At 40.7% G+C, this 43028-nt stretch carries 36 protein-coding genes; 26 read left to right on the top strand and 10 right to left on the bottom strand.

Going from position 1 to position 43028, the window contains the following annotated elements; genetic code table 11:
- Positions 1 to 172: 172 nt before the first annotated feature.
- From B4Z47_RS08710 to B4Z47_RS08685, 6 genes are all read left to right on the top strand, one after another.
- Positions 173 to 433 carry a hypothetical protein gene (locus B4Z47_RS08710; protein ID WP_147281990.1) on the top strand — a complete coding sequence of 87 codons (261 nt, stop codon included), beginning with the start codon at positions 173 to 175 and terminating at the stop codon, positions 431 to 433.
- A 909-nt stretch (positions 434 to 1342) separates the two neighbouring features.
- Complete coding sequence (locus B4Z47_RS08705) at positions 1343 to 2176, top strand: AraC family transcriptional regulator (protein ID WP_115046872.1); 834 nt, start codon at positions 1343 to 1345, stop codon at positions 2174 to 2176.
- A gap of 137 nt (positions 2177 to 2313) precedes the next feature.
- Positions 2314 to 3171: a 4,5-DOPA dioxygenase extradiol gene (gene ygiD, locus B4Z47_RS08700; RefSeq protein ID WP_201649532.1), complete on the top strand. Its 858-nt coding sequence runs from the start codon at positions 2314 to 2316 to the stop codon at positions 3169 to 3171.
- 224 nt (positions 3172 to 3395) lie between these two features.
- A complete protein-coding gene (locus tag B4Z47_RS08695; protein ID WP_115046868.1) occupies positions 3396 to 3695 on the top strand; it encodes a SelT/SelW/SelH family protein in 300 nt (99 codons plus the stop codon).
- Positions 3696 to 3762: 67 nt separating this feature from the next.
- On the top strand, positions 3763 to 4599 hold the full coding sequence (locus B4Z47_RS08690) for a bifunctional transcriptional activator/DNA repair enzyme AdaA (RefSeq protein WP_115046866.1): 837 nt from the start codon (positions 3763 to 3765) through the stop codon (positions 4597 to 4599).
- A 22-nt stretch (positions 4600 to 4621) separates the two neighbouring features.
- Complete coding sequence (locus B4Z47_RS08685; protein ID WP_070565957.1) at positions 4622 to 5233, top strand: alpha-ketoglutarate-dependent dioxygenase AlkB family protein; 612 nt, start codon at positions 4622 to 4624, stop codon at positions 5231 to 5233.
- 123 nt (positions 5234 to 5356) lie between these two features.
- Here the strand turns inward: B4Z47_RS08685 and B4Z47_RS08680 are convergent, their stop codons facing one another.
- Positions 5357 to 7237 (bottom strand): M1 family metallopeptidase, encoded by a 1881-nt coding sequence (locus B4Z47_RS08680; RefSeq protein WP_236590875.1) that lies wholly within the window; start codon positions 7235 to 7237, stop codon positions 5357 to 5359.
- A 196-nt stretch (positions 7238 to 7433) separates the two neighbouring features.
- On the opposite strand from B4Z47_RS08680, the gene B4Z47_RS08675 reads away from it, so the two are divergent.
- The 4 genes from B4Z47_RS08675 (at position 7434) to B4Z47_RS08660 (ending at position 15064) form a co-directional block, all read left to right on the top strand.
- On the top strand, positions 7434 to 8744 hold the full coding sequence (locus B4Z47_RS08675) for a BamA/TamA family outer membrane protein (protein WP_115046865.1): 1311 nt from the start codon (positions 7434 to 7436) through the stop codon (positions 8742 to 8744).
- A 107-nt stretch (positions 8745 to 8851) separates the two neighbouring features.
- A complete protein-coding gene (locus tag B4Z47_RS08670; RefSeq protein ID WP_115046863.1) occupies positions 8852 to 9649 on the top strand; it encodes a hypothetical protein in 798 nt (265 codons plus the stop codon).
- An 18-nt stretch (positions 9650 to 9667) separates the two neighbouring features.
- On the top strand, positions 9668 to 11737 hold the full coding sequence (locus tag B4Z47_RS08665) for a TonB-dependent receptor (RefSeq protein WP_115046861.1): 2070 nt from the start codon (positions 9668 to 9670) through the stop codon (positions 11735 to 11737).
- Positions 11738 to 11746: 9 nt separating this feature from the next.
- Complete coding sequence (locus B4Z47_RS08660) at positions 11747 to 15064, top strand: DEAD/DEAH box helicase (protein ID WP_286727174.1); 3318 nt, start codon at positions 11747 to 11749, stop codon at positions 15062 to 15064.
- A gap of 60 nt (positions 15065 to 15124) precedes the next feature.
- Here the strand turns inward: B4Z47_RS08660 and B4Z47_RS08655 are convergent, their stop codons facing one another.
- Positions 15125 to 15601, bottom strand: a complete 477-nt coding sequence (locus tag B4Z47_RS08655) for a hypothetical protein (protein WP_115046859.1) — start codon at positions 15599 to 15601, stop codon at positions 15125 to 15127.
- A 110-nt stretch (positions 15602 to 15711) separates the two neighbouring features.
- On the bottom strand, positions 15712 to 16194 hold the full coding sequence (locus B4Z47_RS08650; protein WP_139144989.1) for a hypothetical protein: 483 nt from the start codon (positions 16192 to 16194) through the stop codon (positions 15712 to 15714).
- A gap of 130 nt (positions 16195 to 16324) precedes the next feature.
- Here B4Z47_RS08650 and B4Z47_RS08645 point away from each other — a divergent pair, with 130 nt between their 5' ends.
- From B4Z47_RS08645 to B4Z47_RS08635, 3 genes are read left to right on the top strand one after another with little or no spacing between them, the layout of a single operon-like run.
- The gene (locus B4Z47_RS08645) at positions 16325 to 16771 is read left to right on the top strand and encodes a MarR family winged helix-turn-helix transcriptional regulator (RefSeq protein ID WP_083295940.1); all 447 of its coding nucleotides are present in this window, start codon (positions 16325 to 16327) and stop codon (positions 16769 to 16771) included.
- Between the two features lie 48 nt (positions 16772 to 16819).
- Complete coding sequence (locus B4Z47_RS08640) at positions 16820 to 17881, top strand: HlyD family secretion protein (RefSeq protein WP_083295941.1); 1062 nt, start codon at positions 16820 to 16822, stop codon at positions 17879 to 17881.
- 2 nt (positions 17882 to 17883) lie between these two features.
- Positions 17884 to 19428, top strand: coding sequence for an MFS transporter (locus B4Z47_RS08635; RefSeq protein ID WP_115046857.1), 1545 nt, complete (start codon positions 17884 to 17886; stop codon positions 19426 to 19428).
- Here B4Z47_RS08635 and B4Z47_RS08630 read toward each other — a convergent pair whose 3' ends face one another.
- The gene (locus B4Z47_RS08630; RefSeq protein WP_115046855.1) at positions 19429 to 20178 is read right to left on the bottom strand and encodes a class I SAM-dependent methyltransferase; all 750 of its coding nucleotides are present in this window, start codon (positions 20176 to 20178) and stop codon (positions 19429 to 19431) included. It lies immediately after the preceding gene.
- A gap of 17 nt (positions 20179 to 20195) precedes the next feature.
- The gene (gene radC, locus B4Z47_RS08625; protein WP_070565979.1) at positions 20196 to 20894 is read right to left on the bottom strand and encodes a RadC family protein; all 699 of its coding nucleotides are present in this window, start codon (positions 20892 to 20894) and stop codon (positions 20196 to 20198) included.
- Positions 20895 to 21057: 163 nt separating this feature from the next.
- Here radC and B4Z47_RS08620 point away from each other — a divergent pair, with 163 nt between their 5' ends.
- Together B4Z47_RS08620 and B4Z47_RS08615 are read left to right on the top strand one after the other, a co-directional pair.
- Positions 21058 to 21516, top strand: coding sequence for a peptidylprolyl isomerase (locus B4Z47_RS08620; RefSeq protein ID WP_046671802.1), 459 nt, complete (start codon positions 21058 to 21060; stop codon positions 21514 to 21516).
- A gap of 26 nt (positions 21517 to 21542) precedes the next feature.
- Entirely contained in the window at positions 21543 to 21947 is a 405-nt protein-coding gene (locus tag B4Z47_RS08615; protein WP_070565981.1) for a DUF5606 domain-containing protein, read from the top strand.
- Positions 21948 to 22047: 100 nt separating this feature from the next.
- Here B4Z47_RS08615 and B4Z47_RS08610 read toward each other — a convergent pair whose 3' ends face one another.
- From B4Z47_RS08610 to guaB, 5 genes are all read right to left on the bottom strand, one after another.
- Positions 22048 to 22980: a hypothetical protein gene (locus B4Z47_RS08610; protein WP_115046853.1), complete on the bottom strand. Its 933-nt coding sequence runs from the start codon at positions 22978 to 22980 to the stop codon at positions 22048 to 22050.
- A gap of 128 nt (positions 22981 to 23108) precedes the next feature.
- On the bottom strand, positions 23109 to 24434 hold the full coding sequence (murA, locus tag B4Z47_RS08605; protein WP_115046851.1) for a UDP-N-acetylglucosamine 1-carboxyvinyltransferase: 1326 nt from the start codon (positions 24432 to 24434) through the stop codon (positions 23109 to 23111).
- 210 nt (positions 24435 to 24644) lie between these two features.
- Positions 24645 to 25475: a DUF4290 domain-containing protein gene (locus B4Z47_RS08600; RefSeq protein ID WP_115046849.1), complete on the bottom strand. Its 831-nt coding sequence runs from the start codon at positions 25473 to 25475 to the stop codon at positions 24645 to 24647.
- A gap of 53 nt (positions 25476 to 25528) precedes the next feature.
- Positions 25529 to 27808, bottom strand: a complete 2280-nt coding sequence (locus B4Z47_RS08595; RefSeq protein WP_115046847.1) for an ATP-dependent helicase — start codon at positions 27806 to 27808, stop codon at positions 25529 to 25531.
- 142 nt (positions 27809 to 27950) lie between these two features.
- On the bottom strand, positions 27951 to 29426 hold the full coding sequence (gene guaB / locus B4Z47_RS08590) for an IMP dehydrogenase (RefSeq protein WP_115046845.1): 1476 nt from the start codon (positions 29424 to 29426) through the stop codon (positions 27951 to 27953).
- Positions 29427 to 29651: 225 nt separating this feature from the next.
- On the opposite strand from guaB, the gene B4Z47_RS08585 reads away from it, so the two are divergent.
- The 11 genes from B4Z47_RS08585 to rodA form a co-directional block, all read left to right on the top strand.
- Positions 29652 to 30125 carry a hypothetical protein gene (locus B4Z47_RS08585; RefSeq protein WP_070565992.1) on the top strand — a complete coding sequence of 158 codons (474 nt, stop codon included), beginning with the start codon at positions 29652 to 29654 and terminating at the stop codon, positions 30123 to 30125.
- A gap of 258 nt (positions 30126 to 30383) precedes the next feature.
- Entirely contained in the window at positions 30384 to 33365 is a 2982-nt protein-coding gene (gene secDF, locus B4Z47_RS08580; protein WP_115046843.1) for a protein translocase subunit SecDF, read from the top strand.
- A 114-nt stretch (positions 33366 to 33479) separates the two neighbouring features.
- A complete protein-coding gene (locus B4Z47_RS08575; protein WP_070565996.1) occupies positions 33480 to 33917 on the top strand; it encodes a MarR family winged helix-turn-helix transcriptional regulator in 438 nt (145 codons plus the stop codon).
- Between the two features lie 2 nt (positions 33918 to 33919).
- On the top strand, positions 33920 to 34924 hold the full coding sequence (locus B4Z47_RS08570; protein WP_115046841.1) for an NAD(P)/FAD-dependent oxidoreductase: 1005 nt from the start codon (positions 33920 to 33922) through the stop codon (positions 34922 to 34924).
- Positions 34925 to 34926: 2 nt separating this feature from the next.
- Entirely contained in the window at positions 34927 to 35259 is a 333-nt protein-coding gene (locus tag B4Z47_RS08565) for a 2Fe-2S iron-sulfur cluster-binding protein (RefSeq protein WP_115046839.1), read from the top strand.
- Positions 35260 to 35512: 253 nt separating this feature from the next.
- Positions 35513 to 36823 carry an NAD(P)/FAD-dependent oxidoreductase gene (locus tag B4Z47_RS08560; protein WP_070566001.1) on the top strand — a complete coding sequence of 437 codons (1311 nt, stop codon included), beginning with the start codon at positions 35513 to 35515 and terminating at the stop codon, positions 36821 to 36823.
- Between the two features lie 473 nt (positions 36824 to 37296).
- Positions 37297 to 38322: a rod shape-determining protein gene (locus B4Z47_RS08555; RefSeq protein ID WP_046671815.1), complete on the top strand. Its 1026-nt coding sequence runs from the start codon at positions 37297 to 37299 to the stop codon at positions 38320 to 38322.
- Positions 38323 to 38413: 91 nt separating this feature from the next.
- Positions 38414 to 39256, top strand: a complete 843-nt coding sequence (gene mreC / locus B4Z47_RS08550; protein WP_115046837.1) for a rod shape-determining protein MreC — start codon at positions 38414 to 38416, stop codon at positions 39254 to 39256.
- A complete protein-coding gene (locus tag B4Z47_RS08545) occupies positions 39249 to 39767 on the top strand; it encodes a hypothetical protein (protein ID WP_046671817.1) in 519 nt (172 codons plus the stop codon). Before mreC ends, B4Z47_RS08545 begins: the two co-directional genes overlap by 8 nt.
- A gap of 27 nt (positions 39768 to 39794) precedes the next feature.
- The gene (gene mrdA / locus B4Z47_RS08540) at positions 39795 to 41777 is read left to right on the top strand and encodes a penicillin-binding protein 2 (protein ID WP_046671818.1); all 1983 of its coding nucleotides are present in this window, start codon (positions 39795 to 39797) and stop codon (positions 41775 to 41777) included.
- Positions 41770 to 43028, top strand: a 1259-nt coding sequence (gene rodA / locus B4Z47_RS08535; protein ID WP_286727166.1) for a rod shape-determining protein RodA, incomplete at its 3' end; no start/stop codon positions are given. The genes mrdA and rodA, both read left to right, overlap by 8 nt.

Below are 43028 nucleotides of genomic sequence, written 5' to 3'. Positions count from 1 at the left end.
GCGGGATTTTAAATCCTGCCCGACCCACTTAAACCCTTCTTTTTTTCAGGATTCCTTCTTTCGAAGCAACCGTCCCTCCCTTGCGGAGTGGTGCAAAGATAGGGAGTTTACAGACAAACTTCCAAGCCTTTTGTTCTTATTTATTTCATTTTCCCCTTAACTGCCTATAACGGTGCGAGATTCTTTTTGTAAAACAGGTGATCGGAAGGCTGGAATGGCTGATTCCGGGGCAGAAGGGGGCCGAAAAGTGGTTTTGGCGTGGACTTCGTGGGAACCGGGACTTGATACAGGCTCTGCAGGGGAAACATGGGGGGCCTGGAAATTGGATCGTACCGCGGACATCCGCGGAACCGGAACTTGGTGCAGCTCCGCTGCGGAAACATGGATGGACATTGTATTGTTCGATCTTCCTAAGCCCGGGATCACTTTGTAGCCCGCTCGGCTCAATGCCCAATTGAAGATGGTGCGCACCGGCGCAGCAGATGGACGGGAACGGGAAGATCGCAGAACTCAGCACTCCGGATACCTTCTTTTGCAGCTATACTTTCCTACCTGTTTACTTAGGTTTAGTTTAGGTTTTATTTAGGTTTTGTTTAGGTATAGTATAGGTTATATCTAAATAAAACCTAACTTAATACTAAGCTAAATATAGACAAAAGCTAACCTAAGTAATAAGGCATCCTTAACTCTTCGTTATTTAGGGAAAGGTGGTTCCGCTCGGGGACAACGCTCCGGCTGCTGACAAAGGTCTGCAGGAACCTCCGACTACCCTCCCAGCCCTGCTTCGTACCATGGTCGGGGCAGATTTGCCCTGCAACCGTGTTCTGTCCGTGTTGAGTCCGTGTTGAGTCCGAGTCTAAGCCCGCATATACCCCGCTGCCAACACGGGCAAATGACGCTCCGAACGCGACCATATTCCCTGGATGCCCCTAAAAAAGGCCAACGCCAATCCGAACCGCAGCCGAAAAATTCCGCAGCGACGCTGCAACACGAAAATAACTCGGAAAAACACGCTATAAAGACAGACAAAATAACGATTCAAGGGTTCACATCAGATGGGGAATACCTCAATTTAACGATGAAGCGGAGCAGCCCTTGCTTCGGAATACCAACTCAAATGAAAAACTAGCATAGAAACGGATAAACATATAAGGATCTATATTATAAACTAGCCAACATAAAAAATGTACCGCCAACCATCAAAGCCTCATTTGGGCACAGTATTGGAAAATAACATAGATTCAAAAGTCAATAACTGTAAACTGCCGGTAGAACACTGCGAATAGCCAATATGCAAACGAAACCGTATATTCGTAAATAGCAAATTAAAATTTCCCTTATTTTGAACGGACTTTTCAAAATTTACAAAGTTGACGCCGATGAGGCACTGCGCATACAACAATCCAAAAACGAAATACACCAACATGATTTCGAGGAACTGATTATTGGTGTGGCAGGGAAACTCGAACATTTTATCGATTTTAAAACAAAAACCTACACCGCTCCATTTATAAGTTTTGTCACTCAGGGCAAAACGCACCGTGTCAAACCTCTTTTGCACAACAATAGCATTGAATTTTGGGTCATTCGATTTAAAAGTGAATTTATCCCCGAAACAACTTTCCAACTTTATACCCACTTTCATGAAAATGCGACATTGACCTTCGCCAGCCCCAACTGCTTTGGAAGATTGATAGTCTTGTGTGAGCTAATGCAGGAGGAATGCTTACAAACTACCGTAGATTATGCGGTTATCAAGCAGCTATTGAGCACCATCTTTACCATGATTGAATCTGAACGAAAAAAGCAATTTCCAGACAGCCAACAGCAATTAAAAAATCAGAGTACAACCTTCACAAGCTTTCTTTCCATACTGGAAGAGAATTATCGCCGCCCTGAAGGCGTTAATTTTTACGCAGAGAAGCTTTTTATGTCCGCAAGAAACCTAAATTTGATTTGTCAGAGCATATTACAACAAAGCGTTTCTGAGATTATCGAAACACGGAAACTTATTGAAGCAAAAAACCTCTTGTTGACAACGACTAAAACGATCTCGGAAATTGGTTTTGAACTCGGTTACCAAGATAAAGCCTACTTTACCAATGTCTTCAAAAAGAAAGCAGGCATGACGCCTTCGGAATTTAGAAATGAGATCCAAAAACTTATTTCCGAATAGCGTACAACAGATTTCCGAATAGTACAACAGATTGACAGGATAATGATACCGCCTAGCCAAACCCATCCCTTACCTTTGTAATAAAAATTGACGCAGTCACATCATATCAAATGCGTAGAAAGGATTTTATTAAAATTATGGCAACATTACCATTAGCTGGAGTAGCTCATAAAGCAAACTCTTTATATAAATTTTCCGAGGAACTGGAGGCAACGGACAAATTTCCGGTCTTATTTTTAGGACATGGAAGTCCCATGAACGCCATAGAGGACAACGAATTTGTCCGGGGATTCAAAAAAATTGGCCAAACTTTTGAAAAACCGAAGGCGATTCTTGTTGTCTCGGCACACTGGGAAACACGTGGAACATTTGTCACAGCGATGGAGCATCCCGCCACCATTCATGACTTTGGCGGTTTTCCCCAGGCATTATTTGATGTCCAATACCCAGCTCCAGGCAGCCCGGCGCTCGCTTTAGAAACACAGCGTATTGTCAGCAAAACAGACGTTCATCTCGACGACAAATGGGGGCTGGACCATGGATCATGGTCTGTAGTCAAACATCTATACCCTGATGCAGACGTTCCAATTATTCAAATGAGCATTGATTACACACAGCCTGCAGCATACCATTACGAGATTGCACAGCAATTAAACGCGCTAAGAAAAAAAGGGGTGCTCATTATCGGTAGCGGCAATATGGTGCACAACTTACGAATGGTCGCCTGGGACAAGCTCGATAAGGCAGGCTATGCGTATGAGTGGGCTACGATAGCCAATGAAAAAATGAAGAAATTTATTCAGAACGGCAACCATCAAGCGCTCATAGATTTCAGAAAACAGGGCAAAGAGTTCGACTTGGCAATTCCAACTCCTGAACATTACCTCCCTTTAATCTATACCTTAGGTTTACAGGAGAAAAATGACGAGCTGTTTCTCTTCAACGACAATTCAGTGGCGGGATCGCTGACCATGACTTCTTTGAAAATCGGATAAGCCTCCAGCATACCTCTTAGGGATATCCAAAACGAGCCGCCCATTCCATTGACCGAGTAAAAGACCAATGGAATGGGCTGTCTTAATATGGAATGGGCGGGTTTTACACTTCACTCCAACGAGCTGGAAATAATCTCGAAACTTCCATGACAAAATGCGCTTTGATTACAGCGCAAGGATCGATAAATTTGTTCAAAACAAAACAACGCACTTTAACTTAGCTCATGGCAACAAAACCTGTTATTGAAATTGAATATTGTCCAAAATGCAATTGGATGCTGCGTGCCGCTTATATGGCGCAGGAGGTGCTGAGTTCGTTCACGGATGAGATTCATGGCGTTACACTCATACCCAGCAAAATTGCAGGCCGTTATACCGTACGGGTAGCGGATCAGGAGATATTCGATCGAAAAAGAGCTGGTCGATTCCCCGAAATAACAGAACTCAAACAGCTCATCCGAGATCTAATTGCACCAGATAAATCCTTGGGTCATTCGGACAAATCTCCTTCATCCAACATTTAATTTAGCATAAATCGGATTTTAAAGACTTCTTTTTATTAGCAATTTTGTATAAATTAAATGAACAATCATGACTACTCAACAAGAAGTAGATTTTCAACGTATCGCCAAGGCCATACATTTCTTACAGGAAAACTTTAAGACGCAACCTACATTGGGTCAGATCGCTTCTCATGTTTACATGAGTGAAGCTCATTTTCAACGCATGTTTACCGCATGGGCTGGTACAAGCCCCAAGAAATTCTTACAGTACGTAAGTATAAATCATGCAAAATCATTGCTCAAGGAAAGTAATATCGCCGAAATTACCTATCAACTTGGTCTTTCCAGCAGCAGTAGACTTCATGAGCTATTTATCAATATTGAGGGAATGACTCCCGCTGAATATAAAAATGAAGGCTCCAATCTATTGATTTCCTACGCCTATTATCAGAGCTTATTCGGCACAATGCTAATTGCATCCACTTCAAAAGGTATTTGTCATATTGCCTATGCCGATGACAACTTAACAGCTTTTGACACCCTTCAACAACGCTTTCCGAACGCAACATATCGACAACAGGGAGATAGCATGCACGAGAATGCACTCAGCGCATTAAATCCCCAAGACAAAGATATCCGCCAGGTAAAATTACATTTAAAAGGCACTGATTTTCAATTGAAAGTCTGGGAAGCTTTATTAAAAATCCCTATGGGTAACTTAAGTACCTACGGTGCTATCGCTTCTCAAATCGGAAACCCCAAAGCTTCCCGTGCTGTCGGCACAGCTGTCGGTAGCAATCCGATAGCTTACCTTATCCCCTGTCATCGTGTTATACAAAACAGCGGTATATTTGGTGGTTACCGATGGGATCCAATGCGGAAAACAGCGATGATCGGATGGGAGACTTTGCATACGGCTATTTAATAAACACACACAATACGATAACATGGAACTTTTCGACAATCTCTTCGATGGCAATAGAAATCTACTCCCTTACGATGGGACTGTCAATTATTATGGTAAAATACTGCCTCCACAGAAAGCAAACCACTATTTTGATAGACTCATGGACTCGATCGAATGGGTAAATGACCGTGCTATTATTTTTGGAAACGAAATCGTCACCAAACGAAAAGTGGCTTGGTATGGCGACCAGGCTTTCGAATATAGCTATTCCAACACCACTAAAAGGGCGCTTCCCTGGACAAAAGAGCTTCTTGAGCTGAAAAAGATTGCCGAAGAACAAACACAGGAGACGTATAATTCCTGCCTGTTGAATCTTTATCACAATGGCGACGAAGGAATGGCCTGGCACAGTGACGGTGAAAAAGACCTTAAAAAAAATGGAGCAATTGCTTCTTTAAGCTTTGGTGCTGAACGAAAGTTTGCCTTTAAACACAAAACGAGCAAAGAAAAAATAGACCTCATCTTGGGCCATGGAAGTTTATTGGTGATGAAAGGTCTTACACAAACGTATTGGTTGCATCGGCTTCCACCGACAAAAAAAGCGTTCAGTGCACGAATTAATCTGACATTTCGAAGCATTGATCAGCTGTAGTCTTACAGGCCCAAGGTACGGCTTACAGGAATGGACACCTATTTGTAGGTAAACTTCACAACAGCATTCAGTCATTAATCGTGTCAACCTTTTCAAACATAAAGGCTGACACGATCGATCGGGTTATTTAATAACGTCCCAGCTGTTGTCCTTGGCTGTGTAATCCATAAAAATCCCTCCGTCCAAGGTAATATTTTTCACTTTTTTAGTCGAAGTCCACGTCAGGATTACCTGTTTTTCATTGTGTTGCCAAATTGACGGAGTTTGATGTTTTGTCTCCACCGATCCATCCGTATAGGTAATCAACACATCAAACGGAATTGCAAATCCCCCAACATTAGTGATCGTAAGTGTATTTTTACCGGCAAGCTGTTTAAAACCATTCACTTTAAGGTCGATGTAATTATTGGTAAAATACCAATTTTTCCAATACCAATTTAAATTTTGCCCAGCTCCGGCGTTGATGCTGTAAAAGAAGTCCCAAGGCGTCGGATGCTTTCCATGCCATAGCTCCATATAATGATGTAGTGCTTTTTTAAACAGTTGATCGCCCAGATAATCCCGCAATGCAATATAAGACAACGCGGCCTTGATGTAAGCATTGTTACCATAACCTAAACCACTTAACTGAGAGGTCATCGTAATCAGGGGTTGGTCTTCTTCTGTAGAGGGGTCAAAGATATAACGCTTTACACGGGCATCTTTGAAAAGTTCTTTATTTTTTTCGGCACCAATCTCCGCATTTCCGATCCAGAATTCCAATGCAGTAGCCCAACCTTCATCCATATAACCGTATCGCGTCTCATTGATACCCATGTAAAAAGGAAAATAAGTATGTGCAATTTCATGGTCTGCTGTTTGCCGTGCATCCACAAGATTATTTGGAACACTCGAATCGTTGATCATCATCGGATATTCCATATCTGCAAATCCCTGAACGGCTGTCATTGTTGGGTATGGATAGGTGACACCAGGCCAATTTTTAGAAAACCAGTCAATGCAGTATTGTTGCCAGACAATGTATTGTTCAAAATCTGGCGTTCCGGCGACATAACTAGATTGCACACTCACGCGCTTGCTTCCCAAATCTACACTCCCCCCGTCCCAGATATAATTGTCACTCACGCTGAAACAAAAATCAGGTACGTAGCTTGCTTTGAATTTCCACGTATTCCAGGCTTCTTGTGCTGTCACTTTGCCCGATTTCATTTCGGCATCTGTCGCGATATGTATTGGGGTATCGCTGACTTTTGATTTTTCGAAACGGTCCAGAATAGGTTTCTGCAGTACATCAGCCGCATTGTTCAATTCGCCTGTCGCCCAAACAACAAAGTTCTTCGGAACGGATATCTCAAATTGATAATCGTTGAAACCATTGTAGAATTCTTGTCGGCCATTATGTTCCAGAAGATCCCAGCCATTGTAATCGTCGTATACAGACACACGCGGATAAGAGTAAGCACAATAAAAGGTCGAAGCATTCAATAGCCCTTCACGGTCGCTTTCGACAGATAACGGATATTCCCAGCTAATGTCCAATGTTGCAGTGCTTCCCGGAAGGATTTTCTGCCCAAAATCACCTAACTTCACCGTTCCCCAGTCCTTGCTGTTTACGTCGTAAACTTGACCATTCAATTTAAACGATTTAATCTTTAGGCCCGAAGTCAGGTAATCGTCCGAAGCGTATGCCGCACGTACCGCATTAGGTTTGTGCACATTGTTCACAAATCGGATAGCCAAGCGTTTCAATGTATCAGGACTATGGTTTGTGTACAGAATAGTCTCTGTTCCACTCACCATCTTTGTAGCCGGATCCAATTGCACCCGCACATCATACTTTCCAAAATTCTGCCAATAGTTTTTTCCCGGTATGCCCGTTGTAGTACGGGTCCCCTTTGCGATCGCTTGCTGAATATTCCTTGGGGTATACAGTTCTTGTGCATGAGCAGCCCCTGTCAATAAAAGCAACGTCAATCCGTAATTCAATATAGTGCGTCCTATCATATCCTAGTTTAAATAATCAAACTAAGATAAATTTGCTGTGATTTGCAAGTTTAATTCTCCAGCTTCGCAAGAAAAATAAACTTCTCCAACACAATACCCTATTCGCATTTGTTCAACCATCAAAAAGACAGGCTCCAAGTGCCGGAGAAAACATTTTATTTTTTTTTACGTTTAGTTTTAAGATAAGCCCGAATGTATGCATCAACTTTTACGTTATAACGATTTCTTCCGATACGCTTTTTTAGGAATACTTTTAATTTCAATCCCTACACTCCTTGCAGCTCAAAATGATGTGAAAGCAGACTCTGTTGCACAGTACAAACAGCAGCGTGACTCTGCCTTGGCTAGTCAATACGATATATCGGATCTCATCGGAAGAATAATACATCCCAAACGAAAAAAGGAACATGCAAGTAAACGTTCTCCCATCACCTTAATGCCCAACATTGCCTACAACCCAACCATTGGTGGCCAGATTGGAATCAAGGCTGTCGCCGGGAAAGTACTAGGTGATCCCAAAACAACCACCATGTCGATCGCAGCGACATCCGCCTCGATCACCACGAAAAATATTATGGTCTTCTATATCAGCCACAATGTATTTACTCCGAACAATAAACTAAATTTTCAGGGTGCTTTTGCACTTGTCAAAATGGTGGCTTTAGACGCAGGGCTGGGCATGACTCCCCATGGAAAATGGAACAATGCCGATGAAGAGATTCTTGCCAACCCCGACCATAAGAAATACGGCGCAAAATATAATGCATTTACATTTAATGAAAAAGTCTATAAACGCATCGCCGACGGGCTATTTGTTGGGGCCGGACTGGCGTTTGACTTACGACGGAAAATAACCAGCAGCGGCCCGAATGGCAACGTTACGCCCAACACCATCTACACCGAAAAACATGGCTTCGAGCCCGACAGTTACAATTCCAACGGCCTATTGCTCAATATGCAATATATGACCAGAGACAATCCCAACAGGCCTTACAAGGGTATATATTCAGATATCGGTGTGCGATGGAACACAACGCTGCTGGGTAGCAGCAAAAGTGCAGTACAGCTTACCACCGACTTTCGCAAATACTTTAGTCTATCCCAGTCCGACCCAGCTCATGTACTCGCCTTCTGGTATTGGGGTTCCTATAAACTTGGTGGTACTCTGCCCTATTTTGATCTTCCAGGAACAGGAAGGGACGTAGCCGTCAGAAGCGGCCGCGGTTATACCATCGGTTATTTCAAAGGAATTTCTTTCGGTTATGCCGAAACAGAATACCGCTTCCCAATTTTAAAGAATCGCTTTTTGAGCGGAGCTGCTTTTTTTAACCTACAGACTGCCAACGACGAACTGGGCACCAAACTTTTTGAAAGGTGGCAACCTGGGGGTGGTGCCGGGTTGCGAGTTCTCTTTAACAAAGCAACACGCACAAATCTATGTCTGGACTATGCCTTTGGAAAATATGGTTCCCGTGGTTTCTTTTTGGGGCTGAATGAAGCTTTCTAATTCCAGGCTGCGGCAGCTTTCTTTGCCATAAAATAACTAAATTAGCCGATGTTATTGCTCTTTCGCTGCATGAAGAGTGACTGCATAAGCATTGACGATACTTCATCATGAATTTAAAAACCTTTTTTCTATACATTCCATTATGTTTAGGTCTCGTTTCCTGTCATCAGGCAAAGACGCCAACACCAACATCAACGAAAAGTGAAGACCAAAAGAAAGAACAAGTAGCCCTTCCTGCCTCCGCGTCGCTCCCATCGGATACGTCGAGCTACGATAGCCCGCGTTTTGAAGGCAGGGTAAAAGAACAAGCGCAGCAGTTAATGGAAATGAATGATGCCGGCCTCTTCGATAAACTTCATCAGAAGTTAACGACAACACTACCGGCGGACCAGAAGGATTATTTTCTTAGGCATCCTACCTTAGATGTTTTAGCGATCACCAAAGGGAATATCTTTGAAAATGGTGCCGATGACCTTGGGTATATTGTGTACAATAAAGATAATCATCGCATCGAAATCATCCTATTGGATCGTAAGAACAATACATTCAACACACTGTATAAAGAATTAAAAGTTGTCAATACCCTTCAAAATTTGGATTGTTCATCCAGCTTTGGATCGCTCGATTATCTTGTTGCTTCCGAACTGATTTACCAAGAGGATTATATTCGCCTAAACAATTCAAATTACCTGATTGACGACAACTCCTTTGAGGTGACCGATATTTCTACGAACAAAAACTTCGATTTGCAGCAGGGCTGTCTGAACAAAAACATCGCAAAAGATGCCATGGCCAACAGTCTTTGTGTACCGACCAGCTCCGTATACGCGAATTTTCAATGCTTAAAATACAATAAGAAAAAGCAGATTTTTGAAATTTATTTCAGTCAGGAATTTGCAGACTAAGCCGAACTAACCCGAACAATGAAAAGATATTACCTACTTGCTACCCTTGGTTTATGTAGCAAATTATATGCGCAAGAAGTGGATACTACAACTAATCGGCTAGAGCAAGTCGAAGTTAAAGCCTACTTCAATAAACAACCGCTCTTGCGATTGACTTCTTCTGCAGCTGTGTTAAGCAACCAAGCGATCCAATCCCAACAGTCGCCCTCTTTTGTTTCGGCAATGAACAGGGTACCGGGTTTACGGATGGAAGAACGTTCTCCTGGAAGTTACCGGCTTGCACTCCGCGGGAGTATGATCCGTTCACCTTTTGGTGTTCGCAATGTTAAAATCTATTTGGACGACTTTCCGCTTACTGACGCCGGCGGGAACACCTATCTTAACTTGCTCGATCCCTATGCAATCGAGCAAATCAATATCTTGAAAGGTCCGGACGGATCGATCTACGGGGCCAATTCAGGCGGTATACTCTCCTTATATAGTAAAGGATTTGATCAATCTGCAAAACCTGAAGTCAATCTCCAATTAACGGGGGGCTCCTACGGTCTTTTCCAGGAACAGCTCAATGCAATATTACCCCTCAGCCAAACTCAGCAACTTGCTATCAATCAGAGTTGGACGAGAAGTGACGGTTATCGCCAAAATTCAGCCTTAAACAAAAAGAATATCCAGCTCAATTACAATTGGCAATATGCAAAAACATCCGAATTAAAATTCACGGGGCTCTATTCGGATCTCGGTTACCAAACTCCGGGAGGGCTCACCGCAGCACAAATGGAAAGCGACCGCAGGCAAGCCCGGCCAAAGGGCGGACCAAATCCTGGTGCTGCTGAACAAAAAGCAGCAATCTACGATAAAACATTCTTTGGTGGACTGAGCAACCACACGCATCTCAGTTCTAAGATGACCTTATTCGCCAGTGTATTTGGTTCATCCAATCAGATCAAAAATCCCTTCATCACCAATTACGAGAAAAGAGATGAAAAGAATTTGGGAACGCGCCTGTATTTATCTTATGTCGATCTGTTGAGCCAAGATTTAAAATACGAAGTACAACTGGGCTTGGAAGCGCAAAAGGGATGGTATGCTATTGACAATTATGACAACGCCCAAGGTGTCGCTACCGATCCTCAGGCCAAGGACAAATTGGAAAACAGTCAGCAATCATTTTTTGCACGCACCCAACTGGAATGGCTAGAGCGTCTCCAGGTAGAGCTGTCGCTCGGATTAAATGAGAATAAAATTGGCTACCAGCAACGTTATCCTGTCGCACAAGAAAACAAAGAAAATATTGATTTCGGGAGTACATGGATGCCACGAGCAGCACTATCCTATTTGATCACTCCAATGCTTGCACTTAGAGCATCGATTTCTAAAGGTTTCTCTGCACCAACTGTTGCTGAAGTCCGCTCGTCAGACAATACAATTAATACGATGCTGAAACCAGAAACAGGTACAAACCATGAATTTGGGCTTCGTTGGCATTTGTGGAATCGCCGGATTATTTTAGATGCAGCGGCCTACACGTATCAAATGAACAATGCCATCATCCGACAGGTACGGGATAATGGTGCTGAATATTTTCAAAATGCGGGTAAAATAAACCAAAAGGGATTGGAAGCCTCGCTATTCATGTATTTGATTAGGCCTCAAACAACCGGTATGGTCCGTAGCCTACAGCTGACCAGCAATTTTTCCTTCAATGACTACAGTTTCAAAACCTATCAGGTAGGCGACAAAAACTATAAGAACAATAAACTCCCTGCAGTTCCTAAAACAGTATGGGTAAATTCGTTGAATATACTTTTCCCGAATGAATTCCAACTGGATCTTCTTTCCAATTTAACAGCAGCCATACCACTGGATGATGCAAACACTGTTTATGCCAAACGGTATCATCTTTTGCAAGCCAAATTATCTTGGAGCAAATCTGTCTGTTCACGGCATAAAATCAGGCTTTTTGTTGGGGCCGACAATCTGCTCAATGAAAAATATAGTCTTGGAAACGATATCAATGCTTTTGGAGGACGGTATTTTAATCCTGCCCCTTTACGTAATTATTATGGCGGAATGAGTTTTAATTTTTAACCAAGCATCATGGAATTCCATCAGTATACATTGACCGATATCGATTTCACCAAGGTGAGCCGTTATTCTTATTTTCCTTGGATGGACCTGACACTGGCCCATTTTCAGGTCAATGCGATGGAAATGGAGGTCAATCAGGCAACTTTTCGGGTACTGGAGAATTATACCGATTTTGAAGTGATGATCATCCATACGTTGCCCACAACAGCCGTCTTTTGCAATTGTCCACAAACAGGATTCTGCCGTCATCAAAAGGCGGCTTTAGGTAAACTATTTACACAGGAGAATTGGCTGGCATTTTTTGATCACAACCGCTATCAGCATCTCCTCAAGAAGGTTGCGGCACAATATGGACTGGAAAAGGAATCGTCTTTAGAAAACTATTTTTCAGCCCAGATCAAAGCAGGGAAGCTTGAGTTTCTATTAAAAGACAAACAGCTAACCTCCATTGATGACTTTGATCTAGTGGAGGAATCTCTTATCCCAAAAAAGGTCAAGACGACGGCCGAACAGCAGCATTATTTTGTGGTGTTAACGCGCAACCGGTACTACAAAAATCTACAAATACTCCTGTGTCAAGCTCCAATGACGAAATCCGGCCTACCTAAAAATCCGATTTCCGCCAGTGAGAGCCAGTCCCGTATCTGGCAAAGCAGCTCGATTGAGGAAATGCAATTTTACACCGCTGTTTACCAATTTTCTCAAGCTGTACAACAGGATATCGAAATCAGCTCCAGTCTGAAGGCGGTTGCAAAAAATCCGTTACACCTCGATTTTTATCTGCATGACTATGAAAAATCCGACAATATAACAGCCTCCACCTTATCGCCGGTTCAATTTAACCTAAACAAAGGTGAAATTAAGCTCTTCATTACAAAAAAAGGTGCGTTTTATACCATTCAAGGAGAAATTCATATTCATACGATAGCCTACAATTTACAGGATTTAGTCGTTCTTTTGGACCATTTCATTCTCATCAAAAATCAGCTTTTTCTGATTGAAAATAGATTTCACCTCAAGTTGATCCGTTTGTTTGGCAACAAAGGTGAGCAATTGTTGATCCATCAGCGTAAGTTCGAAGAATTCAACAGGTTGTTTTTGGAACAGATAGCACATTCCGTGGAGTTAAATTTTAAAGATATTCCCAAAGCAAGCAAGCCACAGTTGAAGGAAAATCTGTATTATCAGGACATGCAGCCATTTTTGTTTCTGGAAGAATCGGAAGATTTTGTCAACCTTATTCCTGTCATGCGTTATGGTGAGGTCGAAATTCCTATTTTAAGTAAGCGGAATATATTTGGTACAGACAGCAAGGGTACACAATTTTTGGTCGATCGGAAACGTGAAGCTGAAACAAAAGTTATTTCCCTGTTACTGAAGCAGCATCCCTATTTTCAGGAGCAAATGGATGAAGGAAGCTTTCAGCATTTTTATTTGCATCGCAAATACTTTCTGGACAGTAACTGGTTTCTGGATGCTTTTGAGGAGTGGCAACATCAGGGTATACAGATCATCGGATTTAATACGTTACGTGGAAATAAATTAAGCCGTTTTAAGGGAAAAATACATGTGGAGGTCCTCAGTGGACAAAATTGGTTCAACGCCAATATACAGGTCAAATTTGGCCCCAAAAGTGTCTCCCTAAAAAAACTTGAAAAGGCAGTACGGAACCGCTCGCAATTCATCACCTTGGATGACGGCACCCAGGGCATTTTACCGCAACAGTGGCTCGATAAATTTGAAGCCTATTTTAATGCAGCAGAATCGATAGCTGATGATTTCATTGAAATTCCAAAATACAAATTCAATGAAATCGATCAACTATTTGATCAGGCGGAGCTAGACCCCATCGTGTTGGCGGAGCTCAGCACGTTGAGAAAGCAGCTCGCTAATTTTTCTTCGCTATCCGAGGTCCAGCTACCTCCAACTTTTGTCGGAAACTTACGCCCTTATCAGCAACAAGGACTACAATGGCTGCATTTCTTGGATGGGCGTAACTTTGGCGGCTGTCTTGCCGATGACATGGGACTTGGCAAAACGATCCAAATATTAGCCTTTCTGGCTACTCAAAAAGCAAAGGGACAATCTGCACCAACATTACTTGTACTTCCCACGACCTTAATTTTTAATTGGCGGCATGAAATCCAGCAATTCCTTCCATCTTTCCAGACGTTGGTTTTAGATGGTCCAAATAGAATGGAAAAAGGGATGCAGTTTGAACAATATGACCTTGTTTTAATTTCTTATCACAACCTGCTGACGGATATCAATATGCTGAAAAAAATAACCTTCAATTATGTCATATTGGACGAATCGCAGCAAATCAAAAACCCGGATTCCCAGCGATACAAAACGGTAAATTTATTAAAATCAAGAAATCGCATTATTTTAACAGGAACTCCTATCGAGAATAATACGATGGATCTTTATGCCCAGCTTTCCTTTATTGTGCCGGGGCTACTAGGAAGCAAAAAATATTTCAAAGATGTCTATACGACTCCTATTGATGCTTTCCATGACCGCAAGAGAAAAAAAATGCTGAAAGAGAAAATAAAGCCTTTCATTCTCCGTAGAACAAAACAGGATGTATTACGTGATCTTCCTGCAAAAAATGAACTGATCCTTTACTGTGAGATGAAAACCGCCCAACGGCGAATTTATGATCTTTATGAAAAAGAGTTTCGGGATTTTATCTCAGCCAAAGATGGCGATGAAATCAAGAAAAGCCCCATGCATGTCCTAAAAGGTCTAACAAAATTGCGTCAGATATGTAATTCAAGCAAACTTCTCCAAAACGAAGATCTGACTACCGCTGCGGACTCTGCCAAAATCGAAATGCTTATCGAGCAGATTCAGCATAAAAAAGACCAGCACAAAATGATCGTGTTTTCACAGTTTGTCAGTATGCTCAACCTGATTAAAGAGGCTTTGGATAAACAGGGGATTCGCGCGTTGATGCTCACGGGCCAGTCCAAAAATCGAGGTAAATTGGTTAGTGACTTTCAATCCGACAAGGATATCCCCGTTTTTCTGGTTAGTCTAAAAGCCGGTGGTACCGGACTTAATCTTACCGCAGCCGATGTAGTGTACCTGGTAGACCCCTGGTGGAATCCTGCTGTTGAACAACAGGCGATCGACAGGATCTATCGCATGGGGCAACAAAAGACGGTTACCGCTGTTCGATTAATCAGCCCTAACACGGTCGAAGATAAAATTCAGACCTTACAGCAAAATAAAAAGGAAATTAGCAACAGTATTCTGGATGAGGGCGGAAGTTTAGATGCCTTTTATCTCGACAAAAGCTATTTAATGAATTTGCTACGCTAAACTATTGAAATCAAAAAAGGGGACATCGATCGATGTCCCTTTTTTGTTTTCAGCTGCTCTTTATTTTTTGTCAGAAATGTACGTTTTGTTACCATTTCCGTTGATATAATATTTGCCACCTTTTGGACCGAGATATATTGTATGGCCGTTGTATTTTTCACTTGTTGCTTTATCAGTTGTTGCTACGGCATCCTTTTTAACAGCAGTGGCTTGTTTTTCAGCTTTAGCACTTTCTTTTTTCACGGCTTTTTCCTTCGCTTCCATTGGTGCTGCTGGCGCTGTTTTTGTATCAGCCATCTTTTTCGTCTGCGTTGACTTTTCCTTGACCGCAACTTCCTTCTTCGCTGTAGCTTTCACCGGCGCTGCCTTCGTTTTCGTTTCGGCCTCGTTGGCTTTAGTCTTTACTTTTTGTTCAGACTTTTTGGCTTCTTTTTCCATTTTTTTAGGAGCCGTTTGTGCATAGGATTGTCCCAATCCGACTGCAGCGATCAAAGCTAATGCAGCTGTGATTTTTTTGAAACGATTTATTGCTTTCATAACCCAATTGTTATTTAAATAATTGTAAATAAAAGCACAATACAAATGCCATATTTCGATTTAATTACCTGAAAAAATATTTTTTACAAATTTTTAACTTAGCCAAGGAATTATTCGACAACTTGTTTTCTAAATTTCGAATCAATTATATATTTTATCCCCTTTGCATCTATAAATACGGGCTTTCCATGGTAGTGCTCATTGCTCCTTCGATCAATGGCAACACGATACCGGGTGGGTGAACTAGTGGAGCTGTAGGTTATATTTCCAACCGATTCTCCAGGGCTCACGATTACTTCCGAACCTTCATATACGCGCTCACTCACCCTGCCCGTAAAACGCTGTTTTCCCGTTGACGTTTTTATTTTCTCCTGTTGCTCGGGCTCCTTATCAATCGGCGCGTCCAAGGTCATCACATCGACCTGTGGGCTTAAAGGGAAGAATGGATCTACCCACTGATATACAAAATGATAATCGGTTTCCAAGTTATTAAAAGCGTGCATTTGCTGCGCCCTTACAACACTTATCCCACCTCCTAAAATCAGCAGTGGCAGTAGGCAACGTCTAAAGAAGATTAATTCAACTCTTAACATATCTTTTTTTCCTTTCGTTTAGGTGCTCCCAAATAAAATGCCATCTCTCTCTAAAGCATCCATCTTTAACACATTTTTAACTAAAGCAATTTAGTTTGATATTTAACTATTTTATATTTAACTTTGTACTATGAAAAACGAATCCATGAATCCAGTAAAACCCTTAGTGGATAGTATCATTGCTTTGCGAACGAGCTTAAAACAATACTATATCCAGAAAATAAAGGAACAGCAATTGGATATCACCTATGAAATGTTGCAAGTATTGGCAGCACTGTGGAAAAAGGAGCAAATGAATCAGCAAGATATAGCCACAGCAATACAGAAGAACAAAGCAAGTGTCACTCCGCTGATCGATAATCTTTGTAAACGGGATCTGGTTAGACGCGTCAGCGATCCCAATGACAGGCGAAATAATTTAATCGAATTAACGGTAAAGGGAAACGAATATAGGACATTATTAGACCCTGTCCAACAAGACCTCTACCGTGTGATCCTGCAGGAGATATCAGAAAAAAAAGTATTGGAAATTACAGAAACTCTCGAAAAATTGACCGCAATTATTGATAAGCAATAGTATCGGGAGCCTTGATTTTCAGAAAAAAAGAAGATAAATAATTGAGTCATGAGCAATTCAACATTAAGTGAGAAAGAAATAAAACGAAGGCGGAAGATATGGATCATCAACATCCTATCTGCAGTCGTCATTGTGTTTACCATTATCTGGGGTATCTTAGTCTTTTTCCACATCAACGAATCTGTTTATACAGATGATGCCCAGGTAGATGCCCATATTACCCCTATAAATTCGCGTATCAGCGGTTATATCAAAGCAATTCGATTTGATGAGCATCAAAAAGTTCACAAAGGCGATACACTCGTCATTATTGATGATGCGGAGTACAGAATTTTATTACAAAATGCACAAGCCACTCTTGCCGATGCCAAAGCAAGTAAAACTATATCGCAATCTGGAATTGCCATTGCCAGCAATAGTACTGCGATAGCAAATGCCAATATCGATGAGATGAGAGCCCGGCTAGATAATATGGAATTGAATTATAGGCGTTACGAGAGTCTGGTGAAAGATGAAGCAGTAGCGCAATATCAATTCGATCAGGTAAAAGCAGATTATGAGGCCATGTTAGCCAAATATAAGGCACTTTTGGCGCAAGAGCGTGTATCGAAACTTAACACACATGAGTCTGAACAGAAGCTGTCGGTCAATGATGCCTCATTACTAAAGGCCGAATCTGCGATTGATCTAGCCAAGTTAAACCTTTCGTATACGGTTATCACGGCACCGTACGACGGTGTATTGGGACGGCGGACGATTGAAGAGGGTCAATTGGTGCAAAACGGTACGCCATTGGTCAATATTGTACGTGATGAGCAGAAATGGATTACCGCAAATTATACCGAAAGTCAACTAAAAAATATTGCCCTCGGGGCAAAAGTCAACATTGAAATTGATGCATTGGCCGGGAAGACATTTGAAGGTGAAGTAGCCGCCATATCCGAAGCAACAGGATCTAAGTATTCTGCTGTTCCGGTTGACAATTCTACGGGGAACTTTGTTAAGGTACAACAGCGCATTCCGGTTAGAATTAATTTTACAGCATCCAATACCCCAAAAGATCTCGCCATGCTTCGCGTAGGTATGAATGCTATCATACGTATTAAATAATCATGAAAGATCGTATATTCAGAGATTGGTTGAGTTCAGGTTGGGAATTGTTGTTTCTGTTTGTACTCAATATTTTATTTTCGTTCAATAATGGAATCCCAACATCCATTAACACGTATGTCATGAATGGATACGCCGGTATCACTGCAGATCTGAGTATGGCTACATATTGTTATTATGCAGGAATGGTATGTGCCATACCACTGGTATTTAGGTTGTTGAAATTATTTTCCAAAAAGACGATATTAATTGTATCTATCTTCATTATCCTCGCTTCCAATGCGGTTTTGGAACATGCTAATAATGGTGTTAACATCTGTATGGCCACATTTTTTATCGGGAGTGCCAAGATTATTGTCACGATGGCTATCATTGGGGAAATGATCCCTTTTCTCATGCCACGTGGAGAACGGTATCAATTATATGCAGTCTACTACCCCATGACAATGATCATTCCTGCCTTGGCAAGTTATGTATCTGTTCTATTTGCAACACGTTTCTATTGGGAAACTGTCTTTTTATTTCAAAATATACTACTTGCAGTAGCGTTGTTAATCTGCATCATCTTTATGAAATCGTCAGATTTTAAAAAGGTACCGCTGTATCAATATGACTGGTTTGGAAGTATTTTACTTTGTATTTCATTATTGAATTTTGCCTATTTCAGCACATATGGTCTGACACAAAATTGGTTTCATTCCAGGTTTATTTTGGTCACCGGAATCGCATCGCTCTGTTTTTTTATACTTTTTATAAATAGAAGTGTACTAATCCGAAAATCACTCTTAAATTTTGAAGCCTTTTCAACACGGATTCTGCCTATCTCCATTGGAACAATTTTTATTTTCGGCATTTTTTATAGCTCGACCTCGCTGTACTCCTCCCTTTTGGGAATTACGCTTGGTACAAACCCCTTGGAAGTCGCCGAAATAAATACCTATGTAATTCCTGGTTATATGATCGGCGCAGTAATCGCTTATATATATTTCAAAATAACAAAGAAATGCAAGTTCATTTTGGCATTCTCCGCAGCGTGTTATGCCCTATCTTGCTTTTTCTTTGCAAGGATTATTGACCAACATACAAACTCGGCTTTGTTCTATCTCCCTTTGACATTAAGAGGAATGGGCGTGATCACTTCCTACATTGGAATAGGCGTATATATGGCCGGCAATATTCCCAGTAAATATTACCTCTCTGGCTTAGTATTTTTGATTCTTACACGTTCATTTTTGGTGCCTGTAGTCTGGTCAAACATCATTGCCAATTGGTATTACCACCTACAGATCCTTAATGCCAATAATCTTGCTGGTATAATCGATCGAACAAATAGCTTGGTGCTACAAAGAGGAAATATAATGAAATCGGTCCAAGTCCAAGCCTCGCTACTATCCATACGCGACGCCTACTCCGGGCTATTTATTATCGGGGTAATCCTAACGTTATTCATCTTAATCTTCCCTTTTCATTCTTCGCCTATACGAAGAGTTTTCGACTGGAAGAGAAAAAATGCAACGAAAGAAGCTTTGCAAATTCCTATTTCTTAGTTAACTGTTATAAATTTCAGTAATATACTTGAATACGATACGCTCAGCGATTGCGTACTTATCGAAAAGTGTACGGAGATCGTCATAGAGCGTTTTGTTTTCAGCCTGCTCTTTTGGAAAATAGGATGATGAACGTACTCTTCCCAAGAACGACCGAAGATCCAATATCTGTTGGTTTGGCAAGGTTATTTTGATCATTGGACGTGGTGAAAAAAATTGTTTGAGATCATCGTCACTGATATTTTTGTGACTGACAGATTGATAGCTTGGTATATGGCTGAGCAGAAAATCTTCGTATTCCTGTTGAAAAGCGTCGTCCGGATCACGCTGGTTCCAAACCAACACAATATGTCCATTTTCGGTGAGGATGCGGGCGAACTCCCTTTTACATGCATCCCGATCAAACCAATGAAACGATTGACCCGCAAAAATAAGATCGACACAGCCAGACTCAATGGATGTACTTTCGCCGGTGGCATTCAGCGCGATTAAATTCCGATAGGTTTTAAAATGATGCAATAAAGATTCACGCATTTTCCGATTGGGTTCAACAGCAAAAACGTCATTTCCATTTTCGAGAAAAAGTTGCGTAGATAGCCCAGTGCCACTACCAATATCGGCAACCAACCATTTTTTATCCAGCCCTATCTGTTCTTTAAGTACTTGAATAATCTCTTTTGGATAACAAGGTCTAAATTTCTCGTAATCGACAACCCGGTCTGTGAATCTATCAATACTGTTTTTGTTCATACTAAGAATTACTGTAACTAGTCGATTATACCTTCGTCTTTAAAACTATAATAGCCGTTATCGGTAAAGATTAAATGATCGGCAACTCTAATATCCATAATTTTAGAGGCTTCAACAATTTTTTGCGTCAGAATTTTGTCAGCATTGCTGGGATACAAGGTGCCCGATGGGTGGTTATGAACTAAAATAATGGCATGTGCTTTAAGGCTGAGTGCGGAGCGTAAAATTATCCGGACATCGACCGGCGTAAAATCATTACCACCACGGCCGATGAGCTGTTTGTCCAATATTTTATACCCCGTATTCAAATACAGAGTCCAAAACTCTTCATGAGGCAGATCCTGCAGGATGGGTTTCATCAAGTTGTAAACGAAGCGGCTGCTATTTACCAGCTTTCGTTCTTCTGCAGGCAGGTCGTTTTTGCGGCGGGCGAGCTCCAATGCCGCAATAATGGCGATGGCTTTTGCTTCACCTATCCCTTTATATAGGCTCAGTTCCGAGACCTCCATCATCGAAAGGGTGTGCAGGTTATTTTTGACATCAGCCAATATGCGTCGACATAATTCGACAGCACTTTCATTTTTGGAACCAGAGCCGATCAGGATAGCCAATAATTCGGCATCTGTAAGCGCCCTACGCCCCTGGCTCAATAGCTTCTCTCTCGGGCGGTCGGCCTCTGCCCACTCCCGAATGACTAGTTTGTACGGATTTGACATCTAAAGTTAATTATAATTGGCTAGCGTACATAAATATACAAAAAATAGCTAATTAATATCCTGAGAAATACACAATCTATCAATTAAAAAAAATTGGCAATCGCGATTTACTTCACATTTCACTCTGAAACGTTATCTTTGTATTTCATAAAAATTTTTGAATATGAGTAAAGCGATTATTAAAACAGAAAAAGGCGACATGACTGTGGAGTTCTACACAGCTGATGCTCCAAATACAGTAGCCAATTTTATCAAACTTGCTAAATCAGGATATTATGATGGATTAGCGTTTCACCGTGTGATCCCTGATTTCGTTATCCAAGGTGGATGTCCAAATTCACGTGAAGGTGCTGCTGGAATCCCTGGAACAGGTGGACCTGGTTATAAAATTGACTGTGAACTAACAGGCGAAAACCAATACCACGATAGAGGTGTATTGTCTATGGCTCATGCAGGTCGTAATACAGGTGGTTCGCAATTTTTCATCTGTCATAGCCGTAACAACACTGCGCACTTAGATCGTAACCATACTTGTTTTGGAAAAGTAATCGAAAACGTAGACATCGTTGACGATATCAGACAAGGTGACCGTATTTTATCAATTGAAGTTATCGAAGATTAATTCTTGGAGATTTAAATAATATTAAAATGAATTTAAGAGCATTAGTATCCGTAACTGGTAAACCAGGATTGTTCAAATTGGTTGGACAAAATAAAGGTGGTTTTATTCTAGAAACCCTTGATCAAGCAAAAATTAAAACTGTAGTAAGTTTATCTTCTACAAAAATGGCGACTTTGGAAGATATCACAATCTATGGTGAAGAAGAAGAAATTCGTCTATTGAATATTTTTGAAACAATCAAAGAGAAAGGCATCGCTCTACCAGATACAAAATCTGATGGCGCTACTTTAAGAAATTTCTTCCGTGAAGTAGCTCCTGGCCATGATGAATCACGTGTTTATTCTTCGGATATTAAAAAGGTTATCACATGGTATAACATTATCAAGGAATTCCCTTTATTTGAAGAAGAAGCACCAGCTCCTTTAATGTAAACTTTTACATATAGCCCAAATAAAAAAGGAGTTGATCAAATGATCAACTCCTTTTTTATGGTGTTTTCTTTTCAATGATGTTTCCTTGATGTGTTGTTTCCTAATGAAACACTACATAAAGTACATTTTTTTCGATGTTCTTTTGATCCTTGGCCCCATCAAGCTTAACATGTGCTTTTGTTACCTCAAATTCTTTGGGTTCAAATTTCTTTTCGACAACGGCAGTGGTCGTAAAGCGCAAAAGGGAATTTTCATCCGCATTGAGATAGGCATCAATTTCAAGTATGCCTTCGTTTTCGTCAAACACATAAGGATGCAACACATTGATTCCTTTCGGAATACGTGGACTTTTCCAGACAACAAATTTAGGGAGCGTCTTATCGCTTGCATCAATTTTATTGTAAATAGCCTGCTGACAGGTAATTCCGGCAATTACTTTTGTTTTTCCGGTCTTATCGATCATATACTCTTTGGGATTTATGCGTATCTGCACTTTCGCCAATCCATTAAGTCTCCCTTCAGGATAGTTCAGCCCTACATGGATAGCCTCATTTTCGCTATTTGCTAGAAAAACCTCGCCTAAGCCTTTGTTATAATTCACATAATTTTCCAGGCGGTAAGTCAGGCCTTCAGCATTCGATTTTGCTTGCTGTTGATCAAATTTAATTTCCATCTTGCGTAAAGGAACAAGCATCAGCTCCATGCGCTGCAGGGGATTTTCAATTTCAAAGCTATCTTTCTTTATCTGTTCCGCCTGAGGTAGTGCGGATATCGCTTTCCACAATGCAGCAGGTGAACTATCATTGGTCAGATTCATCAACTTGATCAGTTCAGCAAAAGGCATATTAGGAAAAGTAACTTTTTGTACGATTACCGCAGCATTGATCCGTTTAGAAGAGCGGATATCCGTTGTTGTATTTGATTCTTCATGTAGCTTAACCTCTTTAGGTGTAGAGGATTGACAATTGTGAAAAAGAAGCACTATGCCTAATAATGGGAAAACTAAGGCGTACTTTTTTAGATATTTTTTCATATCTATAGCTGTTTAAATGTAGTATAGACAAATTTACCTTATTTGACGCAGATATCACAAAAAAAGCCCCAGAATTTATATCCGGAGCTTCTTTTATCTTACACTAGCACATAGGCTATTCGCTTTAATTAATGACCTTTTGGTTCGGCATCGATACGTTTAATATCTGCTCCTAATTTACGCAAGCGTTCTTCGATATCTTGATAGCCACGTTCAATCTGTTCGATATTGTGGATCACAGATTTTCCTTTAGCAGATAGGGCTGCAATCAATAAAGAAACCCCGGCACGAATATCTGGCGAAGTCATCTCAATACCTCTCAGATGATGTGATTTATTCAGTCCAATAACGGTTGCGCGGTGCGGATCGCACAAGATAATCTGAGCCCCCATATCGATCAATTTGTCCACGAAGAACAAACGGCTCTCGAACATTTTTTGGTGGATCAATACGTTTCCTTTTGCCTGAGTCGCCACAACAAGTACGATACTTAATAAATCGGGCGTAAAACCTGGCCAAGGTGCATCTGAAATCGTCAGGATAGATCCATCGATAAATGTATCGATTTCATACGATTCTTGCGCTGGAATAAAAATATCATCACCGCGTAATTCAAACTTGATGCCTAAGCGCGAAAATACAGATGGAATAACACCCAGTTCTTCAAAACAGACATCTTTAATGGTGATTTCTGAACCTGTCATTGCTGCAAGGCCGATGAAAGAACCTATTTCAATCATATCAGGCAACATGCGGTGTGAAGTTCCCCCCAGACGCTCTTCGCCTTCGATGGTCAACAAATTAGATCCAATACCGGATATTTTAGCCCCCATGCGATTCAACATCTTACATAGTTGTTGTAAATAAGGCTCACAAGCAGCGTTGTATATCGTTGTTGTCCCTTTTGCCAATACAGCAGCCATCACGATATTTGCCGTACCCGTTACAGAAGCTTCGTCCAAAAGGATATAACTTCCTTTTAACTCCGTTGCATCAACGTTAAAAAAATGGGTAGTCGCATCGTACACAAACTTAGCACCCAATTTTTCAAAACCCAAAAAGTGGGTATCTAATCGTCTACGTCCGATTTTATCACCCCCCGGTTTCGGAATAGCGGCTTTTCCGAATCGAGCCAACAAAGGACCGACAATCATGATAGAGCCACGCAACCCACCGCCTTTTTCTTTAAATTCGGGTGACTGGAAATAGTCTATATTTATATCTTTAGCTTCAAAAACGTATGTGTCCTTATCTATGCGATCAATTTTAACACCTAAAGCAGCCAATAGATCGATCAACTTATTGACATCCTTAATATCTGGGATATTACTGATGGTCATAGGTTCTTCTGTCAGTAAAACTGCAGAAAGGATCTGTAAGGCCTCATTTTTTGCTCCTTGAGGAATAATCTCTCCCTTTAACGGTTTTCCACCGATTATTTCAAATGCGTTCATTTATATATAAGTGATATCTTCTTAGTGTCATACCCCTGTTCTTGTATTTGTCTCGGGATATTTAGCCTTCCGCCCAACATACCGGGATCGGAGACCAAAGAACCTTGTTTTTTTATAAAACAGCGCGATTCTTAAAAAAAGAAGGCAATTGTAAAGAAATCTGTTAATCACTTCGCAATTGCCTGCTTCTTTAAACAAAATCTTTAAGAACTAGCCTCGTTTATTATTATAATTACCCTGCGGCTTTCTGTTTCTGTTATTGTTGTTATTGTTGTCCCTACCGTAGCTGTTGTTATTGTTATCCCTACTGTAGCTGTTGTTATTGCTTCCGTAGTTATTGCGCTTCGTATTATTGTTGTTGTTACTTGTCATACGAGGCTTGCCTCCACCTTTCGACTGGTGACCGGAATTATTATTATTGTTATTGTTATTATTTCCGCCTGAGTTACTGTTAGCCGGACCTTTAACGCGATTTCCCGGAGGCGGAGTTTTAAAGTCAAGTTTGGTCAATACGGTACCTTCCGGTAAGGTCAATTGATAACCTGACAATTCTTTGAGATCCTGGATGATCAACTCGTCCGAAACAGAATCCTTATTCCAGGTCAGGTAGGCCATTTTCATAAAATTGGCGATACCGATAACCATCTGCTCTCTTTTAGCCTCGTCATTAGCCAATAAAGCCTTTTCAATCATTTTCTCTACGGTAAAACCATAGTGCTTGAATCTAATGGAATGCTGCGGATAGCCCAAATGCTCAATTTCGTGTTTCACACTTTTCGCTGTAGCAATTGGATAAGGAGAGTCAATATCCAATTTAAAATCAGAGATAATCTGTAGGTGATCCCACAGTTTATGTTTAAAATCAGACACGTCTCTCAAATGTGGGTTCAATACCCCCATCATATCGATTACAATCTGCGCATGTTTATTTCTTTCTTCCTTTGTGGGTAAAGTACAGATGTAATCTACCATATTTTGCACATTGCGACCATATTCTGCAAGGATCAATTTTGGTCTAGTGCTGTTGTAGTCAAAGTTCATATAGCTAATATAAGTACCTAATTAAACGATCAAGATGCCGTTTTGGTATTTTATTATTGAATTATTCTAAGTTTTGCAAATTTAAGCAACAATTGTTTCTGTCCCAACTCTTTAAAGAAAATAGTTGCTTTTATATCTCCTTTGTTTCCTTCGAGATTAACAACTTTCCCAAATCCAAAACGTTCATGTTCAACTTCCATGCCGACTTGAAGATTTGATGTATCTGAAGGAGCAAAACCCGCAGTAGGTTTGTGGGCTTTCGGTAGTATTGATGTCGTTTTAACCATCGGCTTAGGCTTAGGTTTAGAAAACGTATCATCACTATCCTTTTTTTGCCATGCAATTCGTTCGCCTTGAAAACTTCCGGCTGAGGCAGAAGTTTGTCGTGGTTTAAAATCCAATGCAAGACATGCCGGATTCAATTCATCCAAGAAGCGACTGGGTTCGCAGTTATTCAGCGTTCCCCAACGATATCGCGAAGTAGCATACGAAAGTAGTAATTTTTTTTCAGCTCTCGTAACAGCGACATAAAAAAGTCTTCGTTCCTCTTCCAATTCCGACCTGGAATTCAACGACAACTGGGAAGGAAACAGGTTTTCTTCTAAGCCTACAATGAAAACAATCGGAAATTCCAATCCTTTGGAAGAGTGGATGGTCATCAATGATACAGTATCAGCATTTGGATCTTTATCATTATCGTCGTTTGTCAACAGGGCGATATCCTGCATATAGACATCAAGTCCACGCTCTTCGATATCTTCCCGTTCCGAAAATTCCTTGATACCATTGAGGAGTTCCTGGATATTTTCGTAACGCGCCAGCCCCTCTACCGATTTGTCTTCATACAATTCTTTCAGAATACCACAGTGCTGCGCAATATGCATTGCCGTATCAAATGCGTTATTGTTTTTGGCAAGAGCCTGAAAACTCTGTATCATCTGTGCAAAACCACCGACAGAAGTTGCACTACGTCCGTCTAGAAACTGGGCTGCATTTGCAACAACATCCCATATACGGTATTGATTCTGATCTGCAGCGATCATGATCTTCTCTATCGTCGTATCCCCGATCCCTCTACGTGGATAATTGATAACACGCTTTAGTGCTTCCTCATCATTTGGGTTGAAGGTAAGTCTGAAATACGCGATCAGATCTTTAATTTCTTTCCGTTGATAGAAAGAAGTACCACCGTATATTTTATAGGGAATATTAATTTTGCGTAAGGCCTCCTCCATTGCCCTGGATTGGGCGTTGGTACGATACAAAATAGCAAAATCTTTATAATTAAGTCCTTTTAACGATTTCTCTTCAATGATCTGGTCAGCAACGATCTTACCTTCCTCATTGTCAGAGAAAGCACGTGAAACCTTGATCTTTTCGCCCTCTTCATTATCCGAGAAAACATTTTTTTCCAATTGATTCTGATTATTCGCAATCACCGAATTGGCCGCATTCACGATCATCTTAGTCGATCGATAATTCTGCTCCAGTTTAAAGATCTTCACATCAGGATAATCCTTTTGGAAATTCAGGATATTCTGAATATTTGCACCACGAAATGCATAGATCGACTGTGCATCATCACCAACCACGCAGATATTTTCGTTGACTGCTGCCAGGCGTTTCACAATAAGGTATTGGGAGAAGTTGGTATCCTGGTACTCATCGACCATCAGATAGCGAAATTGATGCTGATATTTATGCAATACCTCTGGATGCTTGTTTAACAAGACATTTGTTTTAAACAAGAGGTCATCAAAATCCATTGCTCCAGCACGGTAACAGCGTTGTGCATAGGTCATATAAATCTGCCCCAATTGACCACGACCATTGGAAATATCTTCGGCCAGTATGGCTTCATTCTTATTATATTCCTGCGGTGAGATCAAGTTGTTTTTTGCCTGTGAGATACGTCCATACACATGATTGACATTATACAGCTTATCATCGAGATTCATTTCCTTTAAAATGGCACGCAACAAACTTTTGGTATCGTCCGTATCGTAGATGGTAAAGTTTCTGGGATAACCGATCAATTCTGCTTCGACACGGAGTATCTTTGCGAATACCGAGTGGAATGTTCCCATCCAAATATTTTTCGCTTCGCTTCCAACAACAGAAACGATACGTGCGCGCATCTCTTTGGCAGCCTTGTTGGTAAATGTTAATACCAAGATATTGAATGGATCAACACCTTTTCGAATCAAGTGTGCTACACGATAGGTAATTACCCGTGTTTTTCCTGAACCAGCTCCCGCAACAATCATCACAGGACCTTCTGTTTGCTCTACGGCTCCTCGTTGTGAAGGGTTTAAACCCGCTAAATAATCCAAATTAACTCCTTAAATTTTAAAACCTGAGAATAGGGTATAAAAGTACAAATTTCCTATTGATCACTGGGGCTATCTTGCTAATATTTTTACACAAAAAAACCGATAATCAAGATTATCGGTTTTTATATCATCCAAGCAACATCTAGCCTCTGCTGTTATAATTTGGTGCTTCCTTCGTAATGGAAATATTATGTGGATGGGACTCTCTCAACCCTGCTCCTGTAATACGGACAAATTGTGCTTCCTGTAATTTTTCAATTGTTGCAGCACCACAGTATCCCATAGAAGCGCGTAATCCGCCAATATATTGATAAACGACCTCAGCCAATGTACCTTTGTAAGGAACACGCCCAACGATACCTTCAGGAACCAATTTTTTGATATCATCTTCTACGTCTTGGAAATAACGATCTTTAGATCCTTTTTCCATGGCTTCGATTGAGCCCATACCGCGGTAAGATTTAAACTTACGTCCCTCATAGATAATTGTTTCACCCGGAGCTTCTTCCACACCAGCGAATAAAGAGCCAGCCATAATTGTGCTTGCTCCGGCTGCAATTGCTTTTGCAATATCACCGGTTTGTTTGATACCTCCGTCTGCGATCAATGGCACGCCAGTTCCTTTAAGGGCTTTGGCAACTTCATATACGGCATAAAGCTGCGGAACACCGACACCAGCGATAATACGGGTTGTACAGATAGAGCCCGGTCCGATACCTACTTTTACAGCATCTGCACCTGCTTCAGCCAAAGCTGTTGCTGCTGCACCTGTTGCAATATTTCCAACGATTACCTGTAGGTCAGGGAACTGCGATTTCACCAATTTCAACTTATCGATTACACCTTTAGAATGCCCATGTGCTGTATCGATTGTAACCACATCCACACCTGCTTTCACCAAAGCCTCCACGCGGTCAAGGGTATCTGGTGTAACGCCTACTGCCGCACCAACCAATAAACGACCATGGCTATCTTTGGCAGCATTTGGGTAATGCTTATATTTTTGTATATCTTTAAAGGTAATCAAGCCTTTCAAAATACCTTCTTCATTGACTACTGGAAGTTTTTCGATTTTTTCGTTTTGAAGAATTTCTTCCGCTTTCACTAAATCCGTTCCTTCGGGAGCAACCACAAGATTTTCCTTGGTCATCAATTCATTGATGGGACGGCTCATATCTTTTTGGAAACGAAGATCACGATTCGTCACAATACCGACCAATTGACCTTTTTCGTTCACAACAGGGATTCCACCAATCTTGTGCTCCTTCATAATATTGAAGGCATCACCCACCGTTGCTGTTGCCAATAACGTAACTGGATCCTGAATCATACCGCTCTCAGAGCGTTTTACTTTACGTACTTCAGCAGCTTGTTCTGCAATAGTCATGTTCTTATGTAACATACCAATACCGCCAGCTTGTGCAATCGCAATCGCCAAATCAGCACCGGTTACCGTATCCATTGCTGCAGAAACCAATGGAATATTTAATTTGATTTTTTTTGTTAGCGAAGTGCTCGTATCAACGTCACGGGGTAAAATTTCAGAATAAGCTGGAATTAATAAGACGTCGTCGTAAGTGAGACCTTCTGCTACGAATTTTTGTGGATCTAATTGCATGGCAAATATGTATTGGGTTTTCTATTTGCCAGGCAAATTTAAGAAAAATAAGCAATAATAAAAAATAAAAGATACAAATTACAATCGGAAGACAAATTAGAAACGTTATGAATTAAGACTACATGACGGCCCCTATGTTGGCAATATCATTTTTTGGCAAGCTATTTGCTTTTGTGTAACACGAAAAGTTATTTTAATTAATGAAAATATAAAGATAAGATAATTATGAAAAAGACATTACTCTCATTAGCTGCCGTCGCAGCATTAGCATTTGGCGCACAGGAAGCGAAAGCTCAGTCTCCATTCAGATCAGCGATAGGTGTTGTATTCGATGGTACAACAACTGACTTATGGGGTGTTCAATATAAGCAATCTTTTGGCGGTGCCAACATGGGACAAGCACAGGTGATGTTTGACGACCACGTGGTTGCTGTAGGTGCAGACTACCAATATGCAAGACCCTTCCAAGGCGTGAATGGTTTGGGATGGTATGCCGGCGTTGGTGCACAATTGACATTTATCGACGTAGGAGATAATATTACAAATGTTGCTTTACGTCCTCAACTAGGTTTGGAATTCAAAATTCCAGTTGCTCCGATTGCTTTCCACGCAGACTGGAAACCAGACTGGAGATTGAATCACAATAGTGATTTTGATGCATCAACATTTTCTTTTGGTATCAAATACACATTGAAATAATATAAGCAACTAAACAGTGTAAAAAGGTCCTTCTCGTCTTGAGTAGGGCCTTTTTTTATAAATAAAATCAATTAATATTTCTTTTTTTCTTCAATTCTCCTATTTTTATGCCGTTGACCTAATTGGCATAAATAAAACTTTTCATTCTACAAAAATTTTATACCTTTGCCATTCTTGGTAAAATGTGATTAAACGAGAACTAATTATCAATTACATAAACAGTATTTAACATTAAAATTAATACAATTATAACAGACGATGCAAGGTAAAGGGCTGATTAAACTTTTAGTGATAGTGGTGTCATTAGCGTGTCTATACTCCCTATCATTTACTTGGGTGACCCGCAATGTGGAGCGAGATGCTGAGAATTTTGCCAAAGGAGACTTGGCGAAAGAGAAAAGCTACCTCGACTCAATGGCCGGTGAAGTAGTGTACAATTTAGGTTTTGCAAAATACACCTATCGGGAAGCTAAAGCAAATGAACTCGCTTTGGGATTGGATTTGAAAGGCGGTATGAACGTAACCATGGAGATCTCATTGGACGAATTGATCCGCAATTTGGCGAACAATCCAAAAGATGAGAAATTCAACAAAGCGTTGGAGCAAGCAGTAGCAAAAAGCAAAACGAGTGCAAAAACAGTCGTTGCTTTATTTATGGAGGAATACAAATCCATCGGTGCGACAACGCCACTTTCAACATTCTTCTCAACAAAAGACAATGCTTCTTTAATTAAACCGGGTGATTCAGACTCCAAAGTTGAATCATTCCTTCAAAAAGAAGCAGACAATGCCATCCAAAATTCTTACAAAGTACTTCGTACGCGTATCGACAAATTTGGCGTTGCATCTCCAAACATTCAAATTCAACAAGGTACAAACCGTATTTTAATCGAATTACCTGGTGTAAAAGATGAAAGCCGTGTTCGTAACCTATTACAAGGTTCAGCTAAATTGGAATTCTATGAGACCTATACGAATCAGGAAGTTTATCCAATATTAGAAAATATCGACAAAACTTTAGCTTCAACGTTAAAAGCTGCTCCAGCAGCTACGACAAATGCTGCTGCAGATACAAGCAAAAAATCTGATGATTTATTGTCTAATCTAACCGGTGGTAAGAAAGATGCTAAGAAAGACAGTGCTGCTGTAAATCTAGGTCAGAAAAATCCATTATTTGAAGTATTACGTCCAGCAGTTTATATGGGCGAAAACCAACAAATGGCGCTTATGCCAGGTTCAATGGTTGGTATTGCTTCTTTAAAAGATACAGCAAAAGTAAATGCTTATTTACAACGTCCAGAGGTAAAATCAATCCTACCTGGAAACTTAAAACTTTTATGGGCTGTAAAACCTGAGCAAAAGACACCTGAGCAACTATCATTATATGCAATTAAGGGGGCTGGACAAGACAACGGTGCTGTATTGACAGGAGATGTCATTACGGATGCAACAGCAAACTTTGATGAGAAAAATCAACCTGTGGTTGGTATGCAAATGAACAGCGAAGGTGCACGTGAATGGAAGAAAATTACTGCAAAAGCGGCTCAAAACAGAGATGCAATTGCGATCGTTCTTGATAATGTGGTTTATTCTGCTCCTTCTGTAAACGGTGAAATCCCAAATGGTAGTTCATCAATCTCTGGATCCTTTACGGTAGAAGACACCAAAGATTTAGCAAACGTATTGAAAGCAGGTCGTCTTCCGACAACTGCTAAAATCGTTGAAGAAGCTATTGTGGGACCTACTCTAGGTCAGGCTGCCATCGATGCGGGTGTTAACTCTGCTGTTATCGGTATTATCGTAGTAATGATCTTTATGATCGCTTACTACAATACTGCAGGTATCGTGGCAAACATCGCGGTGTTGTTAAACGTATTTATCATTATGGGGGTATTGGCATCCTTAAATGCTGTACTCACCTTACCGGGTATCGCGGGTATCGTATTAACGATGGGTACTGCGGTCGATGCGAACGTCTTGATTTATGAACGTATCCGTGAAGAACTGGGCTTAGGAAAATCGATCCGTCAGGCTGTTGCAGATGGTTACAAACACGCTTTACCTTCCATCCTGGATTCGCAGATCACAACGTTTTTGATCGGTATTATCTTATTCTTATTTGGTAGCGGTCCAATCTTAGGTTTCGCAACAACATTAATGGTGGGTATCATTACTTCATTGTTTACTGCGATCCTTGTTACTCGTGTTATTTTCGAATGGATGTTGGCGAAAGATTTCAAAATCAAAGTCTCTTTCCCTTGGTCTGCAAATACCTTGCATAATGCAAACTTTAAATTCGTTCAGAAACGTAAAATCTTTTATGCGATTTCAATCGTTGCCGTGTTAATTTCTGCGGCATCAATTTTCACAAAAGGATTCAGTTTAGGTGTAGACTTCCAAGGTGGCCGTACGTATACTGTCCGTTATGATAAACCTGTGGACTTGGAAGCTGTACGTACAAACTTGGATGATATCTTCCAGAAAACAACTGAAGTAAAAGTCTTTGGTGCATCCAACCAACTGCGTATAACAACAACTTACCATATCGAAGAAACTTCGGACACTGCTGATAAAGAGGTATTGGACAAATTAAACCAAGGTTTATCAAAAGTAGATGCTTCCAATAAACATGGGATCCTTTCGTCTCAAAAAGTTGGACCAAGTATCGCTACCGACATCAAATCTAGAGCAACCAGTTCCGCAGTTTTCTCTATCATCATTGTTGCAGCTTACATCCTGATCCGTTTCCATAAATGGGAATATTCAGTTGGAGCAGCTATTGCAACAATTCACGATGCGATTATTTTATTGGGATTATTCTCAATTTTGGATGGTATCGTACCATTCTCATTGGATATTGACCAACACTTTGTGGCAGCGATATTAACTGTAATTGCCTACTCGGTGAATGATACAGTGGTTGTATTTGACCGTTTACGTGAATTCGTATCGAAACCAAATGCGCATAATGAAGATCTAGGCGATGTGGTAAACCATGCGATAAACTCTACTTTAAGTAGAACAATCATCACATCATTGACAATCGTGTTTGTTCTTGCTGTATTGTTTATCTTTGGTGGTGAAGTTATCCGTGGATTCTCATTCGCGATCTTAGTCGGTGTTATCGTAGGTACATATTCATCTATTATCTTAGCTGCACCTTCAGTATATGACTTACGTAAAGGAAAGCATTTGGCAGAAGGTAATACTGCTAAAAAAGCTGAAGTCGTAAGACCATAATAGCTGATATTGATAAAATAAAAAAGGGCGTTCGAATGAACGCCCTTTTTTATTGCATTCAAATTACTTGTCACACTAAATATTTTAAATATATTTGTTACACTAAATATTTGTATGCTAAACGAAAAATTTGACCGCTACTCTTTCATCTTGGACCAAACGGCCAAGAAAGTAAAACAGTTCGCCCAATCTTCTTTTGCGGAGAAAGGATTTGATATTACTGTAGACCAATGGACCATCTTAAAGGCTTTATACGAAACAGATCAACTTTCACAAAAAGAATTGGCAAAGCGCTGCGGAAAAGACCAGCCCACACTGACACGGATCGTAGATATCCTCCTTAAAAAAAATCTAGCTGAGCGGATCACTGACGAAACGGACCGTCGGAGTCTATACCTCCATTTGACAGAAGAGGGAAAATTAAAAGTAGCATCGCTTACGCCAATTGTTACGGAGATTCGCATGAAGGCCTGGGAAAATCTAGCGGACGAAGATTTCGAAGCTTTCACAAGGATTTTGAATACAATATATAACAATTTAAATATAGAATAGCTATGATAAATACGGATATCTGTATCATCGGAGCAGGACCTGTTGGCCTATTCGCAGTTTTTGAAGCTGGGCTTTTAAAAATGCGCTGCCATTTGATTGATGTGTTACCCCAAGTGGGCGGTCAACTTTCGGAGATTTACCCCCATAAGCCTATCTACGACATTCCTGGTTATCCAAGTATCACTGCGCAGGAGTTGATCGATAAACAGCTTGAACAGATTAAACCCTTTGACCCCACATTCACCTTAGGCGAGCGTGTGGAACATATAACAAAACAGGACGACGGTTCTTTTATTGTAGAAACCAATGATCATACGATGGTTCATACACAGGTCATTGTCATCGCTGGGGGCTTAGGTTGCTTTGAACCACGCAAGCCCGAAATTCCGAATCTTCATCTCTTTGAAGGAAAAGGCGTAGATTATATGGTAAAAGACCCAGCCAAGTACCGGGATAAAAAAATCGTCATTGCCGGTGGCGGTGATTCCGCGCTCGATTGGACCTTCCATCTCGCAGATATTGCGCAACAGGTCACTTTAATCCACCGAAGTGACTCCTTCAGAGGCGCTCCGGACTCGGCTGAAAAGGTTTTCAAATTGGCCCAACAAGGTAAGATCAACTTATTATTGTCCCACAATCTGACCAATATTCATGGCAATGACTACTTGTCCCATGTTGAAACAATCAATAAAGAAAAAGAAGTCATCGCAACAGATGCAGACTATTTCATTCCCTTATATGGTCTTACGCCGAAGCTTGGTCCAATCGCAGATTGGGGATTAAATATCGATAAAAATGCGATAGAGGTCAATACGCTTGATTACTCAACCAATATCGAGCGGATCTATGCTATTGGAGACATCAACACCTATCCAGGCAAACTGAAACTCATTCTCTGCGGGTACCATGAGGCTGCCCTGATGTGTCAGAGTGCTTTTAAATTTGTCTACCCAGATCAAAAATTGACATTCAAATACACCACTGTAAACGGTATAAATACATTCTAGCCATGGACGATAATTTAATTCAAGTCACTGTTATTGATCGTGATGGGACCGAAAATACGCTGGAAGTTCCTACCGATATCAACCTATCACTCATGGAGATTTTAAAGGCATCCGAATATGAAATTCTGGCCACTTGTGGAGGTATGGCGCTGTGCGCCACCTGTCATGTCGAAGTTGTCGAAGGCCTGGATACGCTTCCTTCAGCGAGTGATCAGGAGCTCGACATGCTGGACACGCTTCCGGATGCCGATGATCAAAGCCGTCTTGCCTGTCAGCTTTATCTGCACAATAACAACAACGGTATGAAAATCAAGATAAAAGGCGCGCTACAATAGTGTCATCATTGTGTATTTTATACACAATGATGACACTATACATCTTTTTTTTTCAAAGGGTACAATGTACACTATAAAGAGCTAAAAATCAAACAACTACAAAACATATTATTGAAAGAATTAGCCTCTTTACAATAAAATTCACAACATATCAGCATAATAAATAAATATTTTTTAGCTTTTTGAGCCAAAATTTAAGATATTTGCAGCTTAATTCGATTGTACCGAATTTTTACAACAAACTATTAAAAATATGCCAAGCAATAGTTCAAATAGAAAATTCCCAAGAGTAATCATTATTGGTGCTGGATTTGGAGGAATTGAAGTTGCTAAAAAGCTTAAAAATAAGGAAGTTGAAGTTCTGTTGCTGGACAGAAATAACTTTCATACTTTTCAACCATTGATGTACCAAGTTGCCACGGGTACTCTTTCAGCGGACTCCATCTCCTTCCCTGTTCGCAAAATGTTCAAAGGCCAAGACAACTTTCATTTTAGACTTGCTGACGTAAAAAGTGTAGACAATGAGGCTAAGATTGTAAGAACAGATGTTGGTGATTTTGACTACGATTATTTAATTGTTGCGACAGGTGCTACCACGAACTTCTTCGGAAATCAGCAAATCACGAAATATGCTTTGCCGATGAAAAATATACAAGAAGCATTAAATATTCGAAGCTATGTTTTACAGAACCTCGAAGAAGCAGTACGAATAGAAAACCCTGCTGATCGTAAAGCTAATTTGAACTTTGTTATTGTTGGGGGTGGTCCAACAGGTGTAGAACTTTCGGGAGCAATCGCAGAAATTAAAAACAATGTTCTTGAGAAAGATTATCCAGAATTGAAAAAATCTGAGATGTCGGTTTACCTGGTTGAAGGACTTCCAAAAGTATTGGCCAACTTATCTGAAAAATCTTCTAAAGATTCAGAAAAGTACCTCAAAGATTTGGGTGTAGAAGTATTATTGAATGTTCAGGTAACTGGATATGATGGCAATTCAATTACTTTCGCCGATGGCAGAAGCATTGAAACAAAAACTGTTATCTGGGGAGCAGGTGTAGCTGGGCAGTATCCGAATGGTTTCAAAAAGGAGATTATCCAACGTGGTAACCGTATACAGACAGATGATCAATGCCGTGTTATTGATATGCCAGGGGTCTATGCTATTGGTGATGTTTCGGCATTTATCACAGATGATCTTCCTCGTGGCTTACCTGGTGTTGCACCGGTAGCGCAACAGCAGGGAGCATATGTTGCCAAACACATTCTTCAAACAATGTCCAATCAACCAACTGAGAAATTCAACTATTTCGACAAAGGGTCCATGGCTACGGTAGGTCGTAATAAAGCTGTCGTTGACATGGGAAAAATCCATTTCAATGGATTCTTTGGCTGGATGACCTGGATGTTTGTCCACTTGATGTCCATCTATGGATTCAGAAATAAATTGATCACATTCGTAAACTGGTCGATCAAATTTTTCACCAAAAACAGTGGTGTGCGTTTGATCTTCCACAAATATGATGAGCCAACTCCAGAGGAAAAACAAGCAGAAACTGCCCACTAACTTCCTATTGGAGTCTAAATAAACATATTTCAGTAGCCCGACAGCGGCATTATCCCAAACGATAATGCCGCTGTTTCTTTTATCTTTATTAACCTTCTGAAGCTGTTCTCTTCGCCATATTAACCTACTGAATAGGCTTCTAAAACGTTGTGACGGCTTCGCTTATCAGCTCTTCATAGCATTTGAGTCTTTAGCTAGTTTTCAAAACCACCTTTTCACTTTTGGATTCTTGCTCCTTGTGCTCCATGATTTAAAAAACACCCACTTATTTCTTAATTTAACACGGCGTCTGATTAAAAATAACTTCAGCCGGGACGTAAGAATTACAGATTATATTCGTTAAATTTAAAGACAGTTTTTTCCAGATAGAATTTACTTTCAGAATGTAGTTTTTTTTGATGTATAACCTCAAAAAGATTAATTTTTTTTGTGTAGGTTTGCATATTATTTTAAAATAGCTTAAGGATTAGCAGATGGGCTTATTTAATTGGTTTACGCAAGAAGTTGCGATTGACTTGGGTACTGCAAATACCCTAATAATTCATAATGACAAAGTAGTAGTGGATGAACCTTCTATTGTTGCATTTGACCGCACCACAAACAAAGTGATCGCCATTGGTCGCCAGGCCATGCAAATGGAGGGTAAAACACACGACAATATAAAGACAGTACGTCCTTTACGTGATGGAGTAATCGCTGATTTTACGGCAGCTGAGCACCTGATCAGAGGTATGGTAAAATTGGTAAACAATGGTAAGAGCTGGTTTTTTCCTTCCCTACGTATGGTTGTTTGTATTCCTTCCGGTATTACGGAAGTAGAGAAAAGAGCTGTCCGCGATTCAGCAGAAATTGCGGGTGCCAAAGAAGTCTATTTAATTCACGAACCCATGGCTGCTGCTGTAGGAATCGGAATTGACGTGGAAGAACCAATGGGTAATATGATTATCGATATCGGTGGTGGTACCACTGAAATTGCTGTCATCGCTTTATCGGGTATTGTATGTGACCAATCTATTCGTGTTGCTGGTGATAACTTCGATTCTGACATCGTTCAATACATCAGAAGACAACATAACATCATGATCGGTGAACGTACGGCTGAAAAAATCAAAATTGAAGTCGGTGCTGCTCTACCAGAGTTGCAGGAACCACCGGCGGATTTCGCTGTTCAAGGCCGTGATTTGATGACAGGTGTTCCTAAGCAAATTACTGTTTCTTACACCGAAATAGCGCATTGTCTAGATAAGTCCATATCAAAAATTGAAGAGGCGATCTTAAAAGCACTTGAAATTACCCCACCAGAATTATCTGCGGATATTTATCAAACAGGTATCTATCTTACCGGTGGTGGTGCATTATTGCGCGGTTTGGACCGCCGTATACAAGCGAAAACTAAACTTCCAGTACATATTGCCGAAGATCCGTTACGTGCTGTCGTAAGAGGGACTGGTATTGCACTTAAAAATATTGGACGATTTAAATTCTTGATGCAATCATAACGTTCGATAATTAATAACAATATTTTATTAAAGAGCGATATAATATGCAAAACTATTATATCGCTTGCTTATTAAATACCCACATTAAAAAATGAGAAACCTTTGGTTATTCCTGAGACGATACAATGCATTCTTCTGGTTTATCCTATTTTTTGGATTCTCGTTATTTTTGGTGATCACCAACAATTCTTTCCAACGTAATTCTGTTTTAAATTCTTCAAATAGTATCATCGGAGGCCTGTATGCAAAGGTCAATTCCTGGAAAAGCTACCTGCACCTCGGGGAGACCAACGATGCACTTGCAAAGGAAAATGCACAACTGAGAAAGGACTTACAAGCCTATCGATCAACAGACAGCATCAAGATCGGTCCTGTCCCGGCAATCGATAGCAGTGAGTTTGGGCGTTACGAATTTATTATTGCAAATGTCATCAACAATAGCATTCACCAAAAGGCAAATACGATCACACTCGATAAAGGCAGTAAAGATGGTATAGAGCGAGGTATGGGTGTTATCGCTCCCAAAGGAGTAGTTGGTATCGTATTGAATGTTTCCCAAAACTTCTCGACAGTGCAATCCCTATTGCATCCCGATACGCGTATATCCGTAACATTAGGCCACACCGAGGTTTTCGGCTCGTTGGTATGGGGCAATAGCATGGATTACCGCGCGGCAATGGTCAAGGAAATTCCAAACCATATCAAAGTCAACAAAGGAGATAAAGTGTACACCTCAGGATATTCAGGACATTTTCCAAAAGGAATTTTTGTTGGAACGGTCATTCAGACGGGGATCTCTTCAGGAGACGCTTTTTTGGATCTTAGACTATTGTTGAGTACCAATTTCTCCAACTTGCAACATGTCTACGTTGTAAAAGACCTGTTAAATAAAGAATTAAAGACACTAGAAGAATCGACAAAGGACAATGGCTAGGATTTTAATATTTAATATTATTCGATTTATCGTTTTGATAGGGATGCAAGTTTTCCTATTTCAAAATATCGGTTATTACAATCTGGTCGCTGCATTTCCTTATATCTTATTTATTTTTTTACTTCCTACAGGAACACCTAATTTCCTGGTGTATTTGATCGCATTTCTCACGGGACTTACCGTAGATTCGTTTTATGATACCCTTGGGGTCAATACCGCAGCCTGTGTTGCACTGGCAGCCTTCCGTATTTTCTTCATGAAAATTACGCTTGAAGTTGAAGAACGCGAATCTTTCTTTACCCCGATGTTGGGCTTCATGAATATTCGCTGGTTCTTTTCCTACATCTTTTTCGGAACATTGATTCATCATACATTTTTGTATCTCTTGGAATCTTTTTCCTTCCAGCACATCCAATACACCTTATTGAGTATCGTTTTAAGTTGTATATTTACAGTAATTATCATGCTATTATTTAGCATATTATTCTACAAAAAGAAAGATCGGTTGTAGTAAATCGATGGATAGAAATTCATTTCTATGAACAGTTTTTTTGCGCGTAAGTACGTCGTTTCAGGAATCTTTATTGCCATCACATTGACCTTGGTGGCCCGCTTATTCTATTTACAGATCATAGACGATTCCTATATACATTCCGCAAACAGCAATGTCATGCGCAAGGTCATTGTGTACCCCGCCAGAGGGGTTATTTTGGACCGAAAGGGAAAGGTATTGGTTCAGAACGAACCGGTATATGATCTTATGGTTACTCCGCGTGAGGTGAAAGAAATCGACACCGCTTTGTTTTGCAAATTGATAGACATTGACAAGGAGGGCTTTATCAAACGGATGGAAAAGGCAAGAGTGCACTCGCCTTACCGTGCATCTATTTTTGAAAAACAGCTGTCTGTACGGACATGGGCTCAATATCAGGAATACCAATATCAATTTCGTGGTTTCTATGTTCAAAAAAGAACAATCCGAAGTTACCCCGACAGCATAGCAGCTCAATTTTTAGGATATGTAAGTGAGGTAAATGATAAAGATATTGAACGCTCCAATGGGTTTTATCGTAGTGGTGACTACATTGGTCGCAGTGGAGTAGAACGTTCTTATGAAGACCTTATTCGTGGAAAACGCGGTGTCAACAACTTAATGGTTGATGCGCTGAACCGTCCGAAAGGGGTATTTATGGAAGGGAAATACGACACACTTGCTGTTGCAGGGGAAGGACTGGTTTCCTCGTTGGATAAAGACCTTCAGATTCTTGGGGAGAACCTCATGAAAAATAAATTGGGGTCCATAGTTGCCATTGAGCCTGCAACGGGTGAAATCTTGGCCTATGTCAGTAGCCCGAGTTACAACCCCAACATGATGGTCGGCAGGCAGTCTGGCAATAATTATATGAAATTATTGAAAGACGAAACCAAACCACTTTTTAACCGCCCTATTCAAGCCTCCTACCCTCCAGGCTCTGTATTTAAAGTTGTTTCAGCATTGACTGCGCAGCAGGCTGGTGTTATTGATCGTAATACCGTATTTTTCTGCCCACATGGATACAGCTATGGTGGTGGACGCGGCTGGATGGGCTGTACGCACTATCATGGATCAACCACATTACAGCGCTCTGTAGCCGTATCATGTAATACCTATTATGGTTTTACCTATGCTAAGATGATCGACGGACGTGGGCTTTCGGGACCTAAGGCCTACGATCTATGGCGCAATGCCGTGACACAGTTTGGAATTGGCCATAAACTAGGCATTGATCTACCGGGTGAAAAGCCGGGTTTACTGCCGACATCAGATTTTTATACCAAAAGATACGGTAACGATAAATGGCGTTCAAGTTTCAATATCTCCTTATCAATCGGACAAGGGGAAATGGGAATAACACCGTTGCAAATGGCCAACATTATGGCTATCGTTGCCAACAAAGGCTTTTATTACAGGCCCCATTTGATTAAAGGTATTGGTGCACAGAAAATTGCCAAGAAGGAATTTACCGAAAAAGTCAGTGCCGGAGTGGATGAGCGGTACTATCCTGTTGTTATCCAAGGGATGAGTGATGCTGTTAATACACCCGAAGGTACCGCTTGGGCCAATCGTATCCCGGGCATCGAAATGTGCGGAAAAACAGGTACAGCGCAAAACCCACATGGTGAAAACCATGCCGTTTTCTTTGCTTTTGCCCCACGAGAAAACCCTAAAATTGCTATTGCTGTCTTTGTTGAAAACGCGGGTTACGGTGGAACCTGGGCAGGACCTATCGCAAGTATGATGGTTGAGAAATACCTCAAAGACACGATAACTGCGCCAAAATATATTCAGGACCGCATTTATAAAGCAAATTTTCTTCCTGCACCCAAAAAAGTTGTGGATCCAAAGACTAAAGATGTAAAAAAGACAGACTCAGTCAAATCGAAAACTGACACGTTAAAATCAAAACGCCAGCTGGCAGCTTTAACAAAACCAAAGGAAACAATTGTTCACCATAGCGAGATAAAGAGAAGATATGAATAATCAAAAAACAAGTTTTTTTGGAAAGATAGACTGGCTAACCATCACGCTTTGGCTTGCGCTATGCTTAATCGGCTTATTCAATATCCGTGCAGCGGTGTTTAATCCTGAAATGCCCAATTTCTTTACCTTAGGAACCAATTATGGAAAACAGTCTTTATATCTTGTTTCCGCAATTATTCTAGGGGTATCCATTCTCATCATAGACGCGAAATTTTTCAGTTCCGCCTCACCGATATTTTATGGTATAACAGCTGTATTGCTTGTCATCGTGCTCGTGGTAGGGCGAAATGTCGGCGGAAACCAAGCGTGGATTGACCTAGGTTTTTTCCGCTTACAACCTTCTGAGTTTGCCAAACTTTCGACCTGTCTGCTCTTAGCTAACTTTTTGAGCGCTCAGAGCAATAAAGCACCGACCATGCAGACACTGGCCATGGGAGCCGGTATTGTCTTATTTCCTGTATTTTTAGTTATGCTGCAGCCCGATACGGGATCTGCCCTTGCGTTCTTTTCGTTGATTTTTGTATTCTATCGTGAAGGCTATGTAAATAATGAACTGCTTATATTTGGCGGGCTCTGCATTTTACTTTTTGTTCTTTCTTTATTGGTCAATCCTTGGATACTTATCTTGATTTTAGCATTGCTTATTGGCCTTGTCATGTGGAACTACCGCAAGAGAAGAAAATACATTATCAATCTCAGTATACTTTTTGCTGCATGCGCTGTATTTATTCTCTGTGTGGACCTGGTGTATGAGCATGTGCTACAACCTCATCAACGTGACCGTATTGACATTATCCTGGGTAAAATGGAAGACCCTAAAGGAAAAGGATATAATTTGAATCAGTCGAAGATTGCAATTGGATCAGGGCAGCTCCTAGGCAAGGGTTACCTTCAGGGAACGCAAACAAAATACAACTTTGTACCTGAGCAGAGCACGGACTTTATTTTTTGCACCGTTGGAGAAGAATGGGGATTTGTTGGATCGGTTACCTTATTACTTATCTATCTCACCCTACTGCTTCGCATTATTCATATAGCCGAACGACAGCGTTCAGCCTTCGCCAGGATATATGCATACGGTGTAGCGTCCATTCTCTTTTTTCACTTATTCATCAATATCGGTATGACCATCGGTATTGTTCCGGTTATCGGTATTCCGCTGCCTTTTATTAGTTATGGTGGTTCATCCTTATGGAGTTTCACCATTTTACTGTTTATCATGCTTAAATTTGATTCAAATAGAAAAGGAGT

The organism is Sphingobacterium sp. UBA2610, from assembly GCF_002339225.1.
Taxonomy (GTDB): Bacteria; Bacteroidota; Bacteroidia; order Sphingobacteriales; family Sphingobacteriaceae; genus Sphingobacterium; species Sphingobacterium multivorum.
The sequence above is the reverse complement of the archived record's forward strand: the minus strand, read 5'-3'. Positions and strand labels throughout refer to the sequence as shown.

What these genes read in the sequence shown, in the direction of transcription:
- mrdA (WP_046671818.1), top strand. Translation starts at nt 39,795, where the DNA reads ATGAACAGTTTTTTTGCGCGTAAGTACGTCGTTTCAGGAATCTTTATT.
- B4Z47_RS08620 (WP_046671802.1), top strand. Translation starts at nt 21,058, where the DNA reads ATGAGTAAAGCGATTATTAAAACAGAAAAAGGCGACATGACTGTGGAG.
- B4Z47_RS08575 (WP_070565996.1), top strand. Translation starts at nt 33,480, where the DNA reads ATGCTAAACGAAAAATTTGACCGCTACTCTTTCATCTTGGACCAAACG.
- B4Z47_RS08665 (WP_115046861.1), top strand. Translation starts at nt 9,668, where the DNA reads ATGAAAAGATATTACCTACTTGCTACCCTTGGTTTATGTAGCAAATTA.
- B4Z47_RS08650 (WP_139144989.1), bottom strand. Translation starts at nt 16,194, where the DNA reads ATGTTAAGAGTTGAATTAATCTTCTTTAGACGTTGCCTACTGCCACTG.
- radC (WP_070565979.1), bottom strand. Translation starts at nt 20,894, where the DNA reads ATGTCAAATCCGTACAAACTAGTCATTCGGGAGTGGGCAGAGGCCGAC.
- B4Z47_RS08545 (WP_046671817.1), top strand. Translation starts at nt 39,249, where the DNA reads ATGGCTAGGATTTTAATATTTAATATTATTCGATTTATCGTTTTGATA.
- ygiD (WP_201649532.1), top strand. Translation starts at nt 2,314, where the DNA reads ATGGCAACATTACCATTAGCTGGAGTAGCTCATAAAGCAAACTCTTTA.
- mreC (WP_115046837.1), top strand. Translation starts at nt 38,414, where the DNA reads ATGAGAAACCTTTGGTTATTCCTGAGACGATACAATGCATTCTTCTGG.
- B4Z47_RS08635 (WP_115046857.1), top strand. Translation starts at nt 17,884, where the DNA reads ATGAAAGATCGTATATTCAGAGATTGGTTGAGTTCAGGTTGGGAATTG.
- B4Z47_RS08680 (WP_236590875.1), bottom strand. Translation starts at nt 7,237, where the DNA reads ATGATAGGACGCACTATATTGAATTACGGATTGACGTTGCTTTTATTG.
- B4Z47_RS08685 (WP_070565957.1), top strand. Translation starts at nt 4,622, where the DNA reads ATGGAACTTTTCGACAATCTCTTCGATGGCAATAGAAATCTACTCCCT.
- B4Z47_RS08615 (WP_070565981.1), top strand. Translation starts at nt 21,543, where the DNA reads ATGAATTTAAGAGCATTAGTATCCGTAACTGGTAAACCAGGATTGTTC.
- B4Z47_RS08675 (WP_115046865.1), top strand. Translation starts at nt 7,434, where the DNA reads ATGCATCAACTTTTACGTTATAACGATTTCTTCCGATACGCTTTTTTA.
- secDF (WP_115046843.1), top strand. Translation starts at nt 30,384, where the DNA reads ATGCAAGGTAAAGGGCTGATTAAACTTTTAGTGATAGTGGTGTCATTA.
- B4Z47_RS08690 (WP_115046866.1), top strand. Translation starts at nt 3,763, where the DNA reads ATGACTACTCAACAAGAAGTAGATTTTCAACGTATCGCCAAGGCCATA.
- murA (WP_115046851.1), bottom strand. Translation starts at nt 24,434, where the DNA reads ATGAACGCATTTGAAATAATCGGTGGAAAACCGTTAAAGGGAGAGATT.
- B4Z47_RS08565 (WP_115046839.1), top strand. Translation starts at nt 34,927, where the DNA reads ATGGACGATAATTTAATTCAAGTCACTGTTATTGATCGTGATGGGACC.
- B4Z47_RS08555 (WP_046671815.1), top strand. Translation starts at nt 37,297, where the DNA reads ATGGGCTTATTTAATTGGTTTACGCAAGAAGTTGCGATTGACTTGGGT.
- guaB (WP_115046845.1), bottom strand. Translation starts at nt 29,426, where the DNA reads ATGCAATTAGATCCACAAAAATTCGTAGCAGAAGGTCTCACTTACGAC.
- B4Z47_RS08560 (WP_070566001.1), top strand. Translation starts at nt 35,513, where the DNA reads ATGCCAAGCAATAGTTCAAATAGAAAATTCCCAAGAGTAATCATTATT.
- B4Z47_RS08695 (WP_115046868.1), top strand. Translation starts at nt 3,396, where the DNA reads ATGGCAACAAAACCTGTTATTGAAATTGAATATTGTCCAAAATGCAAT.
- B4Z47_RS08660 (WP_286727174.1), top strand. Translation starts at nt 11,747, where the DNA reads ATGGAATTCCATCAGTATACATTGACCGATATCGATTTCACCAAGGTG.
- B4Z47_RS08645 (WP_083295940.1), top strand. Translation starts at nt 16,325, where the DNA reads ATGAAAAACGAATCCATGAATCCAGTAAAACCCTTAGTGGATAGTATC.
- B4Z47_RS08655 (WP_115046859.1), bottom strand. Translation starts at nt 15,601, where the DNA reads ATGAAAGCAATAAATCGTTTCAAAAAAATCACAGCTGCATTAGCTTTG.
- B4Z47_RS08610 (WP_115046853.1), bottom strand. Translation starts at nt 22,980, where the DNA reads ATGAAAAAATATCTAAAAAAGTACGCCTTAGTTTTCCCATTATTAGGC.
- B4Z47_RS08600 (WP_115046849.1), bottom strand. Translation starts at nt 25,475, where the DNA reads ATGAACTTTGACTACAACAGCACTAGACCAAAATTGATCCTTGCAGAA.
- B4Z47_RS08630 (WP_115046855.1), bottom strand. Translation starts at nt 20,178, where the DNA reads ATGAACAAAAACAGTATTGATAGATTCACAGACCGGGTTGTCGATTAC.
- B4Z47_RS08670 (WP_115046863.1), top strand. Translation starts at nt 8,852, where the DNA reads ATGAATTTAAAAACCTTTTTTCTATACATTCCATTATGTTTAGGTCTC.
- B4Z47_RS08570 (WP_115046841.1), top strand. Translation starts at nt 33,920, where the DNA reads ATGATAAATACGGATATCTGTATCATCGGAGCAGGACCTGTTGGCCTA.
- B4Z47_RS08640 (WP_083295941.1), top strand. Translation starts at nt 16,820, where the DNA reads ATGAGCAATTCAACATTAAGTGAGAAAGAAATAAAACGAAGGCGGAAG.
- B4Z47_RS08585 (WP_070565992.1), top strand. Translation starts at nt 29,652, where the DNA reads ATGAAAAAGACATTACTCTCATTAGCTGCCGTCGCAGCATTAGCATTT.